At 54.1% G+C, this 57,671-nt stretch carries 48 protein-coding genes and 1 pseudogene (2 of these 49 only partly in view); 23 read left to right on the forward strand and 26 right to left on the reverse strand.

Going from position 1 to position 57,671, the window contains the following annotated elements:
• Positions 1-111: the start of a lantibiotic dehydratase gene (locus BMY67_RS16765; RefSeq protein ID WP_092773809.1), read on the reverse strand. 3,033 nt of this gene lie to the left of the window's left edge; the window shows 111 of its 3,144 coding nt (coding positions 1-111); the start codon lies at positions 109-111; the stop codon falls past the left edge of the window.
• Between the two features lie 57 nt (positions 112-168).
• On the opposite strand from BMY67_RS16765, the gene BMY67_RS16770 reads away from it, so the two are divergent.
• The 3 genes from BMY67_RS16770 to BMY67_RS19870 are packed head-to-tail and all read left to right on the forward strand — an operon-like array spanning position 169 to position 1,357.
• Positions 169-459: a transposase gene (locus BMY67_RS16770; RefSeq protein WP_092773811.1), complete on the forward strand. Its 291-nt coding sequence runs from the start codon at positions 169-171 to the stop codon at positions 457-459.
• A 27-nt stretch (positions 460-486) separates the two neighbouring features.
• Complete coding sequence (locus tag BMY67_RS16775) at positions 487-1,146, forward strand: DDE-type integrase/transposase/recombinase (protein ID WP_092773813.1); 660 nt, start codon at positions 487-489, stop codon at positions 1,144-1,146.
• Positions 1,121-1,357 (forward strand): integrase core domain-containing protein, encoded by a 237-nt coding sequence (locus BMY67_RS19870; RefSeq protein WP_394333378.1) that lies wholly within the window; start codon positions 1,121-1,123, stop codon positions 1,355-1,357. Before BMY67_RS16775 ends, BMY67_RS19870 begins: the two co-directional genes overlap by 26 nt.
• A gap of 468 nt (positions 1,358-1,825) precedes the next feature.
• On the opposite strand, the pseudogene BMY67_RS16785 reads toward BMY67_RS19870, so the two are convergent.
• From BMY67_RS16785 to BMY67_RS16810, 5 genes and pseudogenes are all read right to left on the reverse strand, one after another.
• Positions 1,826-2,631, reverse strand: a pseudogene (locus BMY67_RS16785) (IS5 family transposase).
• A 179-nt stretch (positions 2,632-2,810) separates the two neighbouring features.
• Complete coding sequence (dcd, locus tag BMY67_RS16790) at positions 2,811-3,347, reverse strand: dCTP deaminase (protein ID WP_092773815.1); 537 nt, start codon at positions 3,345-3,347, stop codon at positions 2,811-2,813.
• Between the two features lie 121 nt (positions 3,348-3,468).
• Positions 3,469-4,347, reverse strand: coding sequence for a hypothetical protein (locus BMY67_RS19420; RefSeq protein WP_177189897.1), 879 nt, complete (start codon positions 4,345-4,347; stop codon positions 3,469-3,471).
• A gap of 117 nt (positions 4,348-4,464) precedes the next feature.
• Complete coding sequence (gene hemL / locus BMY67_RS16805) at positions 4,465-5,796, reverse strand: glutamate-1-semialdehyde 2,1-aminomutase (protein ID WP_092773819.1); 1,332 nt, start codon at positions 5,794-5,796, stop codon at positions 4,465-4,467.
• A gap of 315 nt (positions 5,797-6,111) precedes the next feature.
• On the reverse strand, positions 6,112-7,905 hold the full coding sequence (locus tag BMY67_RS16810) for an ABC transporter substrate-binding protein (protein WP_092773821.1): 1,794 nt from the start codon (positions 7,903-7,905) through the stop codon (positions 6,112-6,114).
• A 263-nt stretch (positions 7,906-8,168) separates the two neighbouring features.
• Here BMY67_RS16810 and BMY67_RS16815 point away from each other — a divergent pair, with 263 nt between their 5' ends.
• From BMY67_RS16815 to BMY67_RS16850, 8 genes are all read left to right on the forward strand, one after another.
• Complete coding sequence (locus BMY67_RS16815; RefSeq protein ID WP_092773823.1) at positions 8,169-9,662, forward strand: NADP-dependent isocitrate dehydrogenase; 1,494 nt, start codon at positions 8,169-8,171, stop codon at positions 9,660-9,662.
• A gap of 373 nt (positions 9,663-10,035) precedes the next feature.
• A complete protein-coding gene (locus BMY67_RS16820) occupies positions 10,036-10,707 on the forward strand; it encodes a TetR/AcrR family transcriptional regulator (protein ID WP_092773825.1) in 672 nt (223 codons plus the stop codon).
• Between the two features lie 58 nt (positions 10,708-10,765).
• On the forward strand, positions 10,766-12,469 hold the full coding sequence (locus BMY67_RS16825) for a peptidase domain-containing ABC transporter (protein ID WP_092773827.1): 1,704 nt from the start codon (positions 10,766-10,768) through the stop codon (positions 12,467-12,469).
• Between the two features lie 85 nt (positions 12,470-12,554).
• Positions 12,555-13,940 (forward strand): HlyD family secretion protein, encoded by a 1,386-nt coding sequence (locus tag BMY67_RS16830; RefSeq protein ID WP_092773829.1) that lies wholly within the window; start codon positions 12,555-12,557, stop codon positions 13,938-13,940.
• Between the two features lie 45 nt (positions 13,941-13,985).
• Complete coding sequence (locus BMY67_RS16835) at positions 13,986-15,467, forward strand: TolC family protein (RefSeq protein ID WP_092773831.1); 1,482 nt, start codon at positions 13,986-13,988, stop codon at positions 15,465-15,467.
• 307 nt (positions 15,468-15,774) lie between these two features.
• Positions 15,775-16,464, forward strand: a complete 690-nt coding sequence (locus BMY67_RS16840) for a DUF1361 domain-containing protein (protein WP_177189898.1) — start codon at positions 15,775-15,777, stop codon at positions 16,462-16,464.
• Between the two features lie 83 nt (positions 16,465-16,547).
• Positions 16,548-17,969, forward strand: a complete 1,422-nt coding sequence (gene dgt, locus BMY67_RS16845) for a dGTP triphosphohydrolase (protein ID WP_092773898.1) — start codon at positions 16,548-16,550, stop codon at positions 17,967-17,969.
• A gap of 114 nt (positions 17,970-18,083) precedes the next feature.
• Entirely contained in the window at positions 18,084-20,225 is a 2,142-nt protein-coding gene (locus BMY67_RS16850) for a tetratricopeptide repeat-containing sensor histidine kinase (RefSeq protein WP_092773835.1), read from the forward strand.
• A 101-nt stretch (positions 20,226-20,326) separates the two neighbouring features.
• On the opposite strand, the gene BMY67_RS16855 is transcribed toward BMY67_RS16850, so the two are convergent.
• A complete protein-coding gene (locus tag BMY67_RS16855) occupies positions 20,327-23,572 on the reverse strand; it encodes an AsmA-like C-terminal region-containing protein (RefSeq protein ID WP_092773837.1) in 3,246 nt (1,081 codons plus the stop codon).
• Positions 23,573-23,649: 77 nt separating this feature from the next.
• Positions 23,650-24,126: a nucleoside deaminase gene (locus BMY67_RS16860; protein WP_092773839.1), complete on the reverse strand. Its 477-nt coding sequence runs from the start codon at positions 24,124-24,126 to the stop codon at positions 23,650-23,652.
• 292 nt (positions 24,127-24,418) lie between these two features.
• On the opposite strand from BMY67_RS16860, the gene BMY67_RS16865 reads away from it, so the two are divergent.
• Both BMY67_RS16865 and BMY67_RS19125 read left to right on the forward strand, forming a co-directional pair.
• The gene (locus BMY67_RS16865; protein WP_177189899.1) at positions 24,419-24,643 is read left to right on the forward strand and encodes a CHRD domain-containing protein; all 225 of its coding nucleotides are present in this window, start codon (positions 24,419-24,421) and stop codon (positions 24,641-24,643) included.
• Between the two features lie 887 nt (positions 24,644-25,530).
• A complete protein-coding gene (locus BMY67_RS19125) occupies positions 25,531-25,824 on the forward strand; it encodes a hypothetical protein (protein ID WP_143069888.1) in 294 nt (97 codons plus the stop codon).
• Between the two features lie 72 nt (positions 25,825-25,896).
• Here BMY67_RS19125 and BMY67_RS16870 read toward each other — a convergent pair whose 3' ends face one another.
• The 4 genes from BMY67_RS16870 to BMY67_RS19130 all read right to left on the reverse strand — a co-directional run bounded on the left by BMY67_RS16870 (position 25,897) and on the right by BMY67_RS19130 (position 27,470).
• Positions 25,897-26,208, reverse strand: coding sequence for a hypothetical protein (locus BMY67_RS16870; protein ID WP_092773843.1), 312 nt, complete (start codon positions 26,206-26,208; stop codon positions 25,897-25,899).
• A 34-nt stretch (positions 26,209-26,242) separates the two neighbouring features.
• Positions 26,243-26,491 carry a hypothetical protein gene (locus tag BMY67_RS16875; protein ID WP_177189900.1) on the reverse strand — a complete coding sequence of 83 codons (249 nt, stop codon included), beginning with the start codon at positions 26,489-26,491 and terminating at the stop codon, positions 26,243-26,245.
• 47 nt (positions 26,492-26,538) lie between these two features.
• Positions 26,539-26,928, reverse strand: coding sequence for a hypothetical protein (locus BMY67_RS16880; protein WP_092773847.1), 390 nt, complete (start codon positions 26,926-26,928; stop codon positions 26,539-26,541).
• A 71-nt stretch (positions 26,929-26,999) separates the two neighbouring features.
• The gene (locus BMY67_RS19130) at positions 27,000-27,470 is read right to left on the reverse strand and encodes a hypothetical protein (RefSeq protein WP_143069889.1); all 471 of its coding nucleotides are present in this window, start codon (positions 27,468-27,470) and stop codon (positions 27,000-27,002) included.
• Positions 27,471-29,128: 1,658 nt separating this feature from the next.
• Here BMY67_RS19130 and BMY67_RS19135 point away from each other — a divergent pair.
• Together BMY67_RS19135 and BMY67_RS19140 are read left to right on the forward strand one after the other, a co-directional pair.
• On the forward strand, positions 29,129-30,742 hold the full coding sequence (locus BMY67_RS19135; protein ID WP_143069890.1) for a competence protein CoiA family protein: 1,614 nt from the start codon (positions 29,129-29,131) through the stop codon (positions 30,740-30,742).
• A 408-nt stretch (positions 30,743-31,150) separates the two neighbouring features.
• The gene (locus BMY67_RS19140; protein WP_143069891.1) at positions 31,151-32,014 is read left to right on the forward strand and encodes a hypothetical protein; all 864 of its coding nucleotides are present in this window, start codon (positions 31,151-31,153) and stop codon (positions 32,012-32,014) included.
• A gap of 236 nt (positions 32,015-32,250) precedes the next feature.
• Here BMY67_RS19140 and BMY67_RS16895 read toward each other — a convergent pair whose 3' ends face one another.
• From BMY67_RS16895 to BMY67_RS19670, 6 genes are all read right to left on the reverse strand, one after another.
• Positions 32,251-32,520 (reverse strand): hypothetical protein, encoded by a 270-nt coding sequence (locus BMY67_RS16895; protein ID WP_092773853.1) that lies wholly within the window; start codon positions 32,518-32,520, stop codon positions 32,251-32,253.
• Positions 32,521-32,540: 20 nt separating this feature from the next.
• The gene (locus BMY67_RS16900) at positions 32,541-35,132 is read right to left on the reverse strand and encodes a UvrD-helicase domain-containing protein (protein WP_092773855.1); all 2,592 of its coding nucleotides are present in this window, start codon (positions 35,130-35,132) and stop codon (positions 32,541-32,543) included.
• 487 nt (positions 35,133-35,619) lie between these two features.
• Positions 35,620-35,853 (reverse strand): hypothetical protein, encoded by a 234-nt coding sequence (locus BMY67_RS19145; RefSeq protein ID WP_143069892.1) that lies wholly within the window; start codon positions 35,851-35,853, stop codon positions 35,620-35,622.
• Positions 35,854-35,943: 90 nt separating this feature from the next.
• A complete protein-coding gene (locus BMY67_RS19150; protein ID WP_143069893.1) occupies positions 35,944-36,714 on the reverse strand; it encodes a Cthe_2314 family HEPN domain-containing protein in 771 nt (256 codons plus the stop codon).
• An 86-nt stretch (positions 36,715-36,800) separates the two neighbouring features.
• Positions 36,801-38,093: an McrC family protein gene (locus BMY67_RS16905; protein WP_092773857.1), complete on the reverse strand. Its 1,293-nt coding sequence runs from the start codon at positions 38,091-38,093 to the stop codon at positions 36,801-36,803.
• A 12-nt stretch (positions 38,094-38,105) separates the two neighbouring features.
• On the reverse strand, positions 38,106-39,950 hold the full coding sequence (locus tag BMY67_RS19670; protein ID WP_177189901.1) for an McrB family protein: 1,845 nt from the start codon (positions 39,948-39,950) through the stop codon (positions 38,106-38,108).
• Positions 39,951-40,556: 606 nt separating this feature from the next.
• On the opposite strand from BMY67_RS19670, the gene BMY67_RS16915 reads away from it, so the two are divergent.
• Both BMY67_RS16915 and BMY67_RS16920 read left to right on the forward strand, forming a co-directional pair.
• Positions 40,557-43,856 (forward strand): helicase-related protein, encoded by a 3,300-nt coding sequence (locus BMY67_RS16915; protein ID WP_092773861.1) that lies wholly within the window; start codon positions 40,557-40,559, stop codon positions 43,854-43,856.
• 100 nt (positions 43,857-43,956) lie between these two features.
• Entirely contained in the window at positions 43,957-47,466 is a 3,510-nt protein-coding gene (locus tag BMY67_RS16920; protein ID WP_092773864.1) for an Eco57I restriction-modification methylase domain-containing protein, read from the forward strand.
• A gap of 153 nt (positions 47,467-47,619) precedes the next feature.
• On the opposite strand, the gene BMY67_RS16925 is transcribed toward BMY67_RS16920, so the two are convergent.
• From BMY67_RS16925 to BMY67_RS16945, 5 genes are all read right to left on the reverse strand, one after another.
• On the reverse strand, positions 47,620-47,802 hold the full coding sequence (locus BMY67_RS16925) for a hypothetical protein (protein ID WP_177189902.1): 183 nt from the start codon (positions 47,800-47,802) through the stop codon (positions 47,620-47,622).
• Between the two features lie 145 nt (positions 47,803-47,947).
• Entirely contained in the window at positions 47,948-48,241 is a 294-nt protein-coding gene (locus tag BMY67_RS16930) for a hypothetical protein (protein ID WP_092773868.1), read from the reverse strand.
• A gap of 27 nt (positions 48,242-48,268) precedes the next feature.
• A complete protein-coding gene (locus tag BMY67_RS16935) occupies positions 48,269-49,918 on the reverse strand; it encodes a hypothetical protein (RefSeq protein WP_092773870.1) in 1,650 nt (549 codons plus the stop codon).
• Positions 49,919-49,970: 52 nt separating this feature from the next.
• Positions 49,971-50,165, reverse strand: coding sequence for a hypothetical protein (locus BMY67_RS16940; RefSeq protein ID WP_092773872.1), 195 nt, complete (start codon positions 50,163-50,165; stop codon positions 49,971-49,973).
• Between the two features lie 453 nt (positions 50,166-50,618).
• A complete protein-coding gene (locus BMY67_RS16945; protein WP_092773874.1) occupies positions 50,619-50,888 on the reverse strand; it encodes a hypothetical protein in 270 nt (89 codons plus the stop codon).
• Between the two features lie 649 nt (positions 50,889-51,537).
• Between BMY67_RS16945 and BMY67_RS16950 the strand changes: the two genes are divergently transcribed.
• The 3 genes from BMY67_RS16950 (at position 51,538) to BMY67_RS16960 (ending at position 53,485) form a co-directional block, all read left to right on the forward strand.
• Positions 51,538-52,215, forward strand: coding sequence for a hypothetical protein (locus BMY67_RS16950; RefSeq protein ID WP_092773876.1), 678 nt, complete (start codon positions 51,538-51,540; stop codon positions 52,213-52,215).
• Positions 52,216-52,647: 432 nt separating this feature from the next.
• Entirely contained in the window at positions 52,648-53,121 is a 474-nt protein-coding gene (locus tag BMY67_RS16955; RefSeq protein WP_143069895.1) for a hypothetical protein, read from the forward strand.
• 16 nt (positions 53,122-53,137) lie between these two features.
• Positions 53,138-53,485, forward strand: coding sequence for a hypothetical protein (locus tag BMY67_RS16960; RefSeq protein ID WP_092773880.1), 348 nt, complete (start codon positions 53,138-53,140; stop codon positions 53,483-53,485).
• A 440-nt stretch (positions 53,486-53,925) separates the two neighbouring features.
• On the opposite strand, the gene BMY67_RS19155 is transcribed toward BMY67_RS16960, so the two are convergent.
• The 3 genes from BMY67_RS19155 to BMY67_RS19165 all read right to left on the reverse strand — a co-directional run bounded on the left by BMY67_RS19155 (position 53,926) and on the right by BMY67_RS19165 (position 55,571).
• Positions 53,926-54,420, reverse strand: a complete 495-nt coding sequence (locus BMY67_RS19155) for a hypothetical protein (RefSeq protein WP_143069896.1) — start codon at positions 54,418-54,420, stop codon at positions 53,926-53,928.
• Between the two features lie 110 nt (positions 54,421-54,530).
• Positions 54,531-54,905, reverse strand: coding sequence for a hypothetical protein (locus BMY67_RS19160; protein ID WP_143069897.1), 375 nt, complete (start codon positions 54,903-54,905; stop codon positions 54,531-54,533).
• Positions 54,906-55,295: 390 nt separating this feature from the next.
• Entirely contained in the window at positions 55,296-55,571 is a 276-nt protein-coding gene (locus tag BMY67_RS19165; protein WP_143069898.1) for a hypothetical protein, read from the reverse strand.
• A 496-nt stretch (positions 55,572-56,067) separates the two neighbouring features.
• Between BMY67_RS19165 and BMY67_RS19170 the strand changes: the two genes are divergently transcribed.
• From BMY67_RS19170 to BMY67_RS16965, 3 genes are all read left to right on the forward strand, one after another.
• The gene (locus BMY67_RS19170; protein ID WP_143069899.1) at positions 56,068-56,667 is read left to right on the forward strand and encodes a hypothetical protein; all 600 of its coding nucleotides are present in this window, start codon (positions 56,068-56,070) and stop codon (positions 56,665-56,667) included.
• 207 nt (positions 56,668-56,874) lie between these two features.
• Complete coding sequence (locus BMY67_RS19175) at positions 56,875-57,366, forward strand: hypothetical protein (protein WP_143069900.1); 492 nt, start codon at positions 56,875-56,877, stop codon at positions 57,364-57,366.
• 121 nt (positions 57,367-57,487) lie between these two features.
• Positions 57,488-57,671, forward strand: partial view of a hypothetical protein gene (locus BMY67_RS16965; RefSeq protein WP_143069901.1) — the 5' portion only. 323 nt of this gene lie beyond the right edge of the window; 184 of the gene's 507 nt are visible here — the first part of the coding sequence; the start codon lies at positions 57,488-57,490; its stop codon lies off the right edge, out of view.

Consider the following 57,671-nt stretch of genomic DNA (forward strand, 5'->3'; position numbering starts at 1 on the left):
AACGTAGGGACTGCGGCATATTTCGCGCAGGCCGTCCGGAGTGAGTTCCGCAATCGTTTGATAGGGTAGGGCGGGAGTGCGCAGCAGAAAGAAATTGCAATCAGAAAGCATGGAAGTTGAGGTGGTCTAGCTAAAACGGACAGTGAGAAGTCTTACCTTCTCCTGCCCATGACCGAGAAACTGAATGCTGGCGGTTTACCCGCCACGCGCAAGAAATATATGCCCGCTTTCAAAGCCGAGTGCGTACGCCAAGTAGCGGCCCGTGCCCGACAGATGGACATGGCCCGCGCCCAAGGCATTTCGCCGGCCTTGCTCGGCCGCTGGCAGCGCGAGGCCCTAAAAGCTGCCGTGCCCAGCAGCGCCGAGCGCGACGAAATCAGGCGGCTACGCGCCGAATTGCGGCGCGTGGAAATGGAGCGCGATATGTTAAAAAAAGTCGTGACCCGTTGCCTGCCTTAGACGCAGGCTCTCCCAGCCGCCTCAGTCATGAGCCGCTACCAGTTCATTAAGGCTTGCACCGAGCCCTGGCCCGTGAAGTTGCTCTGCCGCTTGTTGGCCGTCAGTTCCGCCGGTTATTATCAGTGGCGCAAGCGCCCGGACCGGCCAGCCGCCGCGTGGCAGCCGGCTGCACAAGCCGCTTTTACGCGCCATGCCCGCCGCTACGGCACCCGCCGGTTGCGGGTCGAATTACGCGCCGAAGGCCATGCCGTGGGTCGCTACGCACTCCGCTCCTGGCTGCAGCGCAATGGGCTGCGGGCGCTGAGCACCCGGCCACAGCGCCCCCGCACGACGGTGGCCGACCCGGCCGCCGTCGTGGCTGAAAACCGGCTGCTCGGCCAGCCAGCCCCTACTGCCCCTGACCAAGTCTGGGTCGGCGACATTACCTATTTGCCCCTGGTGGGCGGGCGCTGGTGCTATCTGGCCACCTGGCGCGACACCTGTTCGCGCCGGATCGTGGGCTGGAGTCTGGCCGCGCAGATGCCCACCGACCTCGTCCTGCAGGCGTTGGAGCAAGCCCTGACGCTGCTAGCGGCCCGCGCCGGGCCTGATTATCCACGCCGACCGCGGCAGCCAGTACACCAGTGCCGCTTGCCGGGCCCGCATCGACCAGGCCGGCGCCCTGTCCAGCTTCAGCCGACCGGGTAACCCGTACGATAACGCCCAGGCGGAAGCTGGCTGGAGCACGCTCAAAACCGAGCTACTGCCCCACGGAACCGTCTTTGCCAATCTTGAAGAGGCCCGCCTGGAGGTTACCCACTACCTCGACACCTACTTCAATTTAGACCGCCGCCACTCCGCCCTCGGCTACCGCTTGCCCCAGCAATTTGAATGCAACTTGAATCTCAACCTATCTTAGCGCACTGTCCGTTTTTACTGGACCACCCCAGCATTCATTGCATTGTCAAAAAGCGCAATAAAAGTGTAACGCTCAGCCGCAGTGTGGGGGCTCCATGCTCAATTGAATCAGAACGGGCAGCCCTAAGCTCTCGGCTTAGCGCAGATGTTTACATAGTAGTAAGCAGCTGCGAGACGGTAGCGACAGAAGTGGGGGCGGTGGCTGAGCCATGGGCACCTTTCGTGAACCGAGTAACAATCTTTTTGGTGAGCTTAAACTTGACGGTAGTGTTTGCGTTTTTCATCAGCTGTTGTTGGAAGAATTGAAAGTGTGAATGCTTTTTACTTGAACAAACATAACTAAACGCCACTATTCCCTAAACATTATTACACCAACTCCCTAATTAGGGGTACCAATTCTCGAAACTATGCTAAGCAAGCCACTCACCAGTGTTGATGACGGGCAAGTTGTGAGGTGGTCTAGAGGCTGTTATGGACTGGTGGCGCGGAAAACGCCTTTTGCCAGCAAGAGTGTAGCAAAGGCTAGGAAGTGGAATTGCTGCATGGTTAGGGCCAGGCGTTCGTAGTCGCGGGCCAGACGGCGGAAGCGGGCTGCCCAGCCGAAGCTGCGTTCGACGACCCCGCGGCGGGGCAGCAGCACAAATCCCGTCTGGCCTTCGGGCTTGGCAATAACCTGTAAGTCAATCTCGTGCACGGCAGCGGCATACGCGGCGTCTTCGCCCGTATAGCCCTGGTCTACATAGGCCACCGGTACCTTTTGGCCTGTGACCTGCTGCACCCGCTCACAGAGCGCATCCACCTGCCCGCGGTCGGATTCGTTGGCCGGCGTGACGACGGCGGCCAGCAGGTGGCCCAGCGTGTCGACGGCCACGTGTACCTTGCTACCCTTCCGCCGCTTGGCTCCGTCGTAGCCGGCACGCGCCTCGCTTTCGGGTGTGCTCTGCACCGTGCGCGAGTCCAGAATCACCGCGGTGGGCTCGGCTTCGCGTCCGGCCAGCACGCGGGCGAGCTCGCGCAAATCGGCCATCATATGCTCAAAACAGCGGTTGTCCCGCCAGCGGGCCCATTGCTGGTAGACCGCGGGCCAGGGCGGCAAGTCGTGGGGGAGATAGCGCCAGCCGCAACCGGTTTTGACCAGGTAGCGCAGGGCATTGAACACGTCGCGTAGCGCATATTCTCGTTGCGGCGCATCTTCCCGCACCAAGCCAGATAGGGCGCTACAAACGCCCATTCCGCATCCGATACGTCGCTGGGGTATCCGCTTTGCTGTGCCATACCCCAAATTACGCTACTAGACCATAACAGGCTCTAGAGCAATTTTCAGGTTGCTATACAGGATGTAGAGACGCAACCTCTGGCGTCTCGTCGTTGCTGACGTTGTGCTACTGAGCTGTTCAACGACGAGACGCCAGAGGTTGCGTCTCTACATCCTGTTCATGAACTCGAAATTTGCTTTAAAAGGCGTTCTTCCACATCATCGACTCCACGGGCTTCACCGTGCGCTGGTTGTACTTAGCGTTGGGCTTGCGGTTATAGAGGTTCTCCACGTCGCCTTCCACCGTGAAGTAGATGAGCTGGCCCACGGGCATGTTGTGGTAAACGCGCACGGGCATCGACACGCTGATTTCCAGCGTCCAGGTATTGCAGAAGCCGATATCGCCCTTGCCGGCGGTGGCGTGAATGTCGATGCCGAGGCGGCCGACGCTGCTCTTGCCCTCCAGAAACGGCACGTGGGCGTGGGTTTCGGTGTACTCCTCGGTTACGCCCAGGTACAGCGTGCCGGGCTGCAACACGAATCCTTCCGGGGGGATTTCGAACACGTCGATTTCGTTGTGCTTGCGGGCGTCGAGTACGGCGTCGCGGTAGGTGGCCAGGTAGCGGCCCAAATGCACGTCGTAGGAGTTGGTGCCGAGGCAGCTGCGCTCGTAGGGCTCAATCACGATGGTACCTCGCTCTATTTCGGCAAGAATCTGCTGGTCGGAAAGAATCATTTTTTTGAATTATGAATGTCGAATTTTTAATTATGAATTGGGAAAAATGAATTATTCAGCTGTTTCAAAATAGTGTAGCGAATGAACGGCTAATTCAAAATTCATAATTTAAAATTCATAATTAACTCTCCTCCTCGTACCGGTCTTCGGGCAGGGGGCGGGCGGCCCGGCGGGGGTGCTGGGGGAGGGGTTCGGGGTCGTCGGCGCCATCGGCATCGGGCGGCAACACCGCGTCGAGGCGCTGCTGGAGGGCGGGTACTACGCTGAGCACCAGGTAGAGCAGCAGCAGGAACGAGCCAACGAGCAGCATCAGGCTCAGGTAATCGAGCCAGTCGTGGCGGGCGGGCACGTCGAGGGGGCGGGGGCCGGTATAGGCGGGAGCGGAAGCCAGGTCGGCTTCGGGCTGGGGCTGGGGGTCTTCGGCTACGGCGGCGGGCCGGTTCAGCGAGGCGGGGGCCACGCCATCGGCGGCGGGGGGCACGGCGGCCCCGTCGGCGGCTACTTCGTCGGGGGTGGCATCCTGGGAGGCGTTGAACTGGGCCGCGCTCTGCTTGATAACCCGTTGCAGGTTGCGCACCAGCGTCACCCGCTCGTCGCGCGGCAGCACCCGGATAAAGAACTCGAAGTTGCGGTCGACCAGCAGGCTGTTGAGCTGCTTTTCAAACTCCAGCAAATCGGTGCGCCCCTTGCCAAAATGGCCCTTGAACCGCTCCGAAACCCCGTTGTAGTTGCGGAACAGCTTCTTCAGGTCTTCGCGGCCGAAATAAGTGTCAAACTCGGCCCGCGCTTTAGTCGAGCGGAGGCTTACCGGGTACTTGGCGCGGGTGAACGACTTGTCGTACACCGTTTCCATGGTCCGGAAGTTGAGTTCGTCGACGGTGCGGTCGAACAGGCGCTTGTTGGCCGCGGCCGGCCCGGTAGCAGTCTGGGCCGACACGAGCAGGGGAAGCACGAGTGCCAGCAACAGTATAAGTAGCGGCAGCGGGCGAAATCGGGGCATGTAAGCGCGGTTAGTTCGCGCAAAGGTCGGGGTTTTCGTGATTAGTTGTTACGTAAAAGAACGTCATTCTGAGCGGAGCGAAGAATGACGTTCTTTTACGTAACGAAAAACGAATTCCTACAGTCCGTGCGCTTCGATCATCGATTCGCGGCAGGCGGTCAGGTATTGGTCTACCAGCTCGTCGGTCATGGAAGTGCTGATGAACAGGGCTTCGTAGAGGGCCGGGGCCAGGTAGATGCCGCGATTGAGCATGGCCCGGAAGTAGCGGCCGAACGCCTCGGTGTCGGAAGTTTTGGCCTCGTCGAGGTTGCGCACGGGCTGGTCGGTGAAGAAGACGCTGAACATCGAGCCCACGCGGTTGACGGTGTAGTTCAGGCCAAGGTCGGCGCAAATCTGGCGGGTGCCGTCGGCCAGGCGGGCCGTGATGCGGTCCAGCTCGGTGTAGAGTTCGGGATGCTCCTGCAAATACGTGAGCTGGGCAATGCCGGCGGCGGTGGCGATGGGGTTGCCCGAAAGCGTGCCGGCCTGGTACACCTTGCCGGCGGGCGCCACCTGGTCCATGATGTCCTGGCGGCCGCCGTAGGCACCCACGGGCATGCCGCCGCCGATAATTTTGCCGAGCGTGGTCATGTCGGGCGTTACACCGAACAGCTCCTGGGCGCCGCCGCGGGCGAGGCGGAAACCGGTCATCACCTCATCAAAAATGAGCACGATGCCATGCTGGGTGCACAGCTCGCGCAGGCCCTGCAAGTAGCCCTCGGCCGGGGCCACGAGGCCCATGTTGCCCACCACCGGCTCCAGAATCAGGGCCGCTACCTGGCCTTCGTTGGCCAGAATCAGCCGCTCGGTGGCTTCCAGGTCGTTGTAGGGGGCGGTGAGGGTGTCCAGGGCCACGCCCTGCGTAACGCCGGGCGAATCGGGGGCGCCCAGCGTGAGGGCGCCCGAGCCGGCCGCAATCAGAAACGAGTCGCCATGGCCGTGATAGCAGCCCTCGAACTTGATGATTTTGTCGCGCCCCGTGTAGCCCCGCGCCACCCGGATGGCCGACATGGTGGCCTCGGTGCCCGAATTCACCAACCGCACCTTCTCGATGCTGGGCACCATTTTCTTGATCAGCTCGGCCATTTCCACCTCGCGGCGGGTGGGCGCCCCGAACGACAGCGAGTCGCCAGCGGCTTTGCGCACGGCGTCCACCACGATATCGGGAGCGTGGCCCAGAATCATCGGGCCCCAGGAATTGATGAAGTCGAGGTACTTATTGCCGTCCACATCCGTCAGCCAGGCCCCCTTGGCCGACTGCATGAACACCGGATGCCCGCCCACGGCCCGGAAGGCCCGCACCGGCGAGTTTACGCCGCCCGGAATGTGGTGCTGGGCGCGGGTGAAAAGCTGGTCGGAGGTGGAAAGGTCGAGGGCAGCCTTGGTGTTAAGTATTGAGTCTTGAGACATGAGAAAAGTAAAAGCAGGTTAAAATCGGACTGTTCGAGTTGACATTAGGGTAACGGCTATCCAACTAACTCACATTGCGGACTAGAGCTAGAGCTATTATTAGCTCCCCTCCTAGGAAAGGAGGGGGTGGGGGTGGTTGATGACAGCAGAACAATTGTTAGCTCTAGTTTCTAATTGATGTTCAACGATTGTCAACCACCCCCACCCCACACTCGCTCGATGCGCGACATTTTCCAAGGAGGGGAGCTAATAATAGCTCTAGCTTTAGTCCGCAATGTGAGTTAGTTGGATAGCCAGCACTCAATACTAAACAACCTACCGGAAGCCTACCGGGTTCAGCACTTCCACCTCCAGCCGTTCGAGCTTGGTGATGGGTACGTACTGGTTGTCGTGGGCGCCATCGGGGTAGCCGATGCCCTGGAACACGGCCCCCGATACCGGCCCGCTGCCGGCCAGTGGCTGCTGGAAAGAGGGGCCGTTCTGGTGCAGCTGGCTGCCGAAGAAGTAGAGCAGCTCGAAGCCGGTGTAGGCAAACACCGAGGGCGGCAGGTTGAGCTGCTGGGTGTAGAGCTGGCGCACCCGCCGTACCCCGGCGTTGTTGCGGTCGAGGTACTTGGGATGGATGAAGTAGATGCCGCGCGAGTCCAGCTCGCCCAGGCTGAGGCGGTTGTTGTCGAGCCAGGAGGCGTAGGTGATAAGCGGCGGCTTGGCGTTCTGCACCCGCAACGCCGAAAGCGTGAACACGCCGGCCTTGGGGTTGTCGGACGCCACCACCAGGTGGCCGATGGTCTTCAGGTCGATGCCCCCGAAGCCGGCGGCCAGCGAGGTTTCGTCGTCGGACTTGATGCGGCGTAGCTGGAGCACCTTGCCGCCCAGCGCCTCGTAGGCCTGCTTGTAGGCCAGGCCGAAGGCGGTTTCGTCGTTGGTGTCTTCGTAGAGCACCACGGCCGTGCGCGGGCCGCCGAGGCGAGTGTAGGCAAACTGGGCCGCCTGCCGGGCCTGGGTGGTGGTGCTGGGCTCGAACAGGTAGTGCCAGGCGTTGTCGAGAACCAGGCTGCCATCCTGCGAAAGTGGGTTAACTACCGCAATCTGGTGCTGCTGGGCGTACTGGGCCAGAATCTTGGAGCCCGACTTATAAACCGGCCCAATAATCAGGTCCATGCCGGCCAGCTCGGGCAGCGTGAGCACCTGCTTGAGCTGCACGGTGTCGGCGCCGGTGTCGTAGGCGAAAAGCTGCACCGGCCGGCCGGCCCGCTGGAGCGAGTCCTGGGCCAGGCGCAGGCCGGCGTACAGATCGGTAACGAACTGGTTGCGGCGGCGCTTCTCCCAGCTCGTATCGTTGAACTCAAAGGGCAGCAGCACCCCGATGTTGTAGCTGCTTTTTTTGGTGCCGCCCAGCCGCGGGGTATACGCGTTGCGGTCGAGCTTGAAGCGGCTGACGAGCTGGTCGAGCTGGGCCTGGTCGGCGCTGGTGTACCAGCCGCCGCTTATCAGCTTGTCGGCGTAGGCCCGGCCCAGGGCTGCATCCTGCGGAAAGTCTTTTACGAGGCCCTGGAATACGGCTTTTTCGCCGATGCGGGGCAGGTAGGCAGCTTCCATGTTGGCCCGCTCGGCGGCCAGCGTGCCGGCCGGCAACTGGCCCAGCACGGCCAGGGCATTGGCGTAGTCCTGCTGCTCAAACGAAATCTGGCCTTGCAGGAAAAAGGCTTCGGGCAGGCCGGCCCAGTTGGGGTAGCGGTTGCGCACCAGGTTGAGCATCTGCTCGGCTTCGGCCCACTTTTTCAGCCGGCTGGCGGCCACGGCGTAGAGGTAGGCCGCCTCGGGGGCCCGCGCAAACTTGGCGGCCGGCAGCGTGAGGGGCTCCAGCTCCTGCATGGCCAGCGCGTAGGAGCCGCGCTCCACCAGCAGCTTGCCGTTTTTGTAGTGCAAATCCTGGTCGGGACTAGCTACCACCGCGGCCGCCGCCGGCGTGGCGGCCCGGGCCCGCGGTGGAGCCGGGGCGGCCGGGCCGGCTGGTTTAGGGGCCGGCCGGGACTGGGCCCGCAACGGCGGGGCAGCAGTCAGGCCCGCGTAGAGCAGCACCAGGGGCAGGAGGGTAGATAGCCTCATAGACCAAAAAAAGCCAGGGAAGAGCAGATAAAACTACGGAGCCACCACCAGCGCGGCCCGCCCGGCAAAGGTAAGGAGTTGCGGCCGGGATGCTAAACCGGGCAAGTTCGCCGCCCGGCCACTCGTTTGAGTAAGGGCGAATTAGTTAGAAATGTTTGTTGCTTTCATGGTTGATAGTATTGCTATTATTTATGAAAGCAGTTGTATGTTTGTGCGCCGAACCGAAACCGGTTCGGCCTTCATCCTCCACTTCTCTTTATAGTATGCAGCCCACCAAAACCCCCATTACAGTAGCCGTCGGCGACGGTATCGGCCCCGAAATCATGACCCAGACACTGCGGATTCTCGAAGCGGCGGGGGCGGCCATTGCGCCGGAGTTCATTGAGGTGGGCGAGCAGGTGTACCTGGCGGGCCACGCCTCGGGCATCGGTCCGGAGGCCTGGGATTCGCTGGCCCGCACCGGCGTGCTGCTGAAGGCGCCTATTACCACGCCGCTGGGCGGGGGCTACAAAAGCCTGAACGTGACGCTGCGCAAAACCCTGGGCTTGTACGCCAACGTGCGGCCCACCCGCTCGCTGTACCCGGCCGTGTTCACCCGCCACCCCGACCTCGACATCGTGATTGTGCGCGAAAACGAGGAGGACCTGTACGCCGGCATCGAGCACCAGCAGACGCCCGAAGTGGTGCAGTGCCTGAAACTGGTGAGCCGGCCCGGCTGCGAGAAAATCGTGCGCTACGCCTTCGAGTACGCCCGCCAGCACGGCCGCCAGCACGTGACCTGCATGACCAAGGACAACATCATGAAGCTCACCGACGGGCTGTTTCACCGGGTGTTCATGGAAATCGGCCAGGAGTACCCCGACCTGGGGCAGGACCACCAGATTATCGATATCGGCACAGCCCGGCTGGCCGACACGCCCGAGCGCTACGACGTAATCGTGACGCTGAACCTGTACGGCGACATTATTTCGGATGTGGTGGCCCAGATTGCCGGCTCGGTGGGCCTAGCCGGCTCTTCCAACATCGGCGACCACGGGGCCCTGTTCGAGGCCATCCACGGCTCGGCCCCCGATATTGCCGGTAAGGGCATTGCCAACCCCTCGGGCCTGTTGCAGGCGGCCGTGCTCATGCTCGTGCACCTGGGCCAGCACGAGGTGGCCGCCCGCGTGCACAACGCCTGGCTGTGCGCCCTCGAAGACGGCATCCACACGGCCGACATCTACCGCCCCGAAACCAGCACCGCCAAAGCAAGCACCGCGGGCTTTGCCGACGCCGTAATTGAGCGCCTGGGCCGCACGCCCCGGCAGCTGGCGCCCTTCAAGGCGGCCACGGCCCCCGCGGGCGCCCCCGCCGCTAAGCCGGTAGCCTCCGCTTACGAGCGGCCCGTAGTGGAGCAGCAGCTGGTAGGCTCCGATTTGTTTTTGTGCTGGAGCGGCTTCAACCCCAACGAGCTGGGCGAGCAGCTGGCCCGGCTGGCGGGCCCCGAGCTCAAGCTCAAGCTCATCACCAACCGCGGCGTGAAAGTGTACCCCGACGGCCACCCCGAAACGTTCTGCACCGACCACTGGCGCTGCCGCTTCGTGGCCGCCAACGCCACGGCCACCACGGCCACCCAGGTCGGCTACACGCCCGTAGAGTTCGGCCAGATTCTCGATTTGCAGCGGCGCCTCACCGAAGCCGGCCTCCTGGTTATTAAAACCGAAAACCTCTACCTCATGGATGGCCAGCGGGCTTTCTCGCTGGGGCAGGGCGAGTAGTTGGGCCGACGCGGCACCCCACCCCCTAGCCCCACCCCGCTTTATGCGCGGCATCCTCCGGGAGAGGGGGAACTAGCTTTTAACTTTCTAAACCTAAACAAAGAGCTAGAAACTAGTTCCCCCTCTCCCGGAGGATGCCGCGCATAAAGCGGGGTGGGGCTAGGGGGTGGGGTGCAACGTAAGGCCCCTTTTTAATCCGAATTTAAGCTCGATTTAACGCTATCTTAAGTTTGGGCCTGGCTGGGCCAGGTACCTTTGTCGTAGGTTTCAAAGGGAAGAAAGGCCGCCGGCTCCTGCCCGGATAGCATTATTTTGCGCCACCTGGTTAGTATTACTATTAACGGGTGAAGTCTCGCCTCTATTGATTCCGACTATGAACCCCCTACGCATCGACCTGAATGAACGACTTTACCTGCGCGACCCCCAGGACACGGAGCTGGGCCGTCGGCTGATTGCCGAAAGCGTGCAGCTGATTGATGAAATCGGGCTGGAGCAGTTTACCTTCAAAAAGCTGGCCCAGCGCATGGAATCGACCGAGGCCTCGCTCTACCGCTACTTCGAAAACAAGCACCGGCTGCTGGTTTACCTCGTGTCGTGGTACTGGGCCTGGCTGCGCTACCAGATCCATTTCCATACCCACAACGTGCCCGATGCGGCCCAGCGCCTGCGCCTGATTCTGGGCATCCTCTGCCGCGCCCACCACGACGACCCCGCCACCACCCCGCTCGACGAGGCTGCCCTCTACCGCATCGTGGTCAACGAGGCCTCCAAGGCCTACCTCACCCGCGACGTAGACGAGGACAACCGGGCGGGCCTGTTCCGCGAGCACAAGCGGCTGGTGGCCGAGGTGGCCGAAGTCGTGACGGAGCTGGCGCCCGCCTACCCCTTCCCGCGGGCGCTGGTGAGCACGCTGGTGGAGGCCGCCCGCAAGCAGCACTTTTTCGCCCGCCACCTGCCGGGCCTCACCGACGCCCAAAACCCCGCCAGCCAGGAGCAGGACCGTTACCGCTTCCTCGAAACCCTGGCCTTCGGGGCGCTGCGCTAAGCCCTCGGCCAAGGGGGCAGGCGCGGTTTACCACTGAGTTAATCCGAATTCCTGCCCTATGGCCAACGCCGCTTCTTCGCTCACGCCTGTCCGGCGCCTCTTGCAGCTGCTGCACGCCGAGCGGCGCGACATCACCTACCTCTACATCTACGCGGCCCTGACCGGCCTCATCAGCCTGACGCTGCCGCTGGGCGTGCAGTCGGTGATTGGCTTTGTGAGCAGCGGCGACGTGAGCACCTCGCTGGTCGTGCTCATCAGCTTTATTGTGCTGGGCACGTTTGGGGTGGGGGCCTTGCAGGTGATGCAGCTGTACCTGGTCGAGTTTGTGCAGCAGCGGCTGTTTGCGCGCATCAGCTTCGATTTTGCCGTGCGCCTGCCCCGGGTGCGCACCGAGGCCCTCGACGGCCAGTACCTGCCCGAGTTGATGAACCGGCTGCTCGACGTGCCCACCCTGCAAAAGGGCCTTTCCACGCTGCTGATTGAGTTTTCGGCCGCGGCCCTGCAAATCCTGTTCGGCCTGCTGCTGCTCTCCTTTTATCACCCGGTTTTCATCGTGTTCGGCCTGCTGCTGATTGGGCTGCTGGCCCTGCTCATCCGCCTGACCGGCCCCGGCGGCCTCGACAGCAGCCTGGAAGAATCGAAGTACAAATACCGGGTGGTGGCCTGGCTCGAAGACGTGGCCCGCACCGTGAACACCTTCCGCCACGCCCCGCGCCAGCAGCTGGCCCTGAGCCGCACCGACGAGCTGGTGGACGGTTACCTGACGGCCCGCCAACGCCACTTCCGGGTGCTCATCACCCAGTTCTGGGGCTTCGTGGCCTTCAAAAGCCTTATTACGGCCGCTTTGCTCATTATCGGCTGCTGGCTGCTGATCAGCAAGCAGCTCAACATCGGCCAGTTCGTGGCCGCCGAAATCGTGATTATCCTCATCATCACGGCCATGGAAAAGGTGCTGCTCAAGATTGATGTGGTGTACGACGCGCTGACCTCGCTCGACAAAATCGGCCACGTGCTCGATTTGCCGCTGCTGCCGGCTACCACCGGCACCCTCACGCTGCCGGCCGCCACCCCGCCCGCCGGCCTGCGGGTAGAAGTGCGCGAGCTGAGCTACCGCTACCCCGGCAACGAGCAGCCCACCCTCCAAAAGGTGTCGTTTAGCGTAACGGCGGGCCACACGCTGGGCCTGGCCGGGCCCGACGGCTCGGGCAAAAGCACGCTGCTGAGCGTGCTGGCCGGCCTGCTCGCCGACTACACCGGCATGGTGGCCTACGACGGCCTGGCGCTGCGCGATTTAACTGCCGGCAGCCTGAGCAACGAGTTGGCCGACAACATCTCGCACCGGGGCCTGTTCGAGGGCAGCCTGCTCCAGAACCTGACCCTCAACCAACCCGGCATCGGGCCCGACGATGTGGCCTGGGCCCTGGAGCTGGTGGGCCTGCGCGACGAGCTGTACGCCCGCCCCCAGGGCCTGAACACGCCCGTCGGGGTGGGCACGCCCTTTTCCGACAGCGCCCGCCAGAAGCTGCTGCTGGCCCGCGCCCTGGTTAGCCGCCCCCGCCTGCTGCTGCTCGACAACCCGCTGCTGAGCGTGGAGCGCGCCGAGCGCCACCGCATCTTGCGCCGCCTGCTGGCCCCCGACATGCCCTGGACGGTGCTGCTGGCCAGCCACGAGCCCGACACGCTGCGCCTCTGCCACCGCCTGGCCCTGCTCCAGGAGGGCCGCATAGTAAAGGAAGGCGACTTCGCGGCGGTAATGGGGTGAAGGGCAGGTTCACCTATCTACCCCATTACCCCATCACCTGCTCACCCCATCACCTGCTCACCCCATCACCCCATCACCCCAAAAAATGCCTTTCGCCGAACATCCTCTGGAAGAAACCAACCCGCTGACGGCCGGTTTCCACTCGTTCCGGCGGGTGCAGACGCCGCGCACGGGGCGGGTGCTGGCCCGCTGGCTGGCCGTGCTGGGCGTGCTCACGATTGGCGCCGGCTTTCTGCCCTGGACCCAGAACATCCGCTCGACCGGCCGCCTGACCACCCTGCGGCCCCAGGACCGGCCCCAGCAGGTGCCCAGCACCATTGCCGGCCGCATTGTGGGCTGGCACGTGCGCGAGGGCCAGCGGGTAAAGCAAGGCGATACGCTGATCGAAATCAGCGAAATCAAGGACAAGTACTTCGACCCCGAGCTGCTGGCCCGCACCCGCGAGCAGCTGGAAGCCAAGATTGCGGCCCTGGAGCAGAACAAGGGCAAAACCGTGGCCCTCGGCAACCAGCAGCAGGCCCTGCGCGCCGGCCTGGCCGTGAGCCTCGACAAGGCCCGCAACAAAGTGACCCAGAACCGGCTGAAAGTCAGCTCGGAGGAAGCCGGGCTGCGGGCCGCCGAAAACGACTTCGCCATTGCCCGCCGCCAGCTCGACCGCCAGGAGGAGCTCTATAAGCAGGGCCTGAAAAGCCTCACCGAGCTGGAGCAGCGCCGCCTCAAGTTCCAGGAAAGCACCGCCAAGCGCCAGGAAGCCGACAACAAGCTCGGGGCCGCCCGCCAGGAGCTCACCAACGCCGAGCTGGAGCTCAGCTCGTTGCAGGCCGAATACCAGGACAAGATTGCCAAGTCGGAGTCGGACCGGCGCTCGGCCGTGGCCTATCAGTTCGACTCGGAGGGCCAGATTGCCAAGCTGCGCACCGAGCTGGCCAACCTGCGCATCCGGGCCGGCTACTACGCCATCCGGGCGCCCCAGGACGGCTACGTGGTGCGGGCCCTCAAGCAGGGCCTGGGCGAGATGGTGAAGGAGGGCGAGCCGGTGCTGACGGTGACGCCCATCGCGCCCGAGCTGGCCGCCGAGCTGTACGTGCAGCCCATGGATATTCCGCTGCTGAGCGTGGGCCGCAAGGTGCGCCTGCAATTCGATGGCTGGCCGGCGCTGGTGTTCAGCGGCTGGCCCGGTACGAGCTTCGGCACCTTCGGCGGCCGGGTGGCCGTTATCGACAACGTGGACTCGCAGGGCCAGTACCGGGTGCTGGTAACGCCCGACCACGACCTGGAGCCCTGGCCCGAGCCGCTGCGCGTAGGTTCCGGCGTGTACGGCTGGGCCCTGCTCGACGATGTGCCCATCTGGTACGAGCTCTGGCGGCAGCTCAACGGCTTCCCCGCCGACTTCGTAGGCTCGCCCGCCGAACAGTCCGGCAAGGCCAAACCAGCTAAGAAAGCCGATAAAACGACCGAGGAAGAACAGTAAGCGGCCACCGCCACGGCCGGTTATTCAGTAGTAGCATCATTTCCTATGCCCCTCCGAATCATTCTTCTGCTATTGCTGATCTGGCTGGCGGCTATGCCCGGCCAGGTTCGGGCCCAGGCGCCGCTGGCGGGCCCGGCGCCGACCGCCGATTCGGTGGGGCGGGTGTTCGGGCTGAGCGACCTGCTGAGCTACGTGGCGCTGCGGCACCCGGTGGCCCGGCAGGCGGGGCTGCTGCCCGAGCGCGCCCGCCAGGAAGTGCGCTACGCCCGCGGCCTGTTCGACCCCAGCGCCACGAGCAAATACTCCGGCAAAACGCTCAAGGGCCAGGAATATTTCCACGACTGGGACACCCAGCTACGGGTGCCGGTGTGGTACGGCTTCGAGGTGAAGGCGGGCTACGAGCGGGGTACGGGCCAGTACGTCAACCCCGAAAACTACACCGCGCCGGCCGGCCTGAGCTATGTGGGCCTGAGTGTGCCGCTGGCCCAGGGCCTGCTGATTGACGAGCGCCGGGCCGCCGTGCGCCAGGCCCAGGCGTTGCAGGGCCTGGCCGAAGCCGAGCGCCGCGGGGCCCTGAACAAGCTGCTGCTGCAAGCCGCCAAAGACTACTGGGACTGGACGCTGACCTACCGCCAGCTGGAGCTGAATCGGCAGAACCTGCGGCTGGGCGACGTGCGCTTCCGGGCCGTGCGCCAGCGCGTGCGGCTGGGCGATTTAGCGGCCATCGACTCGGTGGAGGCGCTGGGCGAGCTGCAAAAGCGCCAGGCCGAGCTCAGCCAGGCCCAGCTGGAATTCCAGAACGCCACGCTGCTGCTGAGCAACTACCTCTGGAATGCGCAGCAGCAGCCCCTGAACCTGCCCGCCACCGCCCGCCCCCAGCCGCTGCCCGGCCCCGCCGACTGGCGCACCCTGCCTCCCGACTCGCTGGCCGCCCTCACGGCCCTGGCCCAACAGATTCATCCGGAACTCCAGAAAAGCCGCGCCAAGCTGCTGCAACTTTCGGTGGAAAACCGGCTGCTGCGCAACAAGCTGCTGCCCAAGCTCAACCTCGACTACAACCTGCTGCAAGCCGGCCAGCCCTTCGGCCCCGAAACGCCGGCCAGCCTGCGCGGCAGCTACCTGACCAACAACTACAAGCTGGGCGTGAGCTTTGCCTACCCGCTGCTGCTGCGCCAGGAGCGGGCCAAGCTGCAGCTCAACCGCCTCAAGCAGCAGGACGCCGAGCTGGGCCTGCAACAGGCCGCCCGCGAAATCGAAACCGGCGTGCTTACCGTGGCCAACAGTCGGGCCGCCCTGCGCGAGCAGTTGGCCTTGCAGCAGCAGGTGGTAGCCAATGCCGAGCGCCTGCTGGGCGGCGAGCAAACCCGCTTCGAAAACGGCGAAAGCTCGGTGTTCCTGCTCAACGCGCGCGAGGCCAAGCTGCTGGAGGCCCGCCAGAAGCTGGCCGCGCTGCAGACCAAGTACGCCCAGACCCAGGCCACCCTGCGCTGGGCCGCCGGCGGCATCGTGGAGCAGCAGCAGCCGTAGTGCGGGCCACGCTCCGCCCCCAAATCCTCACGTAACGCGTTCAATTAGCCACGTTATGGGTTCGGTAGGTCGCGTTGCGGGTTCGATTTACCGCGTGGTAGGTTCGATTTGCCACGTTATAGCTTCATCGGTCCGCGTTATGGTTTTATCGGTACGCGTTATGGGTTCGATTCGCCACGTTATGGGTTCAAACGGCCGCGCTGGTGCCTTAATAGACCGCAGTACTGGTTGCTTATTGGTAGGGATGCTATGACTGCGTAGGGTGTAGCGGATGACCCCGGCGGCCGGAATTTCCGTATTTGCGGCTATGTCGATGTCGGTTAGCACATTCTCCCAGGCCCAGCTGCAACGGCGCCTGCATCTGCTGCTGCTGCTGGGCCTCTCGCTGGCCCTGAGCGTGGCCCTGATTACCGGCCGGGTGCTGCTCACGCGCCAGATTACCTTCGTATTCCTGCTCTGGAACCTGTTTCTGGCCCTCGTGCCGTTCGGGCTGAGCACTATGCTGGGGCTGGCCGCCGGGCGGCTGCGGCTGCGGGTGCTGCTGCCGGTGGGCGCGGCCTGGCTGCTGTTCTTTCCCAACGCGCCCTACATCCTCACCGACCTGTTCCACCTGCACCCGCGCCCCGGCGTGCCCTACTGGTACGATCTGGCCCTGATTCTGAGCTGCGCCTGGAACGGGCTGATGCTGGCCTACGCCTCGCTGCTCGACATACAGCAGCTCGTGACGCGCCGGCTGGGCGGGCTGGCCGGCTGGGGCTTTGCCACCTTGGCGCTGCTGCTGAGCAGCTTCGGCATCTACCTGGGCCGCTACCTGCGCTTCAACAGCTGGGACGTGCTTACCAATCCCATCAGCCTGTTCTACGATATCCTAAACCGCCTGCTCCACCCGCGCGCCTACCTCGGTACCTGGGGCGTAACGCTGCTCTACGGCCTGTTTCTGCTGCTCGGCTACGCCACCGTGCGGTTGTTGGGCCGGATGGGGGAGGAGCGGAGTTGAGCGGCAAGCCACAAGCTACAAGCTGCTGTTCGAAAATCAACTTGCAGCTTGTAGCTTGCGGCTTGCCGCTCAAAACCAACACCATGCTCCACCTCACGCCTCCCGACGAAAACGCCCCCACCATGCGCTGGGGCCAGCTGCTGAGCCGCCGCCGCTACCCCGAGCAGCCCCAGCTACACGTCGTGAGCGAGGCCGCGCCGGTGCGCGGGGCCTTCGTGGCCGACTACGACCGGGTGGTGTTCAGTTCGGCGTTTCGGCGGTTGCAGCGCAAAACCCAGGTCATGCCGCTGCCCGAAACCGACTTCGTGCACACCCGCCTCACCCACTCGCTCGAAACGGCCTGCGTGGGCCGCTCGCTCGGCCGCCTCGGGGGCCGGCTGCTGCTCGAAGAAACCCCCGGCCTGGCCGACGAACTGCCCCACCTCGACGCCGACTTCGGCGACATCGTGGCCGCCGCCTGCCTGGCCCACGACATCGGCAACCCGCCCTTCGGCCACTCGGGCGAAGATGCTATTTCGGCCTACTTCCGCAGCCCCGCCGCCGAGCCGTTTGTGCGCATGCTGAGCGAGGCCCAGCGGGCCGATTTGCAGCATTTCGAGGGCAACGCGGCCGGTTTTCGGGTGCTTACCCACACCTACGCGGCCCATAGCAGCGGCTCGGCCGGACTGGGCCTGACGTACGCCACGCTGGGCGCGTTCAGCAAGTACCCGCGCGCCTCGGTGGTGCCCGAACAGGCCCTTACCCAGAGCATCAGCGAGAAGAAATACGGCTACTTCCAGACCGAAGCCGGGCGGTTCGAGGAGGTGGCCCGCGAGTTAGGCCTGTTGCCCAAGCCGGCCGGTTCGGAGGCGGCCGGCTTCTACCACCGCCACCCGCTGGCGTTTCTGGTCGAGGCCGCCGACGACATCTGCTACCGCATCATCGACTTCGAAGACGGCCTCAAGCTGGGGCTGATTCCGTGCGATAAAGGCCTGGCGCTGCTGCGCGACATGCTCGGCGACGCGCCCACCCGCCGCGGCTCGGTGCAGTGGCGCGACTGGCGCGAGGAACTGGGCTACCTGCGCGCCCGCCTCATCAACCAGCTCGTGCAGCAAACTGCCCGCCGCTTCGCCGACCGCGCCCCCGAGCTGCTGCGCGGCCACCTCGACGAGCCCCTGGTGCGCCAGCTCGACTGCTGGGAGCAGTTGCAGGAGGTGCATCGCCTCACGGTGGAGCACCTCTACCAGAGCCGGCCGGTGCTGGAAATTGAAGCCGCTGGCTTCGAGGTGCTCGGCGGCCTGCTCGATGCCTTCTTGGCCGCCACCTTCGACCCCCACGACAGTGCCCGCTCGCGCAAGCTGCGCCAGCTGCTGCCCGGGCAGTTCCGGGCCACCGGCCCCCAGCAGGACGCGGGCGCCTACGAGCAAATCATCCTGCTCACCGACTACATCGGCGGCCTCACCGACCAGAACGCGCTGAGCTTGTTCCGCACCATCCGGGGCATCGACCTGCCCAAAGGGTTCTAGCCTCCCCAACCGCTCCCAACCGCCCCGGCGCATACCCGAACGAATACCCGCCCCCGGATACCCGGGCCGTCCGGCCGCACCTTAACCGGCCAGCCAATATCTTAGCGGCGTTATATGGCTGATGTACTTCTAATTCTTCGAAAAGCCGGCCTGGGCCGGGCGTTGCTGCTCACGCTGCTGGGGCTGCTGCTACCGTTGGCGCCGCTACGGGCCAGCACCCCCGCGCCGCCGCCCGCCGCCGATACCGTGCGGGTGCAGCAGCTCAACGAGCTGGCCTTCCAGCTGCGTTCCTCCGACCCGCGCCTCTCGCGCACCCGCTTCGAGGAGGCGGCCGCGCTGGCGACGCGCCTGGGCTACGCGCCGGGGCAGGCCAAGGCCTGGCTGGGGCTGGGCTTCTACTACCGCAAGCGCAACGAGTACGCGCCGGCGCTGGCCTTTACCCGGCAGGCCGAGCGCCTTTTCCGGCAGCACCACGACTCGTATAACCTGATTGCGGCCGGCTACAACCTGGGCTACATCTACTTCGGGCAGGGCAACTACACCCGCGCGCTGGCCAGCGCCCAGCAGGGCCTCACGCAGGCCGAAAAGCTGCGCGACAGCAAATGGCTGGTGCTCACCAACGCCCAGCTCGGCTTCATCAGTACCCAGTTGAGCGAATTTGGGCAGGCGCTGGCTTACCTGGAGCAGAGCCGCGCCCTGGCCCGGCGAACCAACGACCTGGGCGGCGTGGCCCAGAGCCTGCGCGGCCTCGGCGACCTGTACCAGGCCCAGGGCCAGTGGACGCAGGCCCGCCACTACTACACCGAAGGCGCCGCGCTGGCCCGCCGCCTCGGCGACAACCCCGGCCGCATGGTGCTCGAAGTGTACATTGCCGACATGGCCGAGCGCCAGGGCCGGCCGGCCGAGGCCTTGCGCTACGCCCGCCAGGCCCGCGCCGAACTGCGCCGCCTCGATGTGGTGGGCTACCTGCCGCTGGTCGATCTGGTAATGGCCCGCGCCCAGCTGCGCCTGCGCCGCCCCGACAGCGCCATTTACTACGGCCGGCCGGGCCTGCGGGCCAGTCAGGAGCGGGGCGTGAAGGAGGATATCCGCGACGGCAGCCGGGTGCTGTCCGAAGCCAGCGCCCGGCTGGGCCGCTTCGCCGATGCCTACCGCTACCACCGCCTCTTTGCCGCCTACGACGACAGCCTTAGCAGCCGTGCCCTGATCCGGCGCACGGCGGCCCTGCAGTACGGCTTCGAGCTGCGGCAGCAGCAAAACCGCATCGGCGAGCTGACGCGCACTACCACCCTGGTGCGCCAGCAGAACCAGCAGCAGCAGTGGCTGCTGGGCGGCTCGATAGGCGGGTTGCTACTGGTGACGGGCCTGAGCGTGGTGCTGGGCCGCAACTACCGCCAGAAAAAGCGCGCCTACGAGCGCCTGAGCCGTCAGCAGGAAGAGCTGGTGGCTACGCAACGCCAGCTGGTGGCGGCCGAGAAGTGGGCCTTCGTGGGCGAGTTGTCGGCCGGCATTGCCCACGAGCTGCAGAACCCGCTCAACTTCATGAACCGGCTGGCCTCGGTCAGCAACGAACTGCTGGAGCAGGAAACGGCCGGGGCAGTAGGAGCGGGCGGCCCCGGTGCTGATGCTCCCGACGAATTGGGGCAGGAAATCATGAGCGGGCTGCGGCGCAATCTGCACGAAATCAGCCAGCACGGGCAGCGGGCCTCGTCTATTATCAGCAGCATGCTGGCCCACGCCCGCACCGGCGCCGCCGCCGCCGAGCCCACCGACCTCAATGCCCTGGTGGCCCGGCAGCTGCGCCTGGCCTACGAGGGCCGCCCCGATACGGCTTTGCTGCTGCCCGCCAATGTGCTGCACCCCGTGCTGGCCGAGGACCTGCCGCTGGTGCCGCTGCTGGTACCCGAGGTCGAGCGGGTGCTGCTCAACCTGTTCACCAACGCCCTGTACGCGCTGGCCGGCCAGGCCGCGCTGGCGGGGCCCGGCTACGTGCCCGAGCTGCAGGTAAGCACCACGCTGCTGGCCGGCCAGGTGCAGGTGCGGGTGCGCGACAACGGCACCGGCATGAGCCCCGCCGTGCAGCAGCGCATCTTCCAGCCCTTCTTCACTACCAAGCCCGTGGGCGAAGGCACCGGCCTGGGCCTCTCGCTGGCCCACGACATCATCACCAAATGCCACGGCGGCACGCTGGCCGTCGTATCGGAGGAGGGCCGTTTCACCGAATTCACCCTCACCCTGCCGCTGGGAGAGGGGTAGAGAGGTGGAGCGTCATTCAGAGCGCAGCGAAGAAGCTCGCGTGAACTCATTGCGAGATTCTTCGCTGCGCTCTGAATGACGCTCCACCTCTCACTTCCACCTCAATCCGCAAAGAAGCGGAGCAGGCGCTGGTATTTGTCCTGGACTTCGGCCTGCTGCTGGCGCTGCTGCTGCTTTTTGAAGAGGAGCACCTTGTAGCGGCTGCCGGGCTGGCGGTGCAGTTGCAGGTAGATGAGGCCCCGGCTGCGCCGCTCGGTGGCCTCGCCGCTCCGGATTCGCTCGATGCGCTTGCGGTTGTTGCCGAACAGGGTTTGCAGCGGACTCAGGCCCACGTACAGGTCGGCGCGACCGTCGAGGCCGTACTCGCCCGTTACCTGCATATCGGTCAGGTTGCTGCTCAGGTTGAGGCCCGGAATCAGCAGCTGGCCCTTATCGAGCAGGAAATCGGCCTGCACCGGCTCGAAGTAGAGGTGGCCGGTGCGGCGCGGGCTCAGCATGCGCAGTGCCTGCATCAGCGCATCCACTTCCAGCAGCTCCAGGTTGAGAATATCGGTCTGCACCAGGGCGCGGGTGCTGGCCAAGCGGGGCAGGAAGGTCTGGTCGAGGTCGGTGCGGATGGTGGCGTCGGCCTGCATGCGGCCGCGCACGTTATCGGGGCCCAGCACATCGAGGCCCAGCGGGGTGGCCAGGGCAAACAGCTGGGGCAGCTCCACGTTGCGCAGCTGCATGTGCGCCCGCAGGGGGTGGTGGCTGGCCCCCGAGTCGGTTCGCAGCACCCCGCGCAAAACCAGCTCGCCCCCGAAGGCCTGCACCGAGCAGGTTTCGAGCCGCGCCAGGCCGGCTTCGAGGGTGCTGCGCAGCGTAAAGTCGGTTCCCTGCAGCACGCCGTAGTGCATGCGCTCGGCCGTTACGTTCACCTGGCCCGTAATGGTGCCATCCAGAAACGGCGACGCCGGGCGGGCCGGGCGGCCGGGCCGCGGGCCGCGAGGCAGCCGCCCCGGCCGCCGGCCGGTATCGGGCAACCGGGCCTGGGCGCGGTCGGGCGGCGGCGGCACCGAGCCCAGATCGGCGAGCAGCTGCAGAAACCGCTGCACGTCGAGCGTTTCGTAGTGCAGGTCGACGGTGGCGCGGGCGCGGGCCAGGTGGATGCCCGCCAGCGCCGCCTGGGCCCGGATGCGGCCCCGCCCGCCGGTGCTGGTGCGGAAGGTGAGGTCGGGAATCTGAAAATCAGGACCCGTTTTGTCGACATGGAACCGGAGCTGCTGCAGGCTGCTGCCGGCACTAAGCTGCAGCTCGCCGATAGCCACATCGATGCGGCCGCTGGTGGCCAGCAGAATCTCGCGCAGTGTAGGGTCGGTGTTGCCCTGGCCCGGTGGGCGGCGCGGCGGGCGCGAAATGCGGGCCAGCAGCCGCCCGTAGTTCAGGCTGGGCAGCTGCACCGTCAGGCCCACCTGCACCGGCTCGGGCCCCGACGGGTCGGTCGACCAGCTGGCCTGCCCGCCCAGCTGCCCGTCCCACACCCGCACCCGCAGCTCGCGCAACGCAATGCGGTGGCCGTCGTGGTGCACAGTGGCGGCCAGCTCGCGCAGCGTATCGCCGGCCAGCACCAGCCGGGCGCAGCGCAGGCGCACACCATCCAGCCGCAGGCCGTCGGGCAGAATGGTGAGCATATCGGCGGCCTGGGCGGGGTCGGCGGTGGCCGGCCGGGGCGAGCCGGCGCGGTGGTGTGGGGCGGCCAGCAGCCGCCGCAGCTCGGGCAGGCGTAGCTCATCCACGCTCAGCGTGCCGCTGATGTGGGTAGTGGGGTGCTGCCCGCTCACGTAGGCCAGCAGGTTGGTGATGGTGGCGTTGGCCTGCAGGTGCATGCCGTTGAGCTGGCCGGTGAGGTTTTCCAGCTGCCAGACGCTGTCGTTCAGCCGGACCCGCACGTTGAGCGCGCGCATCTGGGCCTGCCGGTTGGGTATATCAAAAAACGCGTTTTCCAGGCTAACGGTGCCTTTTACTGACACGGGCAGGCGCAGCGGCCGGCGGCCCGGCCCGGGTTGCCGGGGCCGGAAGTTGGGCAGCCAGCCATCCAGCTCCAAATCGAGGGCGGTCTCGCCGCTGCGGGCGCGCCACAGGTCGGGCACCACCACCGAAGCCAGCGTCTGCAGCTCGGTGCGGCCCCGCACCCGGCCCTGCACCCGGGGTTTGGTGAAGTCGCGCACCGTAAGTTGGGCGTCGAGCTGGCCGGCCGTCGAGTAGATGCGGCACTGCTCGAAGGTGAGGTAGGTGGTGCGGGCGTTGTGGCCCGGCCCGTTGTCGAACACGCCGCGGGCATCCCAGCGGCGGATGCGGCGGTCGGGGTCGGGCCACTGCACCTGGGCGTTGCGCAGCTCGAAGCGCAGCACGGTGCGCGGCCGCACCGTGGGCCCGCTCAGCCCCCGGATGGTGTAGGCGATGCGGGCGTGGCTGGGGCTGGTGGTGCCTTCCAGAAACCGCTCCAGGTTGTTGGGCAGCGCCACCCGTAGCACCTTCAGCAGCGGCTGGTAGCCCCTGAAGTGCAGGTTCAGGCGGGCGCCGCGGGGCTCGCCCGGTCCGGCGCCGCGGTGCGTGCCGCTGATGTGCACAGTGTCGCCGCTGAGCGTGGCCCGGGTGCGCCGGAAGGTGCCCTCGCGCCGGCTGAAATTGTAGCCGTAGCGTACCTGGGCCACCACATCTTCGTGCGAGAAAATAAGGCTGCGGCTGCTGCGCAGGTAGTTGAGCCGGCCCACCAGCCGGCCCCGCACCCGGGCCACGCCCCCGCGGGTGCGCACCGCCAGCCGCCCGTGCGCCACCCGCGCCCCAAAGCCGCTGTTGTGCAGCTCGTTGCGGTCCGAAACGCGCAGGTTCACGATAATCAGCGAATCGAGGTCGAAATCGGGGGGCAGCTGGGGTTGGGCGCGGTGCGGCCCACGGCCCCGCAGGCCCCAGTCGTGGCCGGCCGAGTCGGTGAGCTGTCGGAACTCGGCGTTGTGCAGCGTCAGGCGCTGCACAACGAAGCGGCCGTGCCAGAGCGGGCGCAGGGCCAGGCGCATATCGGCCCGGCCCACGCGCAGCACCTTCACGGCCCGCCGCGCCGATGTATCGGTGAGCGACAGGTGGTGCAGCGAGGCGGTCAGGTAAGGAAAATCGCGCAGCAGCGAGTACTCGAGCTGCAACGGCGCCAGCACCAGGTCGGAGTGGGCGGCCAGCCGCTGGCGTACCAGCTTGGTTGCCCGCTGGTGGCCCCACTCCGACTGCAGCGCCCACAGCCCGGCCCCCGCCAGCAGCAGCACGACCAGCACCAGGCCGGCCAGAATCCGCAGTAGCAGGGGGAGAAACCTCATTTTTGAGCTGTTAGCTGGTCGCTTTTTTTCGGTGAACGGAAGCTAACAGCGAACGGCCAGTAGCTAAAAGCTTGTGCTCAATAATCGGTGCGGGCCTCGTGCTGCTCCCAAGCCTGGAAACCGGCCAGCGCCTCATCGCGCAGCAGCGGCTGCAGGGGCAGGCGGCGCTGGTCCAGGGGCTTTTCCAGCTCTTCGTAAATGAACTGGTCGTCGAAGCCGATGGCGGCGGCGTCCTCCTTGGTATTACCATAAAACACGCGGCGCGGGCGGGCCCAGTAAATGGCGCCCAGGCACATGGGGCAGGGCTCGCAGCTGGTGTACAGGTCGCAGTCGGTGAGCTGGAAAGTGCCCAGCACGGCGCAGGCCTTGCGGATGGCGTCTACTTCGGCGTGGCAGGTGGGGTCGTGGGTGCTGGTTACCTGGTTGAAGCCGCGGGCAATGATTTCGCCGTTGCGCACCACTACGGCGCCGAAAGGCCCGCCGTGGCCGGCCTGCATTTTCTCAATAGAAAGGCGAATGGCTTCGCGCATGAACTCGGGGTTGGGGGCTTCCATGGGGGGGGCAGCAGCGGCAGAAAAGGTGAAAAGTTATGGCCTCCATAGTGGGGGCAATGCCTGAATAAAGCGCAAAATACGACTTCGGCCCGTTTTCGGCGCGGCTACCCCGCCAGTGCGACGCCTGGCGGAGTAGCCGCGCTGCGGGTGCCCGCGTATAGCTTAAAAAGGTTCACTTTCAATGCTTTATCCATGTTGAGGGCCTTTGCTTTATGCTGCGTTTGGCCTGTTACTGAGCATGCTGTAACCCGGTACCGCCCGGGCCCAGAAGGGCAATCTGCGGGCAAACCTGTTGTTCGGGGCTCAGCTAACCGGCGCCCAGCAAGTGCCCGCCGTGGCCACTGAGGCCCGGGGCACCGCCAGCTTCACGCTCAATGCCGGCAAAGACACGCTCTTTACCAGCGGCTCGTTTACCGGCCTGAGCGGCCCCATCACCATGGCCCTCGTGCACAACGGCTTTGCCGGCGTGGCCGGCCCGGTCGTTACCAACCTGCTCCCGCTACCCGCACCGAAGTGAAAGTGCCGGGCGCCGCAGGCGTGTGCCTGCTGATGCTGGAGCTGAACGATTCGCGCATTGTCAGCCGCGTTACCAAGCAGTAATCTGTAAATGAGCGGCTGCAGGGCAGGGTAAGCCGGCTGCTAAAAAATTAGCTGCCCGGTCTGCAACCTTTCGGCCCGCTTGTTGCCTCTTCTTACCAGAAGACCCTAAACAGCTGTTTCAGCAAAATCTGTCGTCTTCGAAAAGGCTTTGGCCTGATAGTTGACAGAAGAGATTTGAAAGAATAGTTTATTAGGTGTTTTGGTTGTGGAAAAGGGCTCCGGTACTACCGGAGCTTTTTTTATGCCCTGTAAATATTTGAAAAACAATTAATTAAGTTTTAAAGCTGCGCTGAGTAGCTGCGGTTACGGGTGCAGGTGTGCAATATAACTGGAGGTTTTGCTGCACACTTTTCGGATTTCACTGCACACACCAGCGTTCCACTGCACACCTCTGCTGCACACTGCAGAATAGCATTAAGGAAAGATATAAAACCTAAAGCCTCGAAGCAGTATGTGCCCCGATTAGTATGATAAATACCATATATAGTTTCTCATCCATAGAAATGGGCAGCATGTGGGCTTACTTGGTATATCAGACCAAAACAGACCATTTAGGAGGTTTTTGCTGCGACAAGGCATTCCAGCCGCATAGATTTCCGTAGATTCATTCTTGCCCCCGCGAAGACTAGGAGCTGATTCTATTTTTCTCCGATTTGCGGGCACATGGGGGTGCAGATAGGGTAAAGACCTTAGCGGGTCGCCGTTCGTTGATTCTGGAAGGGGTATTTCGAAAGCTTCTGGAAGTTTATAACTTGCTGGACAAACACGACTACTTAGTTTATCAATGCTTAAAACGTTTCAATCATGTCAGAACCTTTATTTCGCGTTCAAGTTGGTCACGATACGGTCAGTATCTTCCCTTTGTCTACGATTAAGACCTATAATTTCAACGAACGCGCAGATGCCAAACAACGACATCTTTTTGCGTTTGAGGTAACCACGAAGGGAAGACCCGAAAAACCGTTCGTTTACTTCTTCCGCAGTCCCAATGAAACGAAAATTGCTTACGAACGACTAAAGCAGGGACTGGAAGAAAGTGGGGATGTCGGTATCCGTGTTGACCCTGCTGACAATCTCCACCTATTACCTCCGTCGTAGCGTTAAACTAGAAAGGGACGCCCAATGAAGGCGTCCCTTTACTTTTGTTAGCCGAACTCCATATTCGATACTTTATTCGCCGAGCAGGGCTAATAATTTTCGTAGGCGGCTGTTCTTGTGCAGAAATTCGATTATGTCCTCGAACCGGTAGGTTTCCTTGTAGTTGCATCTAGTCGCGTCGATGATAAATTCTTCTTCACCGCGCACTTCATCAAGTATGAGCTTCAAAAATTTACTGTCGAGGCAAAGATTACCATTCGCGCACGGGGTGTAGCGGTCGGCATAATGGCTAATTACGAACTCGTTGGTCTGGTTGCTGAGCGCGGCTACGTAGCGTTGAATGCCTTCTTCGGGGATGTGGTAAAACTCATTGGTTGGGTCCATGTAATATATCTCGATTCGAACCTGTGTTTATAAATTATACAATCAGTAGATTCAATTTCACGAAGCGTTCTTCGGCGACAAGCTGACTTAGCGTGTCCAGTGCATCGGTTCTACTCAAAGTTTGCAAGCTGAAACGGCATGGCGCCAACAACTTAGCAACTGATAAGGCGACTTCCATCTTATAGAGCACGTCGCCCAGCGAACTACCTTTGAGGTAAATCGGCGTGAAGTCAGTCAAGTCCGTTACGCATACCCAGAATTCCGCAAAATCGATGGGTTCCAAAAATTCGTACAGCTTAGTCGCAGATGTGAAGCGGGGTGGAGTCATCATTACGAAACCAGCAAGCTGAACTTGTGGCGGAGTTGGTTTGCTTCGGTTAGTAGGATGCTCAGCAACTCGGCTAGGGTGATTTTTCGGCTCGCTGACTTATACGTTACCCCCTTGGTCCAAATGCCGGGTTGGATGTCGAACATCTTTGCCAGTTTTCCCCCAAGCATCTGACCGCCATTACCATCGAGGCGTAACGACAGGGGGGTAATGGTATTAAACAGAATTACCGTGTAGGATAAAATAAACACCTTGGTTCCATTACCCAGTTTTTCATTATATCGCTCCATTAATTCGAATTGGATATTTTTATCTATTTTGCAAAATACAATATCATTAATTAACGTAGAAGCTGCTTTTGAAGTCAAGTAGTTTTTCTTCGTGTGTCTCATGTGAAAAAAAATACGGTAGAGTTACTGTGCGGAGTAAAGATGCACTCTTGGGTAATATTTTATGTGCCGATTTAATGACCAGACCAGAATTCTTCGGCGGCTTGCCAAATTACCCGTAACCAATCTTTTTCGTTGCCTTGTGCCAGAATATTAACCGGATTTTTGGAGTCTGACGTAACTGTAAATAAGTTGTAAATACGATTTCGGGTTGGGTAATTATAGCTACCAATATTTTCGCAGTCCAAATATAGGCGGTTTGCAATATATACGTCTTCAACGTTATTTTTTTTAAAATTGCCGATTATGCTATAACCATTATTTTGTGACTTGTCTAATCGAATCACATTTTTTGTCCAGCCGCCCCCGGCTCGGTTCGGGTTTTTGTCGAAATATTTCTCAGTATTAAGAAATATTTTAGCTGGAGCATCTTCTGCTCTGCTAGCTAGTTCAGTATTTATTATTTCTCTTAGGTTCTGTAATTCAGGAACGCCTAGCAACTTAATTTGGCTAATTATAGCCTCCGGTTTTAGTGTCATTTCCATTTTTATTTTAGTTGGTTGGTAGAGGGGGATACCCTATCGCCGCCAATTGCGCATGGTGTAGGTTGATGAACGGCTGCGTGAGAAATAAGCGCCATTTTGAAGCTGCATAGCAGAGCCCGGCTGCTTTTTTCAAGCGGCTTTTGGCAAGACCTTAAATGTGGTTGAGCGCGCACGAAGCTGAGGGCGCTACTCAGCAGCAGTAGTGCTGAAAGGCTATCCTAGCCCAGATTAATTCTGCCAGCAGTAAACGTTGCGTGGAATGTACGGACCGCCCGTATATCATCATGCCTGTTCTTCATATATGCCCTGCAAAAGGCAAGGAAGACGTTGGACTGAAGTAAAATATACTGGAAGGTGGGCAGTTTGCCCACATTGCCCGGAGATAGGCTTCCTTATATGCTTACAGGATGGATTGTCCAGACGTACTTTCAGCTCAACTTAGTAGTAAGCGATGCTACCGTTGACCTACATGAGAGAAGTCCGGTATCTATTGTTACATCTTTGAATGAGAACGTCCCTTTCTGTTCATCAGCCTTTAGCCAATATTGAATAATGGGATTCACGTTCACGGGAAGCGCGAGGTGATAGTATTGTTTTTGTTTCACTAGGTTGGTGATTGATTCTGATTCAAAATTAGTGTAGCGAGTTGGATAAATCCAAACACAGGCAATGGGTGTTGTGTCCGTTTAAAACGCAAAAAGGCGTATAAAACTGCCTTAGTATTCTTGAAAAGATGTAGAGTAGTATTTTTACATATCAGTTTTAAACGTAATATAGTAGGCTTTTTAATTTAACAGTGCAATTGCTATTTGCTTTGAATAAGGGTATTCATAACGGAAAAAAAGACAAAATTTTATTCAAAATAAAGGATGCTTTAATTGGCATTACTTATCAGCTTTTGGCTTTTACTGCTCAAAAAACCGACATGCTCACCCAGTACAGGCGGCGAGTATGAGTTATAACAGAGCTGAAACACTCTTCGCTGCTGCTGCCCGGCTGGTTCGAGTCCATCGAGGGCTGGGCAACCCCAGCGGCGCCACTGCCGACGTGAGCAAACCCTCCGATTACCTGCTGGCAAAGCCCCTGTACACCCTCAGCTGTATCACCAACTCGCTCTCTTGGCATTTGAGTAGCGCGTAGTTAAGTGACGCGCCCCGGCAGGACAACTTCGCCGCCCGTAACGCTCTACCCGCTGGTTGGCACAAAGCGAACAGCACCAGCTACATCGGAACGGCTGCCGCTCCGTCAGAGCAGATAAAGCCACTTCTGCTTTGAACTCAGCGGTGAAGCGGCGACTGGTGCGTTTTGGGTTCACGGCGTTGACGGTAGCCCACTGAATCTGTCCAAATTTTGAGGAGTACTATAGCTATCAATTAGACTTCTGAGGGAGTCATTCGAAAAACAGCGAATCTATTGGGACCACGTATTCGAAGCGGTCTACTAAAAACAATAGTATATTAGACTTTATGAATACAATCTTTCTTGATAGTTAGACGGCACTTCGTTGTCATTTGAGCAGATTATTAGGCTGAACCATGATTTGCCTGCACTAATAATTGATAATTTTATTAGTTTTATAGTGAAGGCACTTTGAAAGGACTAAGTACCATCTACTTTTATGAGCCCTCATTCAGTACACAGCCTTAAATGCGTTACCGATGGATAGTTACTCGCATGAGAATAATGTGTATGCTTACGACATAAAGCAATGTGTCAAGCATATATCAGAAGTTGCAAGCGGTCGAAAGGGATACTACTGCATGGGGTGTGGGCGGCAAATGCAGGCTAAGAAAGGTTTCCAGAGAAGGAATCACTTCGCCCATGATGCCACAGACGTGGAAAATAGAGGTAAATGCACCTTCTCCGATGAAACCCACCGGCATAAGCTTGCCAAAGAAGCCTTACAGCGTCTAAAGCAGATACGAGTCCCCTCGCTTTACAAGTACTCTCCCTTCGATATGGAAGACGAGCCACGACTCATTCGTAATGCCCATAATATCGAGGCTGCTCGGGTCGAAGCTGAACTTCCTTTCTTCGAAAATGAGGCAGGGGAGGTAAAATGGGGACGGAATCTTGATATGAGTGAGTCTACCGGGCGACACCTGCTCATTCAACCTGATATCGCTTTTTTTAACAAGGAGGGCAAACCCATCCTTTTAATCGAGATTGTTGCTACTCACAAAGTCAACAAGGAAAAACTAATTAAAATATGGCGCCTCGGCATCGATACTATTCAAGTAACGGTGCCTAAAGATTCACCGGAAGAAATAGAGAGTTCCTTCTATCAATCTACGCGTACTAAGTGGCTGTACAACAATGAGCAAGAAAGAACCGATTACCTACAACTTTCCTCGGGAAATGGAGAGGGAGTACCACCTCTTGATGCATTCCAAAGACAGCTTCTTAAGTCAGAAGAATCTGTCGCTTGTCGAGAAGCGCAAATTAATAATCTCTTACGAGCAATTGGAAAGTGTGTGGGTTCGGAGCAATATCGAGCCGCTCAGACAGCGATTATTAATGAAATCAGCCGAGTTGAGGGAAATGCAACGCGTGTTGGAGCAGAAGTGCGAGCAGTTCAAAATAGACATACAGAAACAGCTACGGAACAACTTAGACCAGAGGAAAAGCTTCTTGACAGAGAGACAGAAATCTTTGCTCAATCAGACCAAAGTCTTAGAAGAAAAACTCTTAATCTGGAAGAACGATATATTAGAAAAAGAGGAGAAATTGCAACAGCACAAAGCAACTACCAACCAAGTAGCCAAACAGAGATTGACCGAATTGCAAGAGACTTGGTACAACTGGGAACAGGTGGAGGTACGCTTGAGGAGCGAGAAAGTGAATTTGCAGCAGAAACAGCACGACTGGAACGAGCTTATAAAAATGAGCAAACAGAAATTGAAGATTCTATTAGAAGAGAGAAAGAAACTATCAACAGTTTTACTGCACGAAGAACAGAGCTACCAGAATATTATCGAAAAGTTGAGGTCGGAATTAGACAGGAATTTGAGCTCGAAGAAGGACAGCTCCGAGATAATACTGCAGCAAGTGAAGCAGAAATGCGAGCAGACTTTGAGCGTCTTGGAAGAGAATCAGTTGAAGCTGTTGAGAGAGAAGATGACAAGGGACCATCCAGTATCAATAGACGGATTGGCAAAACTCTTGAAGCAGGCAGACTTCTCGACACTATGGAGGCAGAAGGCAATATTATTCGCCGACTCCGAAAAGCTAAAGCAGCTTTTGATTCGAGAGCTTATAAAAATTGGATTTGAACTGGATGGTTTTTTAGAAAAAATGGAGTTGATGGAGGCGAACGGTGTTCAAATGCCCCAGAGCAATAGAAATTCATCACAGCAGTCGTCTCCGTAAGACAGCTCTTGTTTTATTGTGATGTCAGTAGTAACGCACACCTTAGTAAAGACAGTTTGATTTATGTCATTCATTAGACTAACCGACCAAAACGACCCACTCAGAGAGAGGCTGTTGAATACTGATTCGATATCCTCTATCAGTATCGCTAAGAGTGATACTCGAAATACACATGGGCTTCAAATATTGATGAATAGTGGAGATAAAATACCTATTTACTGTGGTACAGTAGATGAGGCAAAGAGAATACTCTCCGAATTGTCGCAATTAGTCAATGCTGCTAAACTTGTAATTCCTGAACGACCTCAATAATGACTCATAATACTGATTCTACTGATGTTCTTGATGAAAAATTGCGATGCTTTCTCAATGCTCGTAAAGAATTTTATGATTATGTGGGTGTAGGGCGAGTAAATCCGATAAGTGGCGAAAAACCACCGCATCCACTCTACTATTTACACAAAACTAATGTCGAGAAAGTTGATGAATTGTATCCAGAAGTACTTGACCTGCGTGACCGGTCATGGAAGCTCTGGACTAGCGCCTCCTTTACAGAGGTAGCCATTAAAGTTCAAATAGACGATGATAAGTCTTTTGATGATGATAACTCGTTATACTTTAAAGCAGTTAATCATTGGGAGGAATGGAGCTTTGACCCTATCGTACACTATGTAGCAGTTTATACTCCTAGGAAATTGGTGACTGATAAAATACGACCCACTCATTTATCTGATGATGAAAAGAAATATTACACTAATACGTACTATTTCCTGCTGTTTAGCAATGACAAACGCATGTATGATTTGCCGGGTTTCGGTGAGCTTCAGAACGAGGGCATAAGCAGCCATTATCACGAAAAGCAAGTCTTGGAACAGATGTTCGGCACTCAAAAAGTACTTCGGATATCGAACTTCAACGATTTCGTAAATAGCTACCCCAATGAAGGGGTGATTTCAATAGACGACTTCCTACAAGCTTTTCAGGCGGCTATCGAGGATGGTGAAACATACATAACATTCATTCATCCAATTTCGGAAACAAAACGGGTACAATTTGTTCTTGAAGGGCATAGTAGTCAGGCGAACACATACCCAGTTCGAGATATTTTTGATTACCGTTTCATTCACTATTTGCCAATTGTTACCGAAGGGGGTACTTCAACACCTCCTTTTTAGCAAAAAATTTTAATAATAATATTGTATTTAGGTTATAGAAAAGGGCGGAGCCAATGGTCTAGCTTTTTTCATGCCTGATAATCAATTAATTGATAAAGTATAGGGCTTTTGTTCCGCAATGACTCCGTCGCAGACAACGAGGTAGGTTTGCTGGGTTCTGCCAGCAGTAGAAGCCAGCAGTAATTGTCTAGTGGCAAGGTGATTCTCCTTGGAGTCCAGCGCTCCAAAAACAGGTGCTATATCAACCCCAAATCATCAAGATTCACATAGACCGCATAGTCTTCCAAACTATCCCTGTCGTGGCTTAGAAAGGGGCGGGTGCGGTCAACAATGTGGTTTGCGTCACTATTATAGAATAACTCGACAAAGAAGCCGCCACGCATATAATATAGCCCTACTGTATCCTCTTCCTCGTAGCGCGTGGCGATGAATCTGCCTTGGTCCCAGACCGCAACAATCTGCGCTTCGAAATCGAGCGTATTGAACTGGTCGAGAGATAAATCCATAGCTTCAAATGTAAAGTGCGCTATCGTATCCACTCTCTATACTCGCAGCCATAAGCGTAGTTCGAGCAGCCATAAAACGCCCACTGCTTGCCATTGCTCGTTCCGCTGCGCTTCACCATATCAGCACTTATACAAACGGGACATTTTTTGAGTGCTACGTTCTCTATTTTGGCTTCTAATTCGGTGATGAACTTGGACTTGAACGCCGAGTCGGTTACGAGGATGACCTGTTCCTTTGCGCGGGTTAGCGCGACGTAAAACAGCCGGCGCTCTTCGCCATTTTCAAACTGGTCCGCCTCACTCAGCACCAAGCCCAGTACTGGGTCGTCGGACATCTCGGAAGGGAAACCGAGCTTTCCTGAGTTACAGTTGAGCAGGATAACGATGTCCGCTTCGAGCCCCTTCGACTTATGAACTGTAAGAAACTGCAGGTGCAGGGTAGCACGATTGCCTTGTTCGTCTTGGTAGGCATATGAGAGCGCACCAGATGAATCAACGGTAAAAGTCCGGTTAGTATTCTTGATGCGCTTCAGGTCAAAGGAATAGCGACCCAGAAGCAAAAGCTCTTTCTGGTCAATGCCCGGTACGTTGACTATCAACTCATCCAGTATCTGTTGCAACACCCCGGTGTTGTCTTGTTCCTCCGACGGATTGTATACGATTCGGTAATCGGTGCTCTTCCCGGTGCTGCCGCTTTTTAAAGTCTTTTGTACCTGATTGGGATTCTGGGTGATGAATGTGCTAGAATGCTGAATCAACGGCTCGTGAAACCGATACGTAGTTTCGATTTTGGACTTGACGGTATGACCAAAGTAACGTGGGAAGTGTTTGAATAAAGACATGTCACTACCGGCAAAGCGATAAATCGACTGCCAGTCGTCGCCTACACAGAAGAGCTTGCAATGCGGGTTTTGATTCTTGAGTGCCTGTATTAGGCGGTACCGGCTTTGGGAAATATCCTGAAACTCATCGATGATAATGTAGTCGAATGCCTGTCGATACTTACCTGATTTGATGTGCTCGGTAGCCCGGTTAATGAGGTCGCTGAAATCCAGTTCTTGCCGTTTCGCTAGCTCTTGTTGGTAACGCTCGTAGATAGGCGCAACCAGTTCTACAAACCGCAGGTTGCGCTGCTGCTGGGGTTCATCGGAGATGTGGGCGTTTTGCCGCCGGATATCCTCAATGGAGAAGTCATTAGACTTCATTAGAGTAATGAAGGTCTGCAACAGCGAAGTGAAGCTGGTGACTTCGTCCGCTGCCGCGTCCGAAATGATATTCCACATCTCAATTGGTGTTTTGAGATGCAGTACAATGCCCTGTTGGGTCAGGTTGTCGCGCAGATTGACGAACAGCACATTCTCGTCCATTTCATAGCTGTACGACTCTACTAGCGTGGTGCCGTGCGCCTGACTAGTCTGCCGCGCCCATTCCATCTTGCTGCGGTAACGCGCCCCTGCTTCTGCCACCGATTGCCCTTTCTTGGCAAAAAAGTGCGGCACATTGCCCTCGCGGTCTACACCGAAGTGTTCCAAGTAGACGGTCTTATCGTCTTGCTGAATAGTAAAGTCGGGTTTCCACTGAGCATGTTGGGACGAGGCAGTGGCATGCTCGTAGGGGGCTTCGTATTGGTACTCGACTCCGTGGAAAAGCAGGAAGTTGGCGATTCTACATTCCTCTACGCTCTTGACCACCTCCTGTTTGTATGTTACCTTGCCATTAACTGACCGCTCAATGCTTTTATAGGAGCGGAAGTTATTGTCCTTCAGGTGCTGGATATACGCGCCTTGGTCGGGGAAATCTCCCCAAGCCTTTACCGGTTTGAGATACCGAAGGAAGTAGGTGGTGACCTTTTTGGCGTACGCAGGGTCCTTGGCGAGCTGCTGAAAGACAGAGGTGATAAAAGAGCCAAATTGCTGCTCGTCGTAGAGAGAAGGCTGTCTGCCGTCCACAGCGCAGATGATGTCCTTGCCGAACTTGTGGAATGTTTTCGGCTTCATGCCTTCAATGCCGATACGCTCGGCTAGAGTGCTGGCAGACTTATTAGTGAAGGAGATGAGCAGGATGTTGTCCGGAGACGTGCGGTAGCGCTCCAGCACGTATTTCACCTTACCCACAATGGTGGTTGTTTTGCCCGAGCCTGCGCCAGCAACCACCAAGCTGTTGTCTTCGTCGCTGACGATAGCGGTTCGCTGCTGCACATCCAAGCTCCTGCCTTCGATGTGGCTGAACAGGTGGTCAAAACGCTCTAGTTCTGCAGGAATGAAGGCGGTGTTGTACGCCAATCGTAATTCTTCCCCGCGCTGATGATAGTCTAGGAAAGACTGAATGGTAGCTTTCTCCAAAGAGGACAAATCAGTGGCTTGGTACGGAACCCCGTTTATGTCCGCGAAGAGCTGGTCGTATCGCTGCTTCCATGTCCGCAGTGTGTACTGGGCAAAGTAGCCGGCTGCGTCATGGGTTTGGGAGTTGAAGGCGCTTTCCGCTTGCTTGATTTCTTCCAAGCGCATGCGCAGCCTTGTGGTCAATTCGCGACGGCGGTTTGCGACCGTAATTTGACGGTAGAGCAAGTAGCTAAAAAGCAGTAATAAAGCGCCGCAGCCTATATAAAGCATAGCTGAGTCTAACCCTTAACGGATGAATGGGTGGGGGCAAAACAAGCGGGCAAGGGTAGACGCTGCCGAGGTATAATGTTCGGCTTCAATCTCACAATGTCTAGTTATTAGCGAGCATCTTGCAGGGTGTGAGCAGCTCTGCGGGGGGAACTTCTGCGTACATGAGGGTTGTAAACCCGTCGCCAGAAGTATGCAATTCTTTCTTCATGTTGAATGGACTTAAGTAGATACCTGCTTCCTCAGCAACTCGCGCCTCTGTGGGCTTGCAACACGTAATCGAACTCCTGACCCCTGCTCAAGGATGCAGCAGGGGTGGGGCAAAAAAGGGAGTGCCTGTGTAAGTGGTTGGATACTTAAGTGCAGATACACTGCAAGCCTGCGCTGCATTGATGTATCTTTATTTCAGCGTATCTGTTAAAAAACACTTGCCATCGTCGTACCGGCGAGCATATTATAATTTATCTCAATAGCATGTAGCAACGAGTAATTATTCTAAAAGTTTGTTTATTTTAAAATATTTCAATGCTTTCAGAATAGCATCTAAATCATGCTTTTTTGAAGGAGCATACCCTGCTCCTTGGATATATGATACCTCTGATTTTAAAATGCGAATTTCGGATTCAATAGCTATAACATTGTTGTCATATATGGCAGCAGAGCCACATCCATCAGAATTTATGCAGTATATTATAATGTTATTTTTGCCAGCATATCTCTTCATAGTAGACAATGAAGGATAATATGAAAATCCGTTAGAATCAGCGCTCATTGCTAGGTTTATTGAAAACAATAAATGTGTGAATAATGAGAGTTATGATGAATGATATGGTTGTACTGGAATATTTGGGTCATCGGGTAGTGTGTCAAGTAATAGTAGAGCAAGTTCAAATCCTTTAAAACATAATTCTAGATGATGCTTAAATTTTTCAGGAAATGCATGTTTATCTGCATTTAGTCTACTTTTTTCTGATAAATTTTGGTGTTGTTCAATAGCACCCCAATAGAATTGAGACTCTAATTGATAGTGATGAACTGTGTTATTTCTTTCATCAATGAACCCTTTAAGCTCGTTATCATATAAGCTTTCTAAATCGATAAAATATTGATTGAGTTTATCTTTTGGTTTTATGTTATTTAAGACACGACCTAAATAAACATTCCCTACTGGTAAACCAGTTTCAAAATAGAGGTGTAGCATATCCCCGATTCTATCCCAGAAATTATAAATGGATTGAAGCCCAAAATTTGCGTACATCAAATAGCGTCTATCTGCTAAATTCTGATTATACCTACCGTTGGTTTCGTCGGTGTCAATAATATAAGGTCTCAGATAGAATAGTACCCCGGTGATATATTTGATATCTCTTGTGATGCAATTCATTTCATCCTGTAGCTTAAATAGCGAGTAAGGCAGAGGATGAATGGGTGTCTTTTTCCTAAGTACATCGTGGAGTAAACTATCTAAGTCACCATGACCTCGCTTCACTTGCGAAAGATTCTGTAAGCCTTGTGGGTCATACTGAGCAAATATTTGCTCGTTAAATTCTTCAAAATGGTAAAGCGAGTTCTGAAAAGGGTCCATGTTGTGAGTAAGAATATATGTAAGAGAAGCCAAGTTACCATGGTGTAAGTCGAAAGACTTTTAGAGGGTAGGCATTGTCCATACTCTTAAAAAGCCTCTAACAGAGAAGTGCGCAAGTAACCTTCATTATCGAGGTCATCGGTGCCAGCTGGCAATTGCCCGCTCCCTACCTGCACGAACATTGTACTGCATTGTACCAACTCTTCCTCCACGCACGTCGGTAGGTGGTCTGGATGCTTAAATGTGCCTTGGACTGCTTGTTCGCTTGCCGAGTAAGGGTAGAGCAGCGCCGTGAGCTTTGCGTTGTAGTGGTGAGCGTAAGCGTAAAGCTGGCGCAAGTCGGCTTCGGCGGGACGCCCTTGTGGGCGCTTCCACTTGGCATCAAGAACGATATTGCCTTTACCGGGTATAGTGACCAGTATGTCTGGCTGCATTTGGCTGGTTGAGCCAGTCGTAGCTTCCCAGAAAACCTTATAGCTGGGTTTTTGCACTTTCCAACCCAACGGTTCACCAATACGCTGTAACGTGCGCAGTAGATACCGTTCCCAGAGCTGGTTCATATTGAACAGCAGTGCTACCAAATCGTTGGTACCGCCGTTTAAGTCTGGGCGGTGATTTAGCAGCAGCAACCGGGCGATGACCAGCGCGGGGCGGTAGGCTTCGGTTTTGCGGTCAAACACGAGCCGGGCAAAGGTTGCCGCCGTAACCTTGATGGTGGGCGTATCCGACCATTGCAACAGCGCCCGCGCTGTACGCCCCCGCAGGGTGGAGGAGCTCGTCAGCCGGGGCAGAAAGAGCAGGGCTTGACGGATGAGCTGATTATGCAGGTGCTGGTGGTCGTAGGTCTGGTGACGGGTGTAAAACCGCTCTTGATGCACCAAGTTTCGGGCAATGTGCGCACCGAATTGAATAGCCCCACGCAAAGCCATTTGCTGCCCTTCGGTGTGGCGGTAGCGCTTCACCAGTCCCCGGTGCAATAAGGCTTCCACCTCATTGAGGAACAGGTCGAGGTAGATATCGAGCAGACTGTTCTCCTTCTCACGTAGCATGGCATTGCTGAGCGAGTCCATCCGTAGTGTGCCTGATTCGCGCAGCATCCGCAGCAAAATGTCGCGCCATTTCTGCAAAGGCGCATCCGAGTTTTCATCCAAGTCGTCCACCTTGGGCAGAATCTCGATGGTCAGGTCACCGGCTTGGATGACGCCCACGTAACTGCGGAAACGCACTCCGTCATGGCGCATGTCGTAGTAGCGGTGCGCAGCATGCTCGTCGTGGTAGCGGAAGAGTTGTTTCCAATGCCGCTTTTCGAATGTCACTCCCTGTTGCTCCGCGCCGATGCGAAGGGTGCTGTGCTCCAACACCTGCATAATCTTGGGCATAGCTAAGGAGGACTACGCGTAGATGTCTTGGAACGCCTTGGCTTCTAGCTTCAGCACGTCGGTGAGCTTGTATACGGACTTCTCATTTAGCTCCCCCGTGTTGTACTTATCGAATGACATCAGCTTGTAGCCCGTCGCGTTCTGCTTCTTACTCACTGAGTAGATGAATGCATTACCGATTACTAAGCCAATCTTACCCCAGTCGCCAAAGAAGTACTCTTGAAGCAAAGGCAAAATGTTGCGCCGGAATGCTTCCCGCAACCCGTCGAGCGTGGTCACGCGCATGAGCAGGGCATGACCGATGCAGTGGTCGTGGTCGAGCAGTTGCTCTAACCGTGCATTGATGGCGGTGAGCATTTCTTGCAAGTTCACGCCCTCTATGTCGGCAGGCAGCAACTTGGGGTTAGGCAGCATTTCCGTAAAGCTGAATCTTCGGCGTAAGGCGGTATCTAGCGCTTCTACACTACGGTCGGCGGTGTTCATCGTTCCCAGAACGTACAAGTTGTCGGGGACGGTGAATGGTTTCTTCGAGTAGGGTAACTGTACTGTTACTGCTTCGGCGCGTCCAGCTCGTTTATCGTCTTCGAGAAGTGTGATGAGTTCGCCAAATATGTTCGCAACATTTCCCCGGTTGATTTCATCGATAATAAGCACGAAAGGTGTGGGCGTAGCGTCCACCAGCTTCATGCGCTCCTGCTCACGCGCCTGCGCTAACCATTGGGCTTCGTACTTCTTTAATTCATTGAAGACGACCCACATCAACGTTGCGTTGGAGCCGCCTACGACACCGGTAATGTCCTGCTTTAACTTCTTGATTTGGTCAATGGACTCGTACTGCTTGTACAGCTTTTCCACCCACATTTTATCGATATGGTGGTCTTGCTGACCGCTGTTGCCATGTAGAAACGTCAGGCGTCCCGGCTTATCCTCCGGAATGTCGGTGAGTATCATTGGCTCACCGGTTTTGGACGAGAACGTGAGTGGTCCACGGGTTTCACTCATGCGGTGCCGTAATTGCTCCACGAACTCATCATACAGCTCACCGAATGCCGGAATCGGTGGAGCAACCGTAGTGTTGGCGGCAGTGGCAGCATTTTCACAGATGCGGCGGAATATGCCCGGTTGCACATCGTACTGCACCGCCGCCGTTACGGAGGAAACATCTGATTCGGCAACTGGAGTAGGAGGGAGCGGCTTTATTCCTTCTACAAAATCCTCATAGGTAAATGCTTGGTGGAAAGTAACGAAAGCAATACGCCCTGCCGCCCGGTAATCCTCAAACTTTTGGCGCAATTCAGCGCGGCTTTCCGGTGGATACTGTATTGCTAGTTCATCATCACTTACTCCTTCCAACAGGGCTACAGCGCGAGCAGTGGTGTGATAGGTTTTGCCTGTACCGGGCGGACCATAGAGAATTTGATTTCGGGGAAAAGATAAGGGTGCTGTATCCTTTTTACGCGGTGGCAATGTGCCGTTAAGCAGTCGCGCTAAGTGCGTAGGCTCAGTGACTCTGGCAATGGTATCCCAATAGGGTCCTCCAATACCGGGTAGTTCTTCATCGGTGAGCTTGTAAGGGACGAAACTAGAGTCCCATGTTACCGACAAATGGGTGCCATCTTTAGGGTTGGCAGTGACTTCACCACGTGCCCTTATGTCCAGCACTTGCTTTTTCAATCCTTGATGATAATAAAAGGCTTTTGCGAACACCGTGGCACCCACGGGGATTTCTTCAACTAGACTGGCGAACTTATCTTCATGTCCGTTCTCCCAAATTTCATTTTCAATGAAGCGTGGAAGTTGGTTTTTAGGTGATGCATCGTCCCAAGTGGCTCCAAGTAGATAACAGGTAACAGGCATATAAAGAGAAGGGGAAAGAGAAAAGTAAGAGTTACAAGGACAATGGTGCATCAGCCATTACATTAGATGCCCTGCGCCGGAGCAGTAACCTCGGCGGGCAAGGACTCCAATAGGACGCTGGCGTGCTCGTCCTTATCCTCGGGAAGTTGCGACACGAACTTACCACTGAATGACTTGGCAAGCAACGCCTGCGGTAAGTATGAGGAACAGGGTGGGAGGTCCTGATTTTCCGCTCTAAACCATCAAAGCCCGGTCTATGGACCGGGCTTTCCATTTCTAGTTATGCCAGTGAGGGTGGAATGGGCAACACTGTTTTCAGTGTACTGCTCACCGCATCTTTGGTGGCGCACTCTCAGGATGAGACGCCCTATCCCATGCCAACTTTATGGTGTAATCGCCACCACCTTGAGTGGCTACACCGAGAGGCAGTGGGGTTAGAACGTGCTCTGAAGGAGTTTTAGCAACGGTAGAAAGGCAGTGTTTAGCGACGTACCCTTGCTTATCTATGTGTCGCATTAAAAGACACTCGGGTGCTCCTTTCTCTTTGGGTTCTTTAATAGAACCCGTAGCTTGCTCAACAATTCCAACGCGGTCTGACAAGCTTTAATGAGCACCAAGTTCTTTACCAACTCCAATGGGAATACCCTCCTCTCGAAGTTCGAGGGTGTGTTCCAATACACCACAGTACATGCGTTTGATGCTCTTGTAGGATACTTCCGTGCTTCGGGATACTTCCGTTTACAAGAGTGGTTGACCAAGGTGCCAGAGATTCGAATATTGGTTGGTATCAATGTTGACCCTTTAATTCAGCATGCGCATCAGCAAGGGCTTCAGTTTATTGGTCGTAGCGATGAAGCGCGTAAAGCAGCACTAAAAACCTTCGCCGACGATATCCAGAAAGCTGAATATAGTAAGCAGGTGGAGGATGGAATTATATGGTTTGTAGACCGGGTAGCGTCAGGGCAAATCAAGGTGAAAGCTCACCCAAGCCAGCGGTTGCATTCCAAGATTTACATCTTCCGTCCCGAGGTGTTCAACAAGCACAATTCGGGGTCAGTCATTACGGGGTCGAGCAACTTGAGTGCCTCTGGCTTAGAGCATAACTTCGAGTTCAATGTCGAGTTGAAGGATTACGACGATGTTGCATTCGCAACATCCACCTTCGAAGAGCTTTGGCAACAATCCATTGATATTCTTCCGGCAGACATCGCAACCACAGTCCGCAAGAAAACATACCTCGGCGACCCGGACACACCATTGACGCCCTACGAATTGTTCATCAAACTGCTAATGCAGTATTTCGGCAAGGCTGTAGATTATGACCCTAGCTCAGCATCAGACCTCCCGACCGGCTTCAAGCGGTTAAAGTATCAAGTGGACGCGGTGAACGATGGCTACCGAAAAATGATGAAGCACTATGGCTTCTTCCTCGCGGACGTAGTCGGACTTGGGAAAACCATCGTGGGTACCCTGATAGCGCGGCGTTATCTGGTGCACCTGCGCACGACGGAATACATTGGGCGAGCCCTCATCATTACGCCGCCCGCGTTGGAAACCAACTGGAAGGAGGCAATCAAGAAGTTCAGCCTCGCGCACATTGGTCACTATGATGTGATAACGAATGGAAGCCTTCATAAGCTCCCGCACGCTGCAGAGGACTACGACTTAATTATTGTAGATGAAGCACACAAGTTTCGCAATGACACGGCAGAAATGTACGGTGACCTGCAACGGCTGTGTAAGACCCCTACCCGCCGAGTGCTGCCAAACGGGCAGAAAGACCGTAAGCGAGTAATCTTAATCTCAGCGACGCCGCTCAACAATCGTCCGCAGGATATTGCTAACCAAGTATATCTATTTCAGGATGCTAAGGACTCCACTTTGGAGGTTGCCAATTTGCAGCATTTCTTCCGCCAGCACATCGACGCGTACGACAAGCTAAAAAAGCAAAAAAGCACTTCAATAGTGCGCTCAGAAGTCAAGCGCATCTACGCCGACATTCGCGACAAGGTGTTGGAGCCCATTATTGTACGCCGCACTCGTACTGACCTGAAAGTTCATGAACTTTACAAACAGGATTTAGAGGAGCAGGGTATTCGGTTTCCCCACGTTGGCAAGCCCGATAAAATTCTCTACCAGTTGCCCCCAGCATTGGAGCAACTGTTTGACGAGACCATGCACGCTTTGACGCGTGAGCTTACCTATAATCGCTACCGAGCGATTCAACACCTGACTGAACCCAAAAAGAGTAAGTACCGCTACGCCGACAGGATTTCGCTATCCTTGGCGCAGATAATGCGGGTGTTGCTGGTGAAGCGCATTGACAGTAGCTTTCATGCATTCCGCATTTCGTTGCGGCGCTTCTGCGATGCGACCGGCGCAATGGTCAAGATGTTCGAACAAGGTAAAATTTACATCGCTCCGAAGCTGTCGATAACGGAATATGTAATGGCAGGTCAGGAGGATGAACTTGAAGCCCTTATGCTCGACCTGCAACTCACGGACCCAAGCATTGAGATTTGTACCCCAGACGAATTCTTGCCCAAATTTTTGGAAGGGCTAAAAGCTGACCTTATTATCCTTGAAAGGTTGATGCAGGGATGGGATGCAGTAGACAGCCAAGACCCCAAGCTAGACGAGTTCCTTCAGCGGCTGGAACCCGAATTGTTCGACCCAGCACGCAATTACAAGCAGAAGCTGGTCATTTTTTCCGAAGCCAAAGACACGACGAGTTACTTGCATCAAGAGCTGGCAAAGCATTCCAAACGACGCGTATTGGTGGTGGACAGTACGAACCGGGCAGCAATGATGCCGGTGGTGCGTGAGAACTTTGACGCCAATTTCACGGGCGTTAAGAAGGATGACTACGACATCATCATCGCTACGGAGGTGCTCGCGGAGGGCATCAACCTACACCGCTCGAATGTCATCCTCAACTATGATACCCCTTGGAACTCTACGCGGTTGATGCAGCGCATTGGGCGCGTCAATAGAATCGGCTCCGAAGCCCCACAAGTCTTTGTATTTAACTTCTTCCCGACAGCGCAAGTCAACTCTAACATTGAGTTGGAACACAAAGCATTCATGAAGCTACAAGCGTTCCACGAAGCGTTGGGCGAGGACAGTGAAGTGTATTCGCCCGACGAGGAAACCGGGACGTTCGGGCTCTTCGACAAGAAACTAGAAGACGAACGCGACAAACGGTTAGATTACCTCATGCTCCTGCGAAAGCTACGGGACGAGGACCCTGAGTTGTTTCGGCGCATTCGTTCTTTACCCCTGCGTGCCCGCACAGCCCGTAAAGGGCTGCCTTCCCCAGACCCGGGTACCACGCTGACGTATCTTAGAAACGCGCATCGCGACATTTTTTATGCTAGCCACCCTGATGGGGCGTTGGAAGAGATGTCCTTTTTAGAGGCGGTAACGAAGTTCGAGGCATTGCCGGATGAGCCTGCTTTTGGACTGCCAGAGCACCATCATGGGCAAGTGAGAGCCGCTACCACCGAGTTCTCCCGCCAAGTGCAGCGGGAGGCGTCGCGTCCGCAGGCAGTGACAACCAAGTTGCCTCCACAGGAAAAGCGCGCACTTGCCTTTTTGGATGCGTGCCTAAGCTTACCCTTTCTTGATGCGGGGGAACAGCAGCTGTTGCGTGCCGCCAAGGGTGCAATTGTGCGTGGGCAATATGTTGGATTGCAGCGCGACATCAATAAGCTGCACCAAAGCCATAAGACGACCAGACTAGTACCAACAGCCCTGATACATGCTTTACTAGCTATTCTTGGTAAGTATGCGCTGTCTACGGACGCAGTGGCGGCAACTAACCCGCACCATAAGGAAACCGAAGATGTATTACCGGATATCGATACTGAGCCTGATATCATTATTTCGGAATCCTTCATCGCGTAACCCATTGACTTCGCCTTTTTTGCGAGCATTCATTAAGGAACAATGCTGAAAGCTTGCTCTTTATGAACTTCTGAAAGAACCCCAAATCTCGTTATTGAATATGACTACCGTAGAATTAAAAGAGCAGCTTCGCCAACCTTTTACTTCAAAAACTTGGCAAGATGAATTGCTGCCCTACGTATTCGGGCGCGAGCAAGTGCGTTGGTTCCCAGTAGCAATTGAATTGGGTGTAGAGGCTCATTACAGCGACCGGGTAGCTGCCAAGCGCCAATTGGGTGTAGTACAACTAGGTGGGTCAAACCTCTTCGGTGAAGCTACGCGATTAGCTATAGTAGAGGTAGAGTTACAACCCGGTGTTATGAACATTGCTCGTAACCGCGTCGGACTGCGCGGACTCACCTTCGGGCTTATCGATGGGGAGCAAGCCAATGGGGTGCTGGCTTTCTATCACGACCCCGAGCAGCCAAATTATCGTTTCAGCTTTCTAACACGACAAAGTGCTTTTGATGATGCTACTGGGGATGTGATATCTACAACTACTCATCCGAAGCGCTTTACTTATGTGCTCGGAAAGCAAGAGGCGTGTACGACAGCCGCTAAGCGCCTAGAATGGCTATCTCTACAGAAACCAACTGCCACGTTAGAGCACGTTCGAGAGGCATTTTCAGTCGAAAAACTGAATAAGGAGTTCTTTGGGAAATACAAGGAGTATTATGAAAGATTTTGGCAATTTCTAGCTCAAAATCATCGGGAAGTATTCTTGCCGGGTGTAGCGGTACCCGATAAATCAGCAGAAAAATTAAAACAGGAAAAGCCAATACGAGACTTTACAAAGAAGCTTCTAGGACGGCTAGTATTCCTCCACTTTTTGCAGAGAAAGGGCTGGTTAGGTTGTCCTAATGCAGCATCGAAGTGGGAGGGTGGAGACCAAACATTCTTACTTTCCTTATTTGAGCGATATCCCGATAAAGAACACTTCCATAGCCAAGCGCTGACCGAATTATTCTTTCGAACGTTAAATAATCCAAATAGGGAAAACTTCCGCTTTCAAGTTGGGGGAATGCGTCAGGCTTGCAAGGTACCCTACCTGAATGGTGGTTTATTCGATAATGATGAGCCGGCTGCTGCTAACCTTGATTTTCCGGCGAAGTATTTCGCTGAGCTGCTCGACTTCTTCGCCCAATACAATTTTACTATCGATGAGAATCGCCCTGACGACCATGAGGTAGGAATCGACCCAGAAATGTTAGGGCATATCTTCGAAAATCTACTCGAAGAGAACAGGGAGAAGAACGGTGCCTTTTATACACCGCGTGAAATCGTTCAGTATATGTGTCAGGAATCCTTGGTGGAGTACCTCTGTACGCATCTTGGACCTGAAGGGGTAACGCGAACTGACGTTGCTGCATTAGTACGTCAGCAGAAAGTGGAAGACAAAATCCGCACGTATGCCGGCAGGACAGACAAACTTTTGCGAGACGTTACGATTTGTGACCCTGCAATCGGTTCAGGCGCCTTTCCAATGGGAATGCTCCACGAGATTTTTACAGCACGTAGGTATCTCTACCCGCATCTCAACACTAGCGCTGCTTTTGACCCTGTAGCAGTCAAGAAGCATATTATTCAGCACACTATTCATGGGGTAGACCTCGACAAAGGGGCTGTAGACATTGCTCGCTTGCGCTTTTGGTTAGCGTTGGTGGTTGATGAAGAACAGCCACACCCGTTGCCGAATCTTGATTACAAAATCATGCAGGGCAACTCTTTACTCGAATCTTTCGATGGTATTAAGCTGGACCATCTAAAGCCAGATAGTCAGGACGAATCGCCCGTGCAAGGGCAGCAGATGGGGTTGTTTCAGCCCATCGGAGAAAAGGAACAACTTCAGCGAGTTGCCCTCGAAAATTTGCTGAAGGATTATTTCTTAGTGGGAGATGCTCCACGCAAGCGCCAGTTACGCAAGCAAATTGAGCTTCTTGTTCATGAGCACTTGCACTACAATGTCGAATTACAGCTTAATGACGCGAGAAAGGAGCTGAACGAGGTAGAAGGAAAGCTTGCTGGTGTGCGTTTCGATAACAACGATTCAGGAGCACAGCGTACCAAAAAGGAGACTGCTCGTGCTCGCCAGACAAGAGCCATTGAGAAGGCTCAAATAACAGTGGCTCGTCTTAAGGAAACTGAGCAACGACTCGATAAGCTGCAAGACAGTGCTGAGCGCCCATATTTCTTGTGGCACTTATACTTTCATGAAGTCTTCGAACGTGGAGGCTTTGATGTAGTTATTGGTAATCCACCTTACATCCAGCTTTCCAAGCTAAAGGAAGCGGCTCCTTTCTATGCATCTCAAGGTTATAAGACTTTTGAGCGTACTGGAGACATTTATTGTCTCTTTTACGAGCTAGCACGGACATACTTACGTCCCGGCGGTATACTAGCTTATATAACATCAAATTCTTGGCTGCAAACTCAATATGGGAAGTCATTGCGCCAACTATTGACTCACGACACCGACCCCGTTGCGCTCTTGAACTTTGCTGATACCCAGCTATTCGATAGTGCAACGGTAGAAACTAACATCTTACTCGCAAGACACGCTCCTTGTCAGTTTTCATTGCGCGCAGTAACTATTGACAAAGAGTATAAGGTTGGGTCATCGCTAGCACAATATGTTGAAACCAACAGTTTCGTTCTTACAGAGCTATCCGAGGAGGGATGGTCTGTGAGCAATGCTTCTGCCGAGCGAATCAAGAAGCATATGGAATGTAATGGTACCAAGATTGCTGACTTGCCTTTGAAAATATACCGAGGAGTGACTACTGGTTATAATCTTGCGTTCGTAATTGATAACACCACCCGGCAACGGCTCATACAAGCTGACCCTAAGACAGCAGGAGTCTTCAAACCTACGCTTAGAGGGCGTGACCTAAAACGTTACAGTTACACACAAAACGGATATTGGCTAATAAATACTCACAATGGAGTGAAAAGGGATGGTATCCCAGCTGTTATGGTGGAAAGAGATTATCCACCACTTTTTGAATACTTTTCAGCATTTCCTGATACTATTAAAACAAGATTTGATAAAGGAAATCATTGGACTAACCTTAGGAATTGTGCTTTCTTATCTGAATTTGAAAAACCTAAAATTATCTGGGGTGAATTGTCCGATAGCGCTAAATTTACTTATGACGATAGTGCTCATTATATTGAAGCAACTCTATTCATGATGCTAGGAAAGTCGTTGAAATACACATTGGCGGTGCTAAACTCTATTGCTGGTGGCTGGTACTTCGAACGCGTAACGACTACTTCAGGTATGGGGACTACTCGATGGAAGAAATATAAAATTGAACAACTACCTCTGCCGATTGTGAGCACAAAGAAGGAAGCAAGGATTGAGTCTATAGTCAATGCCGTTTTATCAGGCAAACGAGATAATATGGATACTAGCGAGCTCGAAGCTGAGATTGATGCTTTGATTTTCTCTGCTTATAAATTAGGCGAAGATGATATAGCGCTAATTATGAGCGAGTCAAATATTGATTATGAAACACAGAAGCGAGTGTTTGCATATTTCAACCAAATAGCCAAATCAATCGCTTTGTAAAAAAACAATTCACTGTATATCAATGCAATATACAGTGAATTGTTTCAAAATTTAGTCTTAAGTAATAAGCTAAAACCTTAATGATAATGCTTTTAAACTGCTTGTAATCTCATTTATCTCTAACAGTCCAATATTTAAAATTGTCAGGATTTCTTATGCATCACTCGGCTGTAACTTGTATTCAAGCATGACTAATGCGTCGATTTTATTTTCTTCATTGATAGTGCTTATGCCTTGACTTTTTTTGAATAATACAGCATCCATTAATTCGGTTATTTCAACTTCTAACTCAGGTTCTATCTCTGGCACTGGCAGTTGTTCAATCTTATATAGCATTTTCGAGAACAGTGAATCCTCCCTGCTGTAGAGACGCAACATATTGCGTCTCATTGTTGAACGACCGTACTGTACAAACAACATCAGCAACGACGAGACGCAATATGTTGCGTCTCTACAGCAGGGCGTATCGTTCGCGAAACTGCTATAGGAGACCATCCTCATCTACGAGTGTGAGTAGTTCGTCTAAGGAATAACCACTGTGATACTTTTTTAAGCGACTTAAATAACTACTTAGAGTATCAACCGTTCCTTCGTTTGCGAGAATGGGGTCTTCCTTCAACTCCTGTTTGGTATAGAGCAGAAGGTTTTTCGCGCTTCCATCCAATGTTGCACCAAGACCTTGGTAGACTCTTAAGTCTTCAATCAGCTCTTTCCATGTGCTCAAATCCGACATGAGCCAGCCAGTGTCACTGTTTTTCGACATTTTATTCGTCATATTTTTTTGTTTCTATTCCGTGTGGTTCTAGTATTCTAATTCCAGCTCGCTGACGCTGGCTTCATGGCGTTCCAACTTTGCCAGTATCCATGCTATTTGCTCGTCGTCACTGCGCGGCACTGGCGCGGGTGCTGGTTGCGCTATGGGTTCTGCTGGCGGCTCGTTATGCTCGTCATCAATGCCCGCGAAAAGCGCCTTAATGTGCTCCAAAGCGGCATCCATGCCGCTTGGTCTTGCCGGGGACGCTGGTTCCCCTTCAACCTCTTCCTCCACCAATGCCGCCAGCTTGGCAACAGGCTCCGGCGTATTCATCGACTGCGTTTCCACCTCATCCAGCCAGTCGGGCGCTACCGGCATCGTTATAGCTGGTACAACCACCCCAGAGGGAGCAACTGCTTCCGCTACCGAAAAGGGCGGCTTCTCCTTCACGTGCGCCTTTACCCCGTACTGCGCGAATACTTCCAACAGGACCTCTTTCACCCGCCCGCGCACGTCCTCGGTGCAGTAGAAGGCATCGTGAACAGTATAGAACTCCGTCACCGCTTCGCTCATCAGGCGGGTGGCAATCCCTTCCAGCATAATTTCCGATTCCAGCGCCGACAACGCGACGGGGAACTGCTTGTAGGCATCCTTGTCCGGTCCCAATTTTTGTTGAGTGATAAAGGCAGAAACAGTTGGAAAGCCTTTCTCGGTGTCGGCGAACATGGTTCGCCACTGGTACCGCTTCCGCTCGCTGCTGTAGAAAATCTTGGCAAAAAACTCTTGTTTAAAGGCTTCACGCTGCATCGACTGCGCCCCCACTAGTTCCTGAACGTACGCGTAAAATCTGCCGGTTTCGCATAGCTCGATATAGTGTGCCACATCGCGTGGCAACTCTTCACCATAATGTCTTTTGAGCAGGATAGCGAGCATCAGGCACTGCGACGAGCTGATGTCTACCTCCACCGATTTCTTGCCCGCTATAGTCACGAAATCGCGAATGGCGGCAGGAGTGGAGTGCAGGATAGTAAAGAAGCGTTTTGTCTTATTCTCGTCGGAGCTGGCGCACCAAATGCGCTTTTCCAGCTTGGTAATTTTATCGACATAGCTCGCATACACGCGGCGGTTCACGAACCGGTTCTTATGCAACACATAGTCTACGCGCTTGTCGCGCAGTGTTTTCCGCGTATCCAGTGCGTTTTTGGCGTAAGCTCGGGCTCCTGCGGCGTCGAAATCAAGGATGGATAAATTGTCAAGGAGACGCTTGTAAATGCCTGTCAGCACCTTGTATTCCACTACTTCCCCATCTGGACCGGGTAGTATGTCGTCGGAAATCCATTCACCGTAGCCATCCACCAGCGCCGAATCATGCACTTTTAGCCGCACGCGTGTCGAGTATTTCTCCTTCTCTTTTGTGTTCGTGTACTCACGGATAAGCACGTCCCACTTGGTCAGGTCATCCAATATGACCTTGGAAGCTCGTTGGGAACAGCCGTTTACCTTCATCTTGCCTAACTTTTCATCTAGGCGGGATACGTTCACTATTACGAATACATTTTTGCCTCGTAACTCTGTTCGTTCGAGCACGTGCGTGAACACATAATGGTATTCCCAAAGGTGATTTTTTATCTGGGTTCGTGAATACCCATTCTTTTTCATCAGCTCCTGAAAACTTTTCGCATTTGAGATATATAACATGGAATGTGATTTTTTTGAATGGGACGAGCTATGAACTCGTTCCATTTTTTATTTAACGCGCCGCGTGGGCGTCGAGCAGGTGTTCTACTTGTGCCTTGTGGAAATAATGTTTATTCGTCTCCTGTATACGCTTTACCTCCTTGGCATTCTCCAAGATGTATTGTATCGTAGTGCTGGGAAGCTGGTATTTGGCTTGCAAGCGGCGGCGAGTGGTGTACTCCTCACCCTCGTGGAAGAATTGAATCATATATGTTTTGTTTTTTTGTTACGTACGTTCAACACTATATAGGAATGCCGAGTACCCCGTTTCGAGGGTTGTAGTCCTTTTCTGGAAAAAGTTTTAAAAGGTGGTCGCCTATGAATAAAATATTTATAGGCGACGCACAATGATGGGCAAAAGGTGGTCACCTATTAGGTATATGTGATGGAAAAGAGAATGGATATATGTAGTGTGAAAGAATCTGAAAAGGTGGTTACCTATTAGGTAAGAGTGTGTGGGGGATTGACTGAGTGATTTGATTAGTGATGGACTTATAGAGAGTTGGGTTCGTGATTGGTCCCGGTTTACTACTCTCTCAGTCCGACTCTCTATTTATAGGTAACCACCTTTTTTGCCGAGGAGATACTTCCGTAAGCTAACTGAGAGTTCCAGACCCGACTTTCTTCAACCTCTGACTGTAACTATAAATAATTATACTATTTATCTTTTATAATCAAAGACCTGCTCGCCGAAGCTATCAAGTCCAATCATCAAGACCAGCTCACTCGCGACGCCAAGAAAATGCTGATTCTGCTGGCAAATAAGACGATTAAGAAGATGCCCTACTATAATCCCGACGACCGGTGCGACTGCCTGCAAACGGGCATATTGGCGTTGCTCATGGGGTAGAGGTCCTTCGATGAATCTCAATCGACTAATATCTTTGCCTATTTCACCGAGCTTTTCAAGAGGGGCATCGCGAAGGACCATCGGGAATTATTTCACAACAAGGGCGACAACGAGAACACGATGCGCACTATCTCAATGAATGGCTTAAACGACGAAGAGGGGATGTACTCGATTTAAATAATATTATTATCCCTGACGCTACTACGGGAGATACATAGCTATAAAGCCAGCCATGTATCTCCTCCTTATCATAAGCCTGTTTCTAGCCCCGTTATAGGCACCCCACCGACCACACAAAGGCAACATCTTCTCCACTACCACCAGCACAAGCAGTGGAAAGCCGCTAAAAAGCGGCAGGTGGTGCGAGGGGTGGATGTGGTGCCGGTGTATGTTAGAAAGCGATTGAAATAAAATTATATCTCCTATGCTGATAATATGTAGAAATATATCTCTACATATTAAGTTGATTGATGAAGAAGGAGTAAATATTATTTTTATTATTCCGTTTGTTGATAAGATGAATTATTCAAAAAAATTAGAGTGAAGTGTTGTATTTGTCAAATAATAGAATTTGCTTTGTGTTGTTGTTTTAATCGAACTCCCGAGGGAATTGAAAATAATGTAGGGCTGGTCATGCAAGTGATTGGGTTGTTTTAATCGAGCCGCGAGGAATCTAATCCACTACCCGGATATGGGTAATGGAGTTTTTCCAATCAATCATTTCAATACGATGAAAAAAGAACAAGTTGCTGCCCCGTCTACGCACAAGAAAGCCCTCAGTCAAGCGCAATTGCAGCAAAAGCTCCATGCGTTGGTAGTTGTAAAGAAGGAATGCTCGGCGACGGGCTTCCTGACCTTTTTAAAGGAAATCGAGCAGCGGTATTTACAGCCATTGCAAAAGCAAATCGATACGTATAAGAAGTCCAGAAAATACGCACACGTACAAAAGCTATTCGCTGAAAAGGATAAAATTTCCGGCTGGGAGTGGCATCCAAAAAAACGTGGTGTAAAAGTCTATTGGTCTAATGATGAAGACCGTGAGCGGGAGCTAAAAAATGAGATTCGCCGCGAGAGCCGCTTCGAGTTCCGTGATGGTGTGAAGGTGCACACAATGTTTCATCTGCTCCATAGCGGTGCGGGGAAGATGAATGTGTACAAAAAAGATGAGGAGCACGTACTCGTAACCATCACTGATGCCCGCTTCGGGACGCTAGTGGTTCGGTATCATGCCATGGTGCAGCTCAATCCTGAGTTTTTAGCGGACTTTCCCGGCGCTGAATATGGCAATATGTGTTGGACTGATAAACAACTTCACCATTTCTTCGATGGTAGAGACGTTTCCTTTCTCTATGACCTAAAAGTGAAATTACACGCGCTCATGAGCGTTCTGGAAAATGAAGCAGCATAGCTTTTTCTTTCCTATACCTGTACATCACCTCTCCCCGAACGCTTCTAGGAGGTTCTTTTGCTCTGGGTGGCGTACGACGAAACCAACCATGGTAAGTATGGCACGGTCAAGCTCTACCGAGACGATATCCCACAGCAGTTATGTGGCTTCTAACTAAGAGAAAGGCTCTACCTCACCCGTAGAGCCTTTTTTCTTGAATATGCTTTTTCTGAATACAGGTTATTCAAGGTCAACCAAACAATCTCTTTTTTTTATGCCCAGAGATTACGACCTGCTGCTGGCGTTGCTCATGACGTTCAGCGCCTGCAAGAAGAAAGAGGAGGAGACCGTACCAGCGTCTGATTTTAACTTTTCATACTATAGAAATATATTTCTGTATATGCCCTGAATAAATTATTGAGAAAATAAATACAGGGCTATAAAAAACAAAATATGATTTCTGGCTATAACTGGCGATTCGGAAAACGATTTCCTGAATTTGTAAAACCTCAAGCAATGAAAGGTCAGCTAAGTCGTAAGATGCTCCTTGGCATGGAGCCATCTGCTGTAAAGATTCACGATGCCATCAAGCTATACCACTTCTTGGAAGACCTCCAACAGTATGAAGGTTGTCGGTTGCTGTACATGGACGTAACCACGAACCACAAGGAGAAAAGGTTCGACTCCATTACATTCACCAGTTTTGATTACGCTGATGAACAAGAGTGGATACACATACTCGATTCTGCGGCTTCTAACACTGCCTTGGTCACGATATTCAACTCCTTCTACCTTCTGTACCAGCAGCGCCGCAAGAAAGACCGCCAATCATTCTCTCCATCGTATTGGATGGAAATGCTTGATGAGAAATACAGCGTGTTCGCAGGCATGCGTACAAGAAAGCTGAATCTCCTTATTCAGGACTAAAGCGAATATTCGAGTGATGAACCAGAAGGACGTTACCCGCGCCGATGTCATTAAGGCATATGACATTATCGATGCAATGCAGCAACACACCAAGGAGGTGATGTATTTAGCCCCAGTTCGCGATAGGATGATTACACGTATTGAGTTGTACTACCGACTCAAGCCATCTAACACATTGGTCGATTTCCAATACAAAGAGCTGCACCTGAACACAGCGTTTCAATGGCTTATCGGAGAAGACATCACGTTTGTAGGCTTTGCCCATAGCAATTCGGTACTAAGCTGTTGGCTGCGCGACCTTGAGGAGTCTTTTGGTACCCGCAGGGAGCTTATGCTCAATGTTCTGTTGGAGGTACTGGACTAGAACCAGAATCAAGAAGGCTCATAATCTTCTGACCCTTTTTAATTGCAAGATAGGGTAGTATCTTGTCTATTACATAGGCATCAACTAGCACATTTGGGAACAGCATAATGTATGCGTTGTCCCCGAATGTGCTATTTCGCTGGAAATGGTAATTCTACCTGATAACCTCGTCATGGAGTGAGAAGGTAGGGCAAAACTACTCACCTGAAAGTGAAAATAACGAGTGCTTAAGAGCATAATGAGCGGTCAATCATAACAACACGCCGTTTGAAAACTATAGCGGTTTCGCGAACGGTATATCCAGCTTGATGTAGAGACGCATATTTGCGTCTGCTCGTTAAACGGTGACGGACCAACGGCGCGCACGGTAAAACGCAAGTATGCATCTCTACACCCGGCTGGGTTTATGGTTCGCGAAACTGCCATAAACCTCCCTAAAACTACTTATTTTTTAGCTGAAAAAGCTCTTGATTTAAGGTTGCTATAATTTTCTTTAGTACCTTATTTTCCTGAATTATATCATAGCTATCCCATCCGTCACAACTGCTTACTTCCCTCATCATCGGCAGGAGATACTTAGAAATGCTTTCGACAGCAGGGTTGCGTGAGCGAAAACCTTTTGCCCTAATGCAGCCGTGAGGGTCAATTATATCACAACTTATAAAGTCAGGAATGAAAGCCATATTGGTAGTCCAGACAGCACTTGTTTTCCATTTTCCCATAGCAAAGCCAGAAGGATTACCGGTTATGTCAAAAATTTCATACTGAATACGTCTGTTTTGACCAGCCCACGTTTTCTCACCATCTATGCGTTGAGTGGTGACGATAAAGAGGGGATTAGCAGCCTGAGCGGCAGAAAAAGAGTCATAGCGCCGTATGTTATCGTCAGAGAAAACTGCGAAAACTTGTGTTTCATAGGTAGTACGTATATCCATGTAAGCTATCTAGTCAATCAATGTGAGAATATTATATACATAATAATTATGAACGTTAATCAATACAGTTGAAAATGCAAGCCTATAAGTTTTAGTATAATTGCAATTATTTAAAACGTAATTTCATAGATTACCATCCTAGAGCCCTGTGTAAGTCGCACTGAGGAAGTTGTATTCCCGTATGAATCGGTGTAAATATCACCACCGCCGAAAATATATCCTTCATTATTCATTCCCGTATGTATCGAACCTCCATTACCAAAATCAATAGCAACTACTCGACCGTATCGCACTTTGACATTTAGGCGGTATGTTGACATTGTCCAAGTACTAGGATTTCGATATTTTACAGTTGCTTCGTACCAGCCATCATCAATACCACCTATTTCAGATGTATTTAGATTTTCCGAAGGTGAAATTGGTGCTGCTAATGAGCTGCCGGTCAAAATTGCAGCTGCAAATAGGGATAGTAGAACTTTCTTCATCAGAAATTTATGGTGTGAATTTATGTGCTGGAAATAGCAAAAGTATCATTATAAATCTACTACTGCAAATAATGTGATTCTTAAGGTTGTCATCTTTCTAATAACACTTACCTGAGCTAAGCAGTATAGACTTCTAAGGCAAATCAAATGATGCCTTTATAGCGGTTTTGCGAATGGTTTACCCAGCCTGAGGTAGAGACGCCTAGTTGTGTCTCGTGGTTGAACTACACCAGCTTAATGACGGGGGCGACAAGACGCAATACGCGTCTTTACGACAGGGTAAACCGTTATCGAAACAACTATAGATATTAATAATGCGATTCGAGATTTTTATCAGCGAATAAAAACACCGTCACCGAGCTAAATCAGTGATGGCGCTTTTATTATCCGTTAAATATTCTTTTCAGGTATTGTGCCAGCTACTATATTATCTATTTTATCCCCTCGCATCGCTTCGTTCAATTCCTTTGATATTTCTTCGGTTGGTGCTTCACCTAAGCCTTTTAACTGGTCAAAAGCTTTGTTAGTGATGGGGAATATTTTTTCGCTACAATAACCCGGTTCGGAACTGATGACAACTACAGGTCCCTTTGGGTGTTGAGCGGCAATGGCTTTCTTGTCGGGGGAATTGTTTAATGCATCGAGTGCTTCTTGGTTGATACTCATTGAGGAAGAGATGGCTAAATGAAGTTTATACTGCAAATAAAGGACTTTTAAGCTTTGTACAGCTTAGTGAGTTGATGTCATATCACTTACCGGTGATAGCGGTGCTTGTACTGCTGACGTTCCAGTTCACGTTACCGAGAGTGATGCTCGAAGTAAGCAACATAGCACCGCATTAGTAGGAGAGGAGTGAGGTTGAACTGGAGTGCCGCCACTACGTTTCGAAATTAGGTTTTCGACCCAGCTTTATGAAGCGTAGTGTAGGTCATACTCTTGGTAGTCCCGACATGCGTTGGATATAGGTACCGGTAAAGGGCAAATTTACTGCCATCCGAGTTCACCAACTTTATTGAGGCGGCATGGGTGGCAGGCTGTACTCTTGTGACTTCTACGTGAGTATTGTGACAGTGCCTCGCATCTCCAGCATATGGTACTACTAGATAGAGTGCCGACTCCCTGTCGAAGAACAGATGTGAACAAAAGACTATAACTGTACATAATGAGCATTTGGAAACGTCGGCTTGTACAAAGTGTGAGGCTTGTAACCGTCACTATCGCCATAGCTACACTTCTTCTGCTTTCTCCAGCAGGTAAATTGTTTGATGATGGTCTGACTGCTCATTTCCGTGCCATGAACGAGCGTCGTTTAGCGCATCGACTTTCGTGGCTAGATGGAATTGAAATCAAGCTTTTATACAATACGATAGCAACTGCCGGTCATGTTATCTCACCTGAAGCCGCTCAAATTGTTGCACACTACCTCAACGGTGGCGGCAAGCCGCTCTGGCTTGATGCCAGCTACCTGAAAACCTCGCCGGTCGTACTTAAGTGCCTGAAGACGTTGAAGCCGGGTCAGAGTCGGCAGTTCGCTGTCAAATTTCAACGGGAAGACTCTCGGTTAACCTATGCCTTTAACCCATTCTCTTTGCGCCGGGAAAGGCATAGTGTTCTGCTTTTCCAGTATATCGAATTTAAAAATGACCGAGAGACCTTTACCAAACTCAGTTATTTTCCGGGACGGGGTTTTCTGCTACCTGATGGGCTAATTCGGGCAACACGTCCCACACCATTCTGGGCGTATGCAAAATGGAGTATCTAAATGCTAGTAAAAATAGCGCCTGCTAAATATTGATTGGCTTCTAGTATGTCACTGCTGCTAATGTTTTTATAAAGTATTGATTCGTAGTGTTTTAAACAATAAAAATATTATTTTTATTATCGCGTAAAAATGTGTTTTACTTCTATTTGCTGTTACTATATTTGAGGACTGTAATGAAGCCGAATTCAAAACGATGAACTTGAAATTATGATTTGGAATTGCTTTTATTGTGAGCATAAATATTATGCAGAGAGTGAGAATAGCGCATTAATCAATCAATGCCCGAAATGCCATAAATATCAGTCAACAAATCAAAGTATTGTACAGGATTACCAAGAAGAGCGTTTCAAGGTCGGAGGAGGTACACCAATATTCGTTGGAATTTGGAGAGGTATATTTGTGTTTATAGCCCTGATTGGACTAAGAATTGGTATTAATTACCTAATCGACATAGGTGATATGAGCCGTAGATATGGCTATTTCGCAATAGGAATAAGTGCAATTTCATGCATCATGGCTTGGAATGATGAGGCGGAGAAGCGGGATTCCACGGCTGGGCACCTAATAGCATTTGTTTCGTACGCACTTATTGGATTCTGGATTGGGAAAGCTCACGGAATTCTTTGGGGTATTTTCTGGGCTTTCTGGGTGTTTTGGGATGGTTTAAAGTTGCTAGTTCATACTTTGCAAGGTCTTTAGAGTAGATGCCACTGTGAGGCAATTTTAAGGGCGACGAGTATATATGGATGCAGGAAATAGACTAGAATATAACTCTCTTACTTAGCCACTCATGAACAGTAGGCAGCTTGTTTTCCGGTTTGTGGCAGCCCTCATAGTGATATTTACTGCCTATCAAATAGGAGTTGCTGGGCTCTCTTATCGGGTAATTGGCTACCGAGAATACGACCAGAAGCTGGATGCCCAGCATCTAGCCGAATTTACTGCTACTTCCAACCCAACGACTGCCGCTGAACTGCGCCATTGCGCGGTAGCCAATACTGCCA

The sequence above is a fragment of the Hymenobacter actinosclerus genome (assembly GCF_900111515.1).
Classification (GTDB): domain Bacteria; phylum Bacteroidota; class Bacteroidia; order Cytophagales; family Hymenobacteraceae; genus Hymenobacter; species Hymenobacter actinosclerus.

Bases quoted from the DNA above. Each gene is read 5' to 3' on its own strand.
- BMY67_RS16770 (WP_092773811.1), top strand. From the start codon at position 169: ATGACCGAGAAACTGAATGCTGGCGGTTTACCCGCCACGCGCAAGAAA.
- BMY67_RS16775 (WP_092773813.1), top strand. From the start codon at position 487: ATGAGCCGCTACCAGTTCATTAAGGCTTGCACCGAGCCCTGGCCCGTG.
- dcd (WP_092773815.1), bottom strand. From the start codon at position 3,347: ATGATTCTTTCCGACCAGCAGATTCTTGCCGAAATAGAGCGAGGTACC.
- BMY67_RS19420 (WP_177189897.1), bottom strand. From the start codon at position 4,347: ATGCCCCGATTTCGCCCGCTGCCGCTACTTATACTGTTGCTGGCACTC.
- hemL (WP_092773819.1), bottom strand. From the start codon at position 5,796: ATGTCTCAAGACTCAATACTTAACACCAAGGCTGCCCTCGACCTTTCC.
- BMY67_RS16810 (WP_092773821.1), bottom strand. From the start codon at position 7,905: ATGAGGCTATCTACCCTCCTGCCCCTGGTGCTGCTCTACGCGGGCCTG.
- BMY67_RS16815 (WP_092773823.1), top strand. From the start codon at position 8,169: ATGCAGCCCACCAAAACCCCCATTACAGTAGCCGTCGGCGACGGTATC.
- BMY67_RS16820 (WP_092773825.1), top strand. From the start codon at position 10,036: ATGAACCCCCTACGCATCGACCTGAATGAACGACTTTACCTGCGCGAC.
- BMY67_RS16825 (WP_092773827.1), top strand. From the start codon at position 10,766: ATGGCCAACGCCGCTTCTTCGCTCACGCCTGTCCGGCGCCTCTTGCAG.
- BMY67_RS16830 (WP_092773829.1), top strand. From the start codon at position 12,555: ATGCCTTTCGCCGAACATCCTCTGGAAGAAACCAACCCGCTGACGGCC.
- BMY67_RS16835 (WP_092773831.1), top strand. From the start codon at position 13,986: ATGCCCCTCCGAATCATTCTTCTGCTATTGCTGATCTGGCTGGCGGCT.
- BMY67_RS16840 (WP_177189898.1), top strand. From the start codon at position 15,775: ATGTCGATGTCGGTTAGCACATTCTCCCAGGCCCAGCTGCAACGGCGC.
- dgt (WP_092773898.1), top strand. From the start codon at position 16,548: ATGCTCCACCTCACGCCTCCCGACGAAAACGCCCCCACCATGCGCTGG.
- BMY67_RS16850 (WP_092773835.1), top strand. From the start codon at position 18,084: ATGGCTGATGTACTTCTAATTCTTCGAAAAGCCGGCCTGGGCCGGGCG.
- BMY67_RS16855 (WP_092773837.1), bottom strand. From the start codon at position 23,572: ATGAGGTTTCTCCCCCTGCTACTGCGGATTCTGGCCGGCCTGGTGCTG.
- BMY67_RS16860 (WP_092773839.1), bottom strand. From the start codon at position 24,126: ATGGAAGCCCCCAACCCCGAGTTCATGCGCGAAGCCATTCGCCTTTCT.
- BMY67_RS19125 (WP_143069888.1), top strand. From the start codon at position 25,531: ATGTCAGAACCTTTATTTCGCGTTCAAGTTGGTCACGATACGGTCAGT.
- BMY67_RS16870 (WP_092773843.1), bottom strand. From the start codon at position 26,208: ATGGACCCAACCAATGAGTTTTACCACATCCCCGAAGAAGGCATTCAA.
- BMY67_RS16880 (WP_092773847.1), bottom strand. From the start codon at position 26,928: ATGAGACACACGAAGAAAAACTACTTGACTTCAAAAGCAGCTTCTACG.
- BMY67_RS19130 (WP_143069889.1), bottom strand. From the start codon at position 27,470: ATGGAAATGACACTAAAACCGGAGGCTATAATTAGCCAAATTAAGTTG.
- BMY67_RS19135 (WP_143069890.1), top strand. From the start codon at position 29,129: ATGGATAGTTACTCGCATGAGAATAATGTGTATGCTTACGACATAAAG.
- BMY67_RS19140 (WP_143069891.1), top strand. From the start codon at position 31,151: ATGACTCATAATACTGATTCTACTGATGTTCTTGATGAAAAATTGCGA.
- BMY67_RS16895 (WP_092773853.1), bottom strand. From the start codon at position 32,520: ATGGATTTATCTCTCGACCAGTTCAATACGCTCGATTTCGAAGCGCAG.
- BMY67_RS16900 (WP_092773855.1), bottom strand. From the start codon at position 35,132: ATGCTTTATATAGGCTGCGGCGCTTTATTACTGCTTTTTAGCTACTTG.
- BMY67_RS19145 (WP_143069892.1), bottom strand. From the start codon at position 35,853: ATGAAGAGATATGCTGGCAAAAATAACATTATAATATACTGCATAAAT.
- BMY67_RS19150 (WP_143069893.1), bottom strand. From the start codon at position 36,714: ATGGACCCTTTTCAGAACTCGCTTTACCATTTTGAAGAATTTAACGAG.
- BMY67_RS16905 (WP_092773857.1), bottom strand. From the start codon at position 38,093: ATGCCCAAGATTATGCAGGTGTTGGAGCACAGCACCCTTCGCATCGGC.
- BMY67_RS19670 (WP_177189901.1), bottom strand. From the start codon at position 39,950: ATGCCTGTTACCTGTTATCTACTTGGAGCCACTTGGGACGATGCATCA.
- BMY67_RS16915 (WP_092773861.1), top strand. From the start codon at position 40,557: ATGAGCACCAAGTTCTTTACCAACTCCAATGGGAATACCCTCCTCTCG.
- BMY67_RS16920 (WP_092773864.1), top strand. From the start codon at position 43,957: ATGACTACCGTAGAATTAAAAGAGCAGCTTCGCCAACCTTTTACTTCA.
- BMY67_RS16925 (WP_177189902.1), bottom strand. From the start codon at position 47,802: ATGCTATATAAGATTGAACAACTGCCAGTGCCAGAGATAGAACCTGAG.
- BMY67_RS16930 (WP_092773868.1), bottom strand. From the start codon at position 48,241: ATGACGAATAAAATGTCGAAAAACAGTGACACTGGCTGGCTCATGTCG.
- BMY67_RS16935 (WP_092773870.1), bottom strand. From the start codon at position 49,918: ATGTTATATATCTCAAATGCGAAAAGTTTTCAGGAGCTGATGAAAAAG.
- BMY67_RS16940 (WP_092773872.1), bottom strand. From the start codon at position 50,165: ATGATTCAATTCTTCCACGAGGGTGAGGAGTACACCACTCGCCGCCGC.
- BMY67_RS16945 (WP_092773874.1), bottom strand. From the start codon at position 50,888: ATGGTCCTTCGCGATGCCCCTCTTGAAAAGCTCGGTGAAATAGGCAAA.
- BMY67_RS16950 (WP_092773876.1), top strand. From the start codon at position 51,538: ATGAAAAAAGAACAAGTTGCTGCCCCGTCTACGCACAAGAAAGCCCTC.
- BMY67_RS16955 (WP_143069895.1), top strand. From the start codon at position 52,648: ATGATTTCTGGCTATAACTGGCGATTCGGAAAACGATTTCCTGAATTT.
- BMY67_RS16960 (WP_092773880.1), top strand. From the start codon at position 53,138: ATGAACCAGAAGGACGTTACCCGCGCCGATGTCATTAAGGCATATGAC.
- BMY67_RS19155 (WP_143069896.1), bottom strand. From the start codon at position 54,420: ATGGATATACGTACTACCTATGAAACACAAGTTTTCGCAGTTTTCTCT.
- BMY67_RS19160 (WP_143069897.1), bottom strand. From the start codon at position 54,905: ATGAAGAAAGTTCTACTATCCCTATTTGCAGCTGCAATTTTGACCGGC.
- BMY67_RS19165 (WP_143069898.1), bottom strand. From the start codon at position 55,571: ATGAGTATCAACCAAGAAGCACTCGATGCATTAAACAATTCCCCCGAC.
- BMY67_RS19170 (WP_143069899.1), top strand. From the start codon at position 56,068: ATGAGCATTTGGAAACGTCGGCTTGTACAAAGTGTGAGGCTTGTAACC.
- BMY67_RS19175 (WP_143069900.1), top strand. From the start codon at position 56,875: ATGATTTGGAATTGCTTTTATTGTGAGCATAAATATTATGCAGAGAGT.